Here is a 57,671-nt window from a genome sequence, read left to right on the forward strand (position 1 = left end):
GCCTGGCTTCGGGCAGGCTCGACGCCGATCTGCGCCTGGAGTTCACCCGGGCAGCCGTGCCATTGGTGCAACTCCAGGGCACGGTGGGGCTGCAACAGGTGGCATTGGTAGACGATGGCGGCCGCGATGTAGCGGCGTTCGACGCTTTGAAGATTGCTCTGGCCGACCTGCAGCCCCTGAAAAAGGCCGTGCACCTGCGATCCCTGGAGTGGTCGGGGTTGCGGGCGCAACTGCGCCGTGGTCCCGATGGAAACTTCGAGCTGCTGCGCAGTGGCCCGGGTGATGCTCCCGAGAGAGTGATTCCTGGTCCGTCGCCTGCCGCCAAGCGTGTCGAGGGGGGAGCCCCGTCTTGGACGGTACGGCTGGACGAGGCTGCGTTGCGTGGCAGCCGCATGGATTGGACGGACGCAAGCACCGGAGGCGAGCCTGCCCGCCTGGCGGTTCGCAACCTGGAGCTGCGGGGTTCTCGCGTCGCCTGGCCGCTGCGCCAGCCGCTGCAGTTCCAGGGCAGCGCTCAGGTGCTGGGTGGGGATACGCGAAAGGCGGCGGCGCAGGTGGCATTCAGCGGCGAGGCCGGGGCCCAACGGGCCAGCGCTGCGGTCTCGGTGCGGCAACTGCCTCTGGAACTGGCGGAACCTTATCTGCGCGGAGTCTTCACGCCCCGCGTGCAGGGCACGGCCGACGCCGACTTCGGGGTGGCGTGGAATGGGCCGGCCAAGGTGGCCAAAGTGGCGCGGCTGGCCGTGAGCGATCTGGCGCTTGCCTGCGCTCAGCAGGTGGGTTGCCCGTCGTTGCAGCAATCGGGGGTGGCTCGGGGCAGCGGCGCCCGCATGGCGGATGTGCGCCGCCTGGAGGTAGGGGATGCGCTGATAGACCTGCCGTGGCGCCGGCTCTCCGTGGGCCGGCTCGTGCTGGATCAACCCCAGGTGGCCGCGGTCCGTGGCCCGGAGGGGCGCTGGATGTTTGAGGAATGGACGGCGCGTGGTGCCGTGGCTGCTGCGCCCAGGAGCCCGGGCGTGGATGCCGGCACACCGCCGTGGTCGGTCCAGATCGCCGAAGCCGTCGTGCAGGACGGAGCGGTGGGGCTTCGGGACCGGGCGGGTGCGCGGCCCGTGTCGGTGAACCTGTCGGCCGTGCAGATCCGTGCTCGCGACCTGCTTCCGCTCGCGCAACAGGCGGCCGCCTCGCCGGTAACCCTGTCCGTGCGGGTGGGTACCGGCCGGACCGAGCCAGGCCGCATCCAGTACGACGGGGCGGTGGGATGGGCGCCCATCGCGCTCCAGGGGCGCCTGCAGGCCAGCCATGTGCCGCTGCATGCTTTCGAACCCTACTTCGGCGAGGGGCTCAATGTCCGCGTCGTGCGGGCAGAAGGCAGCTTCACGGGTCAGGTCAGCCACCGCGCCGATGCCACGGCGGGCGCGCAGACGGAGGTCCGTGGCGATGTATCGCTCGACGAGGTGCGCGTGCGCAGCCCGATTCTGGTGGCAGGCGACGGCAAGGGGTCCGAACCCGTTGCAGCGGGGAGCAGTGAAGAGCTGATGAACTGGAAGACGCTGGGCCTTCGGGGCCTCCATGTGGTTCAGGCCGCCGGCAAACCCCTGCAGGTGGACGTGCAGGAGACCGCGCTCAGTGACTTCTTTGCCCGCGTCATCGTCCAAGAGAGCGGCCGCATCAATTTGCAGGACATCCGGAAGGCGGCTGCGCAGGGGGAGGGCGCCACCGTCCCGGTATCCGGGCCCCCTGTGCCGCCCGCTGGGCCTGGCAGCGACCCCGTGATCCGCTTCGGCCCCATCACCTTGACCAATGGATCGGTGCGTTTCACCGACCACTTCGTCAAGCCCAACTACTCGACCGACCTGAGCGGCCTCACCGGCCGGCTCGGCGCTTTTTCGTCCCAGGCGCCTGCGGAGGGTGCGCCCCCACTGGCCGACCTGGAACTGCGCGGCCGCGCGGAGGGGACGGCGTCCATTGACATCGTGGGCAAGCTCAACCCGCTGGCGAAGCCGCTCGCGCTGGACGTCCAGGGCCGGATGCGCGACCTGGAGTTGCCGCCGCTGTCCCCTTACAGCGTCAAGTACGCGGGGCACGGCATCGAGCGCGGCAAGCTCAGCATGGACGTCACGTACCGCGTGCTGCCGGACGGCAGGCTCACGGCCAGCAACAAGCTGGTGCTCAACCAGTTGGCCTTCGGCGAGCCGGTCGAAGGCGCGCCGGGCAGCCTGCCGGTGCGGCTGGCCGTGGCGTTGCTGGCGGACCGCCATGGCGTCATCGATGTGGACTTGCCGATCAGCGGCTCGCTCAACGATCCGGAGTTCAGCCTGGGCTCGGTCATCCTGCGCGTGATCGGCAACCTGGTGATGAAGGCGATCACGGCGCCGTTCTCCCTGCTTGCCGGCGCCATGGGCGGTGCCGACGAGGCGGCCACGGTGGAGTTCTCCGCTGGCAGTGCCGAACTGGGGCCGCAGGCCCAGCAGCAATTGGACAAGGTGGCGCAGTCGCTGGCAGACCGGCCGGCCCTGCAGATGACGGTGGTGGGTGAGGCCCGTCTCGCGCTGGAGCAGGACGCCTGGAAGCGCGGCCGGTTGCAGGAGCAGGTGCGCGCCCAGAAGCGCCGGCAGATGCGCGGGGCGCCGCCGCTCCCGGAAGCCGCGGCGGCCGCTGCAGCCGACGCGCAGCCCACCGTCACCGCGCAGGAATATCCGGCGCTGTTGCGCGAGGTCTACCGACGTGCCGACATGCGCAAGCCACGCAACTGGGTAGGCATGGCCCAGAACGTGCCCGACGCCGAGATGGAGGCGCTGCTGTTGGCCAACGTCCCTGTGCCCGATACGGCCATGCGAGATCTGGCGGTAGCCCGCGCCGTGGCGGTGCGTGACTACCTGGCCGAGCGCCAGGTGCCGCTGGGCCGGCTTTTCGTCGGTGCGCCGCGCACCGGTCCAGAAAGCGATGGCTGGACGCCCCGCGCGGAGCTGTCCCTAGCCACACGCTGAAGCGCGCGCATGACGCAACTCGGCAGGGTGGCGGCGACACAAGGTTTTGCAACTGCGCTGAGCACGCAGAGGTAGAGTTTCGGTTGCATTGCGCACCGCCAGCCCCATCTCTGGCGGGTGTCCTGGTCCGGGTTGCCCGGCCGCCTGATGACTTCGCGCAAGGGCGCGGCATCCTGGGGCAACCCAGGCCATCTCAAAACCGGGCGAAAATAGCGGTTTGGCCCGAGCCGCGCGATGGCGCAGATGCCGGGCCGCTGGCGTACACCGCCGCCTCTTATTCCACTGGATCCATGTTTCCTTTTTCTTCTCGCAGCAAAATGTCCGACGCACCTGAAGTGAACCCGGCCCCGGCCAAAGCCTCCGAGCCGCATCCTCTCGATGCATTGACGGGCGGCGCATTCTCTGCGGCCACCTCCGGTGAGCGCGCGGCGCGCATCCGGGACTGGCTGGCCACCCAGCCTGCGCCCGAGCAACTGCAGGATGTGTTCAAAGAGCTGAGCGCCCGCGACAAGGGTGCCGCACGGGCGGTGCGCGAGCGGCTGGACGAGATCCGCCGCGCGAAGGGGCAGGAGGCCATTGCCGCCGAGTGGGCCGACAAGGCGCAGACGCTGCTGGCAGCGTCCAAGCTCAACATCGCGGATGCCTTGGCCTGGCAGCGCGACGCCGCCAAGGCGGGTGCGCCACTGTCCCGTGAGCCGCTGTCCTCGCTGAAAGTCCAGCTGGCCGAGCGTGTCAAGGTGATCGAGGATCTGCAGCACCGCGTGCAGGTGCAGCGCGAAGCTGCAGTGCTGCTGGCGCAACGCATCGAGGTGCTGTCCACCAAGTCCTGGCGCGATGCCCAGGCCGCCCTGGAACTGCTGCGCGCCGACGTGGGCCGCTGGCAGGAGCAAGCGCAGGAGCTGGTGAGCGATACCGCATGGCCGAGTGTCGAGGCCCGTTTCCCTCCGCTGCTGGATGCCTCACGCACCCAGCTGCTGGTGGTGTGGGAGGCATTCCAGCCCGCTGTGGCGCAGGCTTCGGCCGCCGCGGAGGATGCCGCAGCGCCGCTGCCTCCGGTGCCCGTTTGGGCGGACGAGCTGCGCTTGGCGCGCGGCCTGCCTGCGGAATCGGCGGCAGCCGCGTCGGCCGGCGCCACCAAGGCATCGCCGCGTACCGCGGCGCCCAAGGCGAAGGTCGATCCGGAAGTGCGCGACAAGGCCTTGGAATCGGTTCGTGAGGCGCTTGCCAAGCTGGAGCAGGCGACGGCGCAGGGCCACGGCAAGGCCAGCGCCGGCGCGGCAGCCGCGCTGCGTTCCGTCCTCAAACACAGCGGCAAATACATCGAGGGCCCGCTGGAACAGCAGGTGCATGCCGCGCTGGTTGCAGCCGGCGAGTTGGAAGGCTGGCAGCGCTGGAGCGCGGACCAGGTGCGTGAAGACCTGGTGGCCAAGGCCGAGGCCTTGCTCAAGCGTCCGGACGGCCAAGCGCTGGGTGGCCGCAAGATGCAGGAAACCCTGCGCCAGCTGCGGGAACAGTGGAAGCAGTCCGACCAGGGCGGCACGCCCAACCATGCACTGTGGAAGCGTTTCGACGAGGCCTGCAATGCTGCCCACAAGGTGGTTGAAGCCTGGCTGGACAAAGTGCGCGCCGACGCGGCCGAGCACAAGGCCCAGCGCGTTGCATTGATTGGCGAGTTGCAGGCCTGGACGCAGGCCAACGCACAGCCGGCAGATGGCGACTGGAAGTCTGTGAACCGTGCGTTGCACCAGTTTGCGGACCGCTGGCGCGATGGCGGGCATGTTGGCGAGAAAATCTTTGCCGAACTGCAGCCGCAGTGGAAGCAGGCGTTCGCAGCCGCTGCCGCTCCGCTGGAAGCCGCGCAGAAGGGCAGCCTGGCTCGCCGGCACGCGATGATCGAGGAAGCCGTGGCCCTGGGGGCGGCGCCCCAATTGCGCATTGACGCGGTGAAGGCGCTGCAGCAGCGATGGCAGGCCGAGGCGCAGACCGTGCCGCTGGATCGCAAGCAAGAGCAGAAGCTGTGGGATGCCTTCCGCAAGCCCATCGACGAGGCGTTCAACCGCAAGTCGGCGGACCGTGACCGGGCGGCGACCGAGCTCAGCGCTCGCGACCGCGTGGTGCTGGAGGCATCGAAGGCCTTGGAAGCCGCCAACGCGAGTGGGGACGCACAGCAGATTCGGACCGCTATGTCGGCACTGGAAGCCGCACTGCGGGGGCAGGCCGAAGAGGCGAATGCTGCAGCATCTGAGTCGAATCGGGCTTCGAGCCAAGATGGACAAGCGCCTTCTGCTGCTGAAAGCGTAGCGAAAGATGCGACTGCCGATGAGGGTGCTTCCGCCGAGGAAGCTCCGGCGGCGGCACCCAAGGCGGCCCCGAAGCCGGTGGTGGCCGTGCGCGGCGACGACCGGCCCGGCATGAAGAAAGACGCGGCTGCCGTGCCCGCAGGGCGCCCCGGTCGGCCAGGTGAGCGCAAGGACGGCCGCGGCCCGCGCGATGCGAACGGCCCGCGGGGCGACCGCTTTGGCGACCGTGATCGCGGCGGGCGCTTCGGTGACCGTGCCCCGCTGGAACCCCGTGGCCCCCGCCTGGGGGATGTGGCCTTCCGTGCGCAGCGGGAAGCGCTGGAGCATGCGCAGGGGGCTTTGCGCAAGCTGGCGGCCCAGGCGCACGGCGAAGCCGTGACGCAGTTGCTGTCGGCTTGGGAGCGCCGCGATGCGACCCAACTGCCGAGCGCTCAGGAACTGGGTGGCCAGGTCAATGCGTCGCTGCGCAATGCCTGGTCCCAAGCCGTGTCGGCCCCGGCCGCCGGCGATGCGTCCGAAGCGCTGCTGCGTCTGGAGATGGCGGCCGATGTGCCCACGCCTGCGGAGCAATTGGCGGCCCGCCGCGCGTTGCAACTGCAATTGCTCACGCGCCGCAATGATCCGGCGCCGGTGCAGACCTGGGGTCAGGATGCCGCCCGCGTACTGCAGAGTGCCAGCGATGCGGCAAGCGCCCGCCGCTTGCAAAACGCGCTCAAGGTGCTGCTGCGCAAGTGACGAGGTGCTTGCTTGGCGCTCGCGCCATCCAATGGGCCGGAAGGATTTCCTTCCGGCCTTTTTTGTGGGTTGGGGAGAGGTGGCCTAGGTTGGAGTCAACCCGGCAAAAGACGGCATGCCAAATGAAAAAGGCCGTTGCAGGTGCAGCGGCCTTTTTGTATTTTGGTGCCCAGGAGAGGACTCGAACCTCCACGATGTTACTCGCTAGTACCTGAAACTAGTGCGTCTACCAATTCCGCCACCTGGGCATTTCAGGAAAGATCAAATTATAAAGCAGGTTTTCAGGCCGCCTCGACGATTTCAGATCTTTTGTATTTCTTTTTTGCTGCACCCAAACACGCCTCTGCCCGGGAAGCGGGAGTGCAGGTGTTGAGCCAAGAAAAAAGCCGCTTCGTCTGAAGCGGCTTCAACTTGTGAAAACCGTTGCCGGTTCTCGTTAAACTTGGTGCCCAGGAGAGGACTCGAACCTCCACGATGTTACTCGCTAGTACCTGAAACTAGTGCGTCTACCAATTCCGCCACCTGGGCATTTCAGGAAAGACTCAGATTGTATATCAAAAAAATGAACTCCAGCACGACCGCTTCGCAACAGACAGACGAGATCGAGGGGAGCGTGCAGGGGCACCGTGACGGACATGGGTTCGTCAGCAGGGACGACGGCGAGTCGGACATCTATATCCCGCCCAACGAGATGCGTGCGGTGCTCCACAAGGACCGGGTGCGCGTTCGCATCGTCCGCCAGGACCGCCGCGGCCGCCCCGAGGGGCGAGTGGTGGAGATCATCGAGCGCCCCGTGCAGCCCATCATTGGTCGCTTGTTGCAGGAAAGCGGCGTCTGGCTGGTCGCCCCGGAAGACAAGCGGTACGGCCAGGATGTGTTGATTCCCAAGGGTGCCACGGGTGCCGCCAAGCCGGGCCAAGTCGTCGTGGTCGAACTGACCGAGCCTCCCGCGCTGTTCGGTCAGCCGGTGGGCCGCATCACCGAGGTGCTGGGCGAGGTGGACGACCCGGGCATGGAGATCGAGATCGCGGTGCGCAAGTACGGAGTGCCTCACGAGTTCTCTGCCGAGTGCCTGGCGCAGGCCAAGGCCCTGCCCGACAAGGTGCGCGCACAGGACAAGCGCCGCCGGGTCGATCTCACCGATGTGCCGTTGGTCACCATCGATGGCGAGGATGCCCGCGACTTCGACGACGCCGTCTACTGCGAGCCCGCCAAGGTCGGGCGTGGAAAAGGCTGGCGGCTGCTGGTGGCGATCGCCGATGTCAGCCATTACGTGGAGACGGGCAGTGCCATCGACATCGATGCCTACGACCGCGCCACAAGCGTCTATTTCCCGCGCCGCGTGATTCCCATGCTGCCGGAGAAGCTGTCCAACGGCCTGTGCTCGCTGAATCCCGAGGTCGAACGGCTGTGCATGGTCTGCGACATGCTGGTCACGGCCAGCGGCGAGGTGCATGCCTACCAGTTCTACCCGGCCGTGATGTTCAGCCATGCCCGTTTCACCTACACCGAGGTGGCAGCCATTCTGGCCAACACCCGCGGACCGGAGGCCTCCAAGCGCAAGGACCGGGTGAAAGACCTGCTGAACCTGCACGACGTATACCGCGCATTGCTCATTGCACGCCAGCAGCGCGGCGCGGTGGACTTCGAGACCACCGAGACACAGATCATCTGCGACGAGAACGGCCGCATCGAAAAGATCGTGCCACGCACCCGCAACGATGCGCACAAGCTCATCGAAGAGGCCATGTTGGCTGCCAACGTGTGCAGCGCGGACTTCATCGCGCAGGGCGGGCAGCCAGGACTTTTCCGGGTGCATGAAGGCCCCACGCCGGAAAAGCAGGACATCCTGCGCAACTACCTCAAGGCCATGGGCGTTGGCATGTCGATCAGCGACGATCCCAAGCCTTCTGAATTCCAGGCGATCGCCGAGGCCACCAAGGAGCGGCCCGACTCTCAGCAGATCCACACCATGCTGCTGCGCTCCATGCAGCAAGCGATCTACACGCCCATCAACAGCGGGCACTTCGGGCTGGCCTTCGAGGCCTATACGCACTTCACCAGCCCGATCCGCCGCTACCCCGACCTCTTGGTGCACCGGGTGATCAAGGCCATCCTGGCCCGGACCAAGTACCACCTGCCGGCGCTGCCCGTGCCAGGAGAAGCCCACGCGAAGCTGGCCAAGCGGCTGGCCGCTCGCGTGGCGCCTCCCGGCATCAAGCCCCGAAAGGAGTCGCCCGCACAGGCGCGTGAGACCCAGGCCTGGGAGGCCGCGGGCCTGCACTGCAGTGCCAACGAACGCCGGGCCGACGAGGCCAGCCGCGACGTGGAGGCTTGGCTCAAGTGCAAGTACATGCGCGAGCATCTGGGCGAGGAGTACAGCGGCGTCGTGAGTGCGGCCACCAGCTTTGGTATTTTCGTGACGCTCGATGCGATGTATGTCGAAGGGCTGGTGCACATCACCGAGTTGGGTGGCGAGTACTTCAAGTTCGACGAAGCGCGCCAGGAACTGCGCGGTGAGCGCACGGGCATCCGCTATGCGATCGGCACCCGCGTACGCGTTCAGGTCAGCCGGGTGGACCTCGATGGCCGCAAGATCGACTTCCGGCTGGTGCACGAGGGTTCCGAGACCCCTGCGCCTCGGTCTGGCCGGGACCGTGGACCCGGCGATGGGCGCGGCAGCCGCCAGCGTATTTCTGCGCTCGAGGGAGGCGCGCGTGAATCCCGCCACGACGTTGGGCCGTCCTCGGAGCCAGAACGTTCTCCGAGGAAGAAGGCCGCGGCCGCCAAGGGCAGCGCCAAGAAGCCTGCCGCGAAACCTGCAGGCAAGGGACGCAAGTCCCGCCGCTGATCCTGCGCGGCGTGGCCCCGGAAGCCGCGCCGCCTTTTCGACATCACCACTCCATTGCGGACAACATGAGTTCTTCTTCAAAAATTGCCATCGTGACGGGTGGTGGCTCGGGTATCGGTCGCGCGGCCGCCCTGGCGCTGCTGCGCGATGGCTGGTCGGTCGTGGTGGCGGGGCGGCGCGAATCGCTGCTGGCCGAATTGGCCGAATTGGCCGAGCAGTCGCAGGCCGGGGCACGCGTACTGGCGGTGCCGACTAACGTAGCCGACCCGGCCTCCGTGCGGGCCCTGTTCGACCGGACGGTCGAGGCCTTCGGGCGTGTCGATCTGCTTTTCAACAATGCGGGCGTGGGAGCGCCGGCAGTGCCCCTGGAGGACTTGTCCCTGGAGCAGTGGAAGAACGTCGTCGACATCAACCTCAACGGCATGTTCTATTGCATCCAGAACGCCTTCCGCGTGATGAAGTCGCAGAGCCCGCGCGGCGGCCGCATCATCAACAACGGCTCCATCTCGGCGCACACGCCGCGCCCCCATTCCATCGCCTACACGGCCACCAAGCATGCGGTCATGGGCCTGACGAAGACGGCCTCCCTTGACGGTCGTCGCCATGACATCGCCGTGGGGCAAATCGATGTGGGCAATGCGGCGACGGAACTGGCGCAGCGCATGGCGGTGGGTGTGATGCAGGCGCATGGCGAGGTTGCGGTGGAGCCGCTGATGGATGTGGATATCGTGGGGCAATCAGTGCTCTACATGGCCAACCTGCCGCTGGAGGCCAATGTAATGTTCCACACCGTCATGGCCACGAAGATGCCGTTTGCGGGCCGCGGTTAGTTCAGGTTGACCGAAGTCGGGCCGCGCATGCGGGATGCTCCGTGTTCGCGCGCGCAGGGGATTGGTTTAGAGTGCGGTGAGCCCATTCCCCTCCACGGCCGTCCCGCGGCGGCAGTAAAGACCTGATGCTGTTTTTTCGATGCTGGCGAGCGTTTTGGTGCGCGGTCTGCCTGCTGTTCGGCGCCTCGATCGCGAAGGCGCAGCCCGTGCAGGCGCGCAATCCGGTGACGGTGGACGCTGGCATGTCGTCGCGTGTCCTGGCCTGCACGGCCTGTCACGGACCCGAGGGGCGGGCGACGCCCTACGGCTACTACCCGCGCATCGCCGGCAAACCCGCCGGCTACCTGTACCACCAACTTCTGAACTTCCGCGATGGCCGGCGGAGTTATCCGCAGATGACCTACCTGCTCGAACATCTCCCCGATGCCTACCTGCGGGAGATGGCTGAGCACTTCGCCAGCCTTGACGTGCCCTACGTGCCGCCGCCTGCTCTGCCTTTGCCGCCGGCGGTCGAGGAGCGCGGCCGGCGGTTGGTGCTGGAGGGTGACGGGGCGCGCGGCATTCCGGCGTGCGTGCAATGCCATGGCGCGTCGATGACCGGCGTGGCGCCATCGGTCCCTGGGCTGTTGGGTTTGCCGCGGGACTATCTCAACAGTCAGCTTGGCGCATGGCAGACAGCCCAACGCCGCGGCACGGCGCCCGACTGCATGGCCCGGGTGGCCAAGCGGCTGACGCCGGACGATGTGAGCGCCGTGTCCGCCTGGCTGGCTACCCGTCCGGTACCGCAGGGCGGCAAGCCCGCTCGGGCTTTTGCGGGCCCGTTGCCCTGGGCCTGTGGCGGCGTCGGTGGGGCCATCGTGCAGGAGGCACAGCAATGACCTGGCCGGTTCCACGCACGCGCAGGGGGTGGGCAGTGTGGGCGTTGGCGGCGGTCGCTGTGGCTGCGGCTGTGGTCTTGGGCATATTCGCGGCAACCACAGGAGAACTCGGGCATTGGGGGCGAGCCGTTGGGTCCGGGGCGCCGACGGCAACGGAAGGGCTGCCTTCATCGTCCACGCTGGTCGCCCGGGGTGCCTACCTGGCACGGGTGGGCAACTGCATGGGCTGCCATACCGTGCAGGGCGGTGCACCCTATGCCGGCGGGCGGAGCGTCGAGACCCCGTTCGGGCAGGTGCGGGCTCCCAATCTCACTCCCGACGACGCCACCGGCCTGGGACGGTGGTCGGCGGACGAGTTCTGGACTGCTCTGCACGAAGGGCGCTCCCGCGATGGTCGGCTGCTGTATCCCGCGTTTCCGTACACCAGCTACACCTCGATGGTGCGTGAAGATGCGGATGCCCTGTGGGCCTACTTGCGCACGGTCGAGCCCGTCCACCAGCCAAATCTGCCGCATGCGCTGAAGTATCCCTACAGCACGCAGTGGGCGTTGGCGGGGTGGCGCGCCCTGTTCTTTCGTCCTGGCGAGTGGCGCGTCGATCCGGCACGCCCGCCCGAATGGAACCGAGGCGCATACCTCGTTCAGTCATTGGGGCACTGTGCCGCGTGCCATACGCCGCGCAACGCGCTGGGCGGTAGCAAGAGCCGTGCGGCCTGGGCGGGTGGAATGCTGGACGGCCAGGGCTGGTATGCCCCGGCCTTGAATGATCCGGCCCAGGCAGGCTTGCAGGACTGGCCGGTCGAAGACATCGTCGCTCTGCTGCGCGTGGGGACTACCCCGCGGGCTGCTGTCAGTGGGCCCATGGCCGAGGTGGTGGTGCGAAGCACCCAGTACCTCGACGATGCCGATGCCCGGGCCGTGGCCGTCTATCTGCAAAGCCTGCCGTTGCAGCGTGCTGAACCGGAGGAGGCTGCCCAGCCAGTGGTGCAGACACTCCAGCGTGGGCAGGGCCTGTATACGCGCCACTGCGCCCAGTGCCATGGGGACGGCGGCGAAGGGGTGGCCGGGGCAATGCCGCCGCTGGCGGGGAACCGGGCTGTGGTACTTCAACCGCCGGTCAACGTGATCCGTACGATCCTGCATGGTGGGTATCTTCCAGCGACGGCGGGCAATCCACGGCCGCACGGAATGCCTCCGTTCCTGCACGTGCTCAGCGATGAGGAAATCGCGGACGTGGCCACGTTCATCCGCAATGCCTGGGGCAACACGGCCCCATCCGTAGGTACCATAGATGTCTACCGTGCGCGCTAAAAAAAAGCGCATGCGTCGTGCAGCCTCCGCCGTTGATTCCGTCAAGGACCTCCCTCATGGACCGACCGTCCGCCCCCAGTGGCCTCGCGCCTTCCGCATCCGCCGCCGCCGAATGGTCGGTGGTCTGTCTCTGCGCCGAATGGTGTGGCGTGTGCCGGGAATACGAAGGGCTCTTCAAGGCACTGGAATCGCTGCATCCTGGGGTGAGGTTTCTCTGGATCGATGTCGAGGATCGCGAGGATATCGTCGAGGATTTCGACGTCGAGACCTTTCCCTCGCTGCTGATTGCCCAGGGCCCACTGGTCCGTTTCCTGGGGCCGTTGCTGCCCCAGTCCGGAGTGCTGGACCGCCTGTTGCGCAGCCTCATGGAGCGCCCCGGGGCCGAGGCGGGGCCGGGGGAGGAGGCCCAGGCGCTGTGGGCCCGCGTGCGTGCTGCAAACGTGTAGGCCTAGGATGCAAGTTGCGTGCCGCCAGCTTTGCAAAGCGGGGCTTTAACCGCTACAATAGCGGCTTCACGACCAAACGGGCGGGTACTCACCGCCCGTTTTTTTTGGGCGTTTGCTTTTCGAGCTCGAAGCTGCCGGGTTGACTGGGTGGTTGTCGGGTTTTTCGCACTTCTGGAAACTGAACAGAACACACGTGGCATTGCAAGAGATCGTCGAACAGACAGTGGCTGGCCTGGGTTACGACCTGGTGGAGGTGGAACGCTCCGCCGGCGGGCTGCTGCGCATCACCATCGATCTGCCATGGAGCGCGCCCGATGTGAACGCGCAACTGCCCGTGGCCGAGCAGTTCGTGACCGTCGAGGACTGCGAGAAGGTCACGCGCCAGTTGCAGTTCGCCCTGGAAGTCGACGGCGTCGAATACAAGCGGCTGGAAGTGTCGTCCCCCGGCATCGATCGCCCCCTGCGCCACGAGCAGGATTTCCTGCGGTTTGCCGGCGAGGTGATCGACATCACCTTGAAGGCGCCCCTGGGTGCTGCTGCCGAAGGCCAGGTGAATGCCAATCGCAAGAAATTCCGCGGCACGCTGGAGCGGGCCGAGTCAGGCGGCTGGCAAATCGTGTGGAGCGATGAGCCGCCGCCCAAGCCTGGCCAGAGAGTCAGCAAAAAGCGTGTGCCGCCGCCGTTGCAGGCCCTGGGCTTCACGCTGGACGAACTGCGCGATGCACGTCTCGCGCCCATCGTGGATTTCAAGGGGCGTGGCTCCAAGGCCGGGCCTCCGCCGGGCTGAGACTTCAAAGATAAAAATTTCGGACCAGCGCTGCCGGCGTAGGCCCCCAAGTGATTGAGAAACAGGAGAGTCGTCGCATGAATCGCGAATTGTTGATGTTGGTTGAGGCTATTTCGCGTGAGAAGAACGTCGAGCGCGATGTGGTGTTTGGCGCCGTCGAATCCGCCCTGGCGCAGGCGACGAAAAAGCTGTACCCCGGCGAAGTGGACATTCGCGTCGCCATCGACCGCGACAGCGGTAACTACGAGACTTTCCGCCGCTGGCTGGTGGTGCCCGACGATGCCGGCCTGCAAAATCCGGATGCTGAAGAACTGCTGATGGACGCGCAGGAGCGCATCGCCGATGTCGAGGTCGGCGAGTACATCGAAGAAGGTGTCGAGTCCGTGCCCATCGGCCGCATCGGTGCGATGGCTGCCAAGCAGGTGATCCTGCAGAAGATCCGCGACGCCGAGCGCGAGATGCTGCTCAACGACTTCATGTCCCGCGGCGAGCGCATCTTCACCGGTACCGTCAAGCGCATGGACAAAGGCGACATCATTGTCGAGTCCGGCCGCGTGGAAGGCCGCCTGCGCCGGGGCGAGATGATTCCCAAGGAAAACCTGCGCAACGGCGACCGCGTGCGGGCCATGATCATGGAAGTCGACCTAACGCTGCGGGGCGCGCCGATCATCCTCTCGCGCTCGGCGCCGGAATTCATGATCGAGCTGTTCCGCAACGAGGTTCCCGAGATCGAGCAGGGGCTGCTGGAGATCAAGAGCTGCGCCCGCGATGCCGGCAGCCGCGCCAAGATCGCCGTGCTGTCCCATGACAAGCGCGTGGATCCCATCGGTACCTGCGTCGGCGTCCGCGGCACCCGCGTCAACGCGGTGACCAATGAACTGGCCGGAGAGCGTGTGGACATCGTGCTGTGGTCCGAAGACCCCGCACAGTTCGTGATCGGCGCGCTGGCGCCGGCCAACGTCTCGTCCATCGTGGTGGACGAAGAAAAGCACGCCATGGATGTGGTGGTGGACGAGGAGAACCTCGCGATCGCCATCGGCCGCGGCGGTCAGAACGTGCGCCTGGCTTCCGAACTCACGGGCTGGAAGATCAACATCATGGACGCGGCGGAGTCGGCCCAGAAGCAGGCCAACGAAACCGATGCGTCCCGCAAGCTGTTCATGGAAAAGCTGGATGTGGACGAAGAGATCGCCGACATCCTGATCGCCGAAGGTTTCGCCAGCCTGGAAGAGGTGGCCTATGTGCCGCTGCAGGAAATGCTGGAGATCGAGAGCTTCGACGAAGACACCGTCAACGAGCTGCGCGCCCGCGCCAAGGATGCCCTGCTCACGATGGAAATCGCCCGCGAGGAAAGCGTCGAGGGCGTGTCGCAGAACTTGCGTGACCTCGAGGGCCTGACGCCCGATCTCATCGCCAAGCTGGCGGAGGGTGGGGTGCACACGCGTGATGACGTGGCCGATCTGGCCATTGATGAACTGACCGACCTGACCGGACAGTCTGAAGAAGATGCCAAGGCCTTGATCATGAAGGCACGCGAACATTGGTTCGCAGGGCAGCAAGAGTAAGGTCAGGGGAGGTACGAGCCAAATATGTCCAGTAACACCGTCGCCGAGTTCGCCACCGAACTCAAGAAATCACCGGAAACCCTGCTTGACCAACTCAAGTCCGCAGGCGTGGCGAAGTCCGCGCCCAGCGATGCGTTGACCGAGTTCGACAAGCAGAAGCTGTTGGCCTTCCTGCAAGCCAGCCATGGCACGGCTTCGGCCGATCGCAAGAAGATCACCCTGACCAAGAAGTCGACCAGCGAGATCAAGCAGGCCGATGCCACGGGCAAGGCGCGCACGATCCAGGTGGAAGTGCGCAAGAAGCGCACCTTCATCAAGCGCGAGGATGACGAAGGCGTGGCCGAGAACGAAGAGTCCTCCGCTGCACCATCCCCCGAGGATCTGGAGCTGGCGCGCCGCGAGGAAGAGGCGCGTCGCCAGGCCGAGCTGATCAGCCGCCAGGAAGCCGAACTCACGGTCAAGCGCCGTGAGCGCGAAGCGCGCGAACTGCGCGAACGCGAGGCCGAAGAGCGCGCCGCGGCCTATGCCGCCCAGCAGGCCGAGAAGAAGGCCGTGGCTTCTGCCGAGAAGGAAGAAGCCTCTCGCGAAGCCGCAGCCGAAGCGGAAGCCCGTTCCAAGGCCCAGGCGGAAGCCCGTGCCAAGGCCGAGGCCGAGTCGTCTGCCCGTGCTGCGGAAGAATCCGCGCGCGCCGCCGACCTGGACGAACGCCGTCGCAAGGCCCTCGCCGAGGCGGAGGCCATCCGCGCCATGATGGCCACGCCCAAGAAGGTCATGGTCGCCAAGAAGCCCGAGGAACTCAAGCCGGCGGCCAAGGCCCCGGGGGCTGGCGATGCCAAGAAGGGCACGCTGCACAAGCCGGCCACGGTGCCGGGTGCAGCCCGCACGGGTGCGGGTGCACCGGCCGCGCCAGGTTCCGGCAAGGAAGTGAAGTCGGCCAAGCTGTCCTCCAGCTGGGCAGGCGATCCGGCCAAGAAGAAGGAAATCAAGACCCGCGGCGACAGCAGTGGCGGTGTGGGTCGCAACAACTGGCGCGGTGGCCCGCGCGGCCGCCGTGGCAATGACCGCGACGACCAGCAAGGTCGTCAGCCGCAGGCCCCGGTGGAGGCGCGCATCATCGAAGTGCATGTGCCCGAGACCATCACGGTGGCCGAGCTGGCGCACAAGATGTCGATCAAGGCGTCCGAGGTCATCAAGGCGTTGATGAAGATGGGCCAGATGGTCACCATCAACCAGCCGCTGGACCAGGACACGGCCATGATCGTGGTCGAGGAAATGGGCCACAAGGCCGTGGTGGCGGCGCTGGATGATCCGGAAGCCTTCACCGACGAAGAAGCGACCGGCCCACAGGCCGAGGCGCTGCCGCGTGCTCCTGTGGTGACCGTGATGGGCCACGTCGACCACGGCAAGACCTCGCTGCTGGACTACATCCGCCGCGCCAAGGTGGCCGCGGGCGAAGCCGGCGGTATCACGCAGCACATCGGTGCCTACCACGTGGAAACGCCGCGCGGCATGGTGTCGTTCCTCGATACCCCGGGTCACGAGGCCTTCACGGCCATGCGTGCCCGCGGTGCCCAGGCGACCGACATCGTCATCCTGGTGGTGGCGGCCGACGACGGCGTGATGCCCCAGACGAAGGAAGCCATCAAGCACGCGAAGGCGGCTGGTGTTCCGATCGTGGTGGCCATCACCAAGTCCGACAAGCCCGATGCCAACTTCGAACGCGTCAAGCAAGAGCTGGTGGTCGAGGAAGTGGTGCCGGAAGAGTACGGCGGCGAATCGCCGTTCGTGCCGGTGTCCTCCAAGACCGGTGCCGGTATCGACGATCTGCTGGAGCAGGTGCTGCTGCAGGCCGAAGTGCTGGAACTGAAGGCGCCCGTCGAGTCGCTGGCCAAGGGCCTGGTGATCGAAGCGCAACTGGACAAGGGCCGCGGCCCTGTGGCCACGGTGCTGGTGCAGTCCGGCACGCTGAAGGTCGGCGACATCGTGCTGGCAGGCCAGACCTATGGCCGCGTGCGCGCCATGCTGGACGAGAACGGAAAGCCAGCCAAGACGGCGGGTCCGTCGATCCCGGTGGAAATCCAGGGTCTGACCGAAGTGCCGCAGGCTGGCGACGACTTCCAGGTGCTGAGCGACGAACGCCGTGCCCGCGAAGTAGCGACCTACCGCGCCGGCAAGTTCCGCAACACCAAGCTGGCCAAGCAGCAGGCTGCGAAGCTGGAGAACATGTTCGCCGACATGACGGCGGGCGAGGTCAAGACCCTCCCCATCATCGTCAAGGCCGACGTGCAGGGTTCGCAGGAAGCGCTGTCGCAGTCGCTGCTCAAGCTGTCGACCGACGAAGTCAAGGTCCAGCTGGTGTACGCCGGCGTGGGCGGCATCAGCGAGTCCGACATCAACCTGGCGATCGCCTCCAAGGCCATCGTGATCGGCTTCAACGTGCGTGCCGATGCCGGCGCGCGCAAGACGGCCGAGAGCAACGGTGTCGACCTGCACTACTACAGCATCATCTATGACGCTGTGGATGAGCTCAAGGTCGCCATGTCCGGCATGCTGGCTCCCGAGCAGCGCGAGGAAGTCATCGGTACGGCCGAGATCCGCACGGTGTTTGTCGCCACGAAGATCGGCACGATTGCTGGTTCGTACATCACGTCCGGCATGGTCCACCGCAATGCACGCTTCCGCCTGCTGCGCGACAACGTCGTGGTCTACACGGGCGAAGTCGACTCGGTCAAGCGCCTGAAGGACGACGTCAAGGAAGTCAAGGAAGGCTTCGAGTGCGGTATCAAGTTGAAGAACTACAGCGACATCAAGGAAGGTGATCAGCTCGAGTTCTTCGACATCAAGGAAATCGCGCGGACGCTTTGATGCAATCTTTTTGCACCCCATACAGCCCGCGCATCGCCAGCGCGGCATCGCACGCCGCCCCTCAGAGGGCTGCGGAGCAAGCCACGCCAGCGGACGCCACGGAACTGGCTTTGCCAGGCCGTCGGCGTCGTCCCCCTGAGGGGGGAAGGCGCGAAGCGACTCAGGGGGGGAATTGAATATGGCTGGCAAGAAATCCTCCACGCCCAACCGCAGCTTCAAGGTCGCGGACCAGATCCAGCGCGACCTGACCGAGCTGATCCGCGAGTTGAAGGACCCGCGCATCGGCATGGTCACCCTGCAGGCGGTGGAGGTCACTCCCGACTACGCGCACGCGAAGGTGTTCTTCAGTGTGCTCGTGGGCGACACCGATGCGACCCAGGAAGCGCTCAACCAGGCGTCGGGGTTCCTGCGCAACGGCCTGTTCAAGCGTTTGCACATCCACACCGTGCCTACGCTGCACTTCGTGTTTGACCGCACCACCGAGCGTGCGTCGGACATGAACGCGCTGATCGCGCGCGCCGTGGCTTCGCGCTCCAAAGACGACGACGAAGCATGACGGTACGCGCTCCCCGCATCCGGGTGCAGCGGCGCCCGGTGCACGGAGTGCTGCTGCTCGACAAACCCCTGGGCTTTTCCAGCAACGACGCGTTGCAGAAGGCCAAGTGGCTGCTGCGCGCCGAAAAGGCCGGCCACACCGGAACGCTCGACCCCCTGGCCAGCGGCGTGTTGCCGCTGTGCTTTGGTGCGGCCACCAAGTTCAGCCAGCTGCAACTGGATGCGCCCAAGACCTATGAGGCCGTCGCGCTGCTGGGCACCACCACGACCACCGGCGATGCCGAGGGCGAGGTGGTGGAACGCTGCGCGGTGGACGTGGCGGCACTGACGCCCGAGCGTCTGGCCGCGGTCCAGCAACAGTTCACCGGCCCCATCCGCCAGGTGCCGCCGATGCACAGCGCGCTCAAGAAGGACGGCAAGGCGATGTACGAATACGCGCGCGCCGGGATCGAGGTCGAGCGGCCCGCGCGGGATGTGGTGATTCATGCATTGGAATTGGCTCTAACGCAGACGGAGCAAGCGCTGCCAGCTATCAAAATGGTAGTGCGGTGCAGCAAGGGCACGTACATCCGTACCCTGGGTGAGGACGTGGGCCGCGCCTTGGGCTGCGGCGCGCACCTGGTCTTTCTGCGCCGCATCGATACGGGTGGACTGGGCGTGGACCGCTGCATCACGCTGCAGGCACTGGAGGCCATGACGGAAGACGAGCGCATGGCCTGCGTGCACCCTGTGGAAACCCTGCTGGCCGGGCATGCGAATGTCACGCTCGACAGCGAAAATGCAGGCCGGTTTCTGTCCGGCATGCGCAGGCGGGGCCCCTGGCCCGATGCCGAAGCCGTGGCCGTGTTCGGGGGCCAACCCCGCGCACTTCTAGGGGTGGCCCATGTGGCAGGCGGCGAACTCATTCCGGAACGGCTCCTGAGCCCTCTGGAGATTCAACAGATTCTGGAAGAAAAAACGCCGCCTGCAGAGCGCGGCACATTGGAAGCACTATGAGCAAACAAATCCGCAACATCGCCATCATCGCGCACGTTGACCATGGCAAGACCACCATGGTGGACCAGCTGCTGCGCCAGTCCGGTACCTTCGCCGACCACGAAAAGGTCGTCGATACCGTCATGGACAACAACGCCATCGAAAAAGAGCGTGGCATCACCATCCTGGCCAAGAACTGCGCTGTGAGCTGGGAAGGCACGCACATCAATATCGTCGACACCCCGGGCCACGCGGACTTCGGCGGCGAAGTGGAACGCGCCCTGTCCATGGTCGACAGTGTGGTGCTGCTGATCGATGCGCAGGAAGGCCCCATGCCCCAGACGCGCTTCGTGACGAAGAAGGCCCTGGCCTTGGGCCTGCGCCCCATCCTGGTCGTGAATAAGGTGGACAAGCCCGGCGCCAACCCCGACAAGGTCGTGAACGCCGCGTTCGACCTGTTCGACAAGCTGGGTGCCACCGACGAGCAGCTCGACTTCCCCGTGGTGTACGCCTCGGGCATCAACGGCTGGTCGTCGCTGGAAGAGGGTGCTCCCGGTGAGCAGTGGGGCCCCGACATGTCGGCCCTGTTCAACACCATCCTGAAGCACGTGCCCCCGAACTCGGGCGATGCCTCCGCTCCGCTGCAACTGCAGATCTCGGCGCTGGACTTCTCCACCTTCGTGGGCCGCATCGGTGTGGGCCGTATCAGCCAGGGCACGCTGAAGCCCGGCCAGGATGTGCTGGTCATGGAAGGTCCGGACGGCAAGAGCGTCAAGGGCCGTGTGAACCAGGTGCTGACGTTCCAGGGCCTGGACCGCATGCAGACCCCGCTGGCCGGCCCCGGCGACATCGTGCTGATCAACGGCATCGAGGACATCGGCATCGGCGTGACCGTGACCGATCCTGCCAACCCCGCGCCGCTGCCCATGCTGAAGGTGGACGAGCCCACGCTGACGATGAACTTCTGCGTGAACACCTCGCCGCTGGCCGGCCGTGAAGGCAAGTTCGTGACCAGCCGCCAGATCTGGGACCGCCTGCAGAAGGAACTGCAGCACAACGTGGCCCTGCGCGTGAAGGAAACCGACGAAGAAGGCATCTTCGAAGTCATGGGTCGCGGCGAACTGCACCTGACCATCCTGCTGGAAAACATGCGCCGTGAAGGCTACGAGCTGGCCGTTTCCAAGCCGCGCGTGGTGTTCAAGGATATCGACGGCGTGAAGCACGAGCCGATTGAGCTGGTGACGGCCGACATCGAAGAAGGCCACCAGGGCGGCGTGATGCAGGCCCTGGGCGAGCGCAAGGGCGAGCTGGTGAACATGGAGTCCGACGGCCGCGGCCGCGTGCGCCTGGAATACCGCATCCCGGCCCGTGGCCTGATCGGTTTCACCAACGAGTTCCTGAACCTGACGCGCGGTTCCGGCCTCATCAGCAACATCTTCGACAGCTACGAGCCGCACAAGGGCGCCATCGGTGGCCGGAAAAACGGCGTGCTGATCTCCATGGACGACGGTGAAATCTTCACCTACGCCCTGGGCAAGCTGGACGACCGTGGCCGCATGTTCGTGAAGGCGAACGACCCGGTGTACGAAGGCATGATCGTCGGCATCCACAGCCGCGACAACGACCTGATCGTGAACGCCACGCGCACCAAGCAGCTGACCAACTTCCGCGTGAGCGGCAAGGAAGACGCGATCAAGATCACGCCCCCGATCGACCTCACGCTGGAATACGGCGTGGAGTTCATCGAGGACGACGAGCTGGTCGAAATCACGCCCAAGAGCGTGCGTCTGCGCAAGCGTTTCCTGACGGAAAACGAGCGCAAGCGCGCCGGCCGTTCGTGATCGCTTCCTGAGCGACGAAAAAAAGGAGCCCTCGGGCTCCTTTTTTTATGCTGCATGCTATTGAAATAATAGCTAAATGCGCTTTTGGAATAAGCGTTGGAGGCCGCTTTTATTGCCTTATGGGCGCGGGCGTGTGCCGGTCGACGGGGGCCTGCGCGGCTGGGCTGTCGCCGGTGCCCGGGAGACAGCCTGGCGCATCGGCGTCCGGCACAATGGCGGCCTCCGGCAACGGGTGCCGGGTGCTTACCCAGACACAAGACGTACAGAGAGAGACATCCATGAGCGAAGCAGAACAGCACATCGTCAGCGAAATCCGAGGCCAGGTGGGCTTCATCACCCTGAACCGCGCCAAGGCGCTGAACGCGCTGTCGCTGGACATGGTGCGCTCGCTGATGGGGACCTTGCTGGCCTGGCAGCACAACGCTGACGTGCGGGCCGTTGCCATCCGCGGCACGAACAAGGAGGGCGCGTTCGGCGCCTTCTGCGCGGGCGGAGACATCCGCTTTCTGCACCAGGCCGGCAGCCGCGGCGATCCGCGGCTGGAGGATTTCTTCACCGAGGAATACGCGCTCAACCACCTGATCCACCACTACGGCAAGCCCTACATCGCCTTCATGGATGGCATCGTCATGGGCGGCGGCATGGGGATCAGCCAGGGCGGCAGCCTGCGCCTGGTGACCGAGCGTACGAAGATGGCCATGCCCGAGACCGCCATCGGCCTGTTCCCCGATGTGGGTGGTGGCTATTTCCTGTCGCGCTGTCCGGGCCGCGTGGGCGAATGGCTGGGCCTCACCGGGCACACCATCGGCGCTGCCGAGGCGATCGCCTGGGGGCTGGCCGACGGATGCCTGCCCGTGGAGCAATTGGCGGCGGTCTGGGAGGGGCTGGGTGCGCGCCCGTTCGCCGATGGGCCGGCTGTCGAGCAATGGGTGGCGTCGCACTGCGTGGCGCCTGCAGCGTCGTCGGCTCCGAGCGGCGACCGCGATGCCATCGATGCGTACTTTGCCCTGGACAGCGTGCAGGCCATCGTCACGGCCCTGGAATCCTCCGGCGATGCATGGGCCCGCGCCACCGCCGAGACATTGCGCAAGCGTTCTCCGCTAATGCTGCACGTGGTGCTGGAACAAATCCGCCGTGCGCGCGAGATGGATCTGGCGACCGATCTGCGCATGGAGCGCGACATGGTGCGCCACTGCTTCTACCTGCGCCCCGGCCAGAGCGAGACCGTCGAGGGCATCCGCGCCCTGGCTGTCGACAAGGACCACGCGCCGCGCTGGAGCCCCGCCCGCATCGAGGACGTGCCGGCGGAACTGGTGCAGGCCTTCTTCGCCAGCCCCTGGCCCGCGCATGCGCACCCGCTCGCCGCACTCCAGGGTTGACATTGCTACTTATATGATAGCAATAGGCGCTTGATGGATAAGCGCTAGAGACTGTTTTTGCTTCAAGAAAGCAAAAAAGCCGCACAGTGTGCGGCTTTTGTCGAGGGCGCAGGACCGGGCGGCGTCAGGGACGCGCCACCTTCCACACGCCGTTCACGCCATCGCCCAGCTTCGTGCCGGGCTGGGTGTCCTTCACGAAGTAGTACAGCGGCTGGCCCTTGTAGGCCCACTGGCGGCTGTTGTCGCTGCGCACCAGGATGGAATAGTCGCCCTGCGGCTGCGCACCGGCGGTCACCGGCAGCGGAGGCCAGTTGACGGCGCACTGGTCGTAGCAGGCCGACGTGCCGCTGCCCACCGTGTCCTTGGTGAAGGTGTACAGCGTGCGCCCGTCGGGGCCGATCAGGGTGCCGTCTGCCGCCTGCGTAGGCGTGCTGGGCTTGGCGGCAGCTTGCGGGTGGTGCGTGCCGCTCGTACCGCAGGCGGCCAGCAAGGTAGCCGAGAGGGTGATGGCGATGAAGGAGAGCTTGCGATTCATGAACGGGCTCCTAGCTGGGAGTTGGCGAAGCCCCCGACTGTAGAGAAGCGGACCGGCCCCCGGCTGTCGGACGGGTGCCCGACCTGCCTCGTTCTGCGCGTTCAGCGGTGGCGGCTCTTCATCGCGCGCTCCACCTCGCGCTTGCCTTCCCGGTCCTTGATGGTGTCACGCTTGTCGTGTTCCGCCTTGCCCTTGGCGAGGGCAACCTCGCACTTGGCGCGCCCGTCCTTCCAGTGCAGGTTGATGGGGACCAGCGTATAGCCCTTTTGCTCCACCTTGGCGATGAGGCGCTCGATCTCCGTCTTGTGCAGCAGCAGCTTCTTGGTGCGGACGGCGTCCGGGCTTACGTGCGTGGAGGCGGTCTTGAGCGGATTGATCTGGCAGCCGATCAGGTACAGCTCCCCCTCGCGCGCCACGACGTAGCCGTCGGTGAGCTGCACCTTGCCTTCGCGCAGCGCCTTCACTTCCCAGCCGTGCAGCACCATGCCGGCTTCGTAGCGCTCCTCGAAGAAATAGTTGTACGAGGCCTTCTTGTTGTCGGCGATGCGGGACGATGAATCAGGTTTCTTGGCCATAGTTACTAGATGCGGCGCAAACCGGGAGTTCAAAGGCCTCCCTACAATTGTTGTCGTCTCGCTCCCACGATTCTAGGGCCAGGCATTCTCTGCAAGCCCTAAGAACGTGTTGACGATCTCCCAGGGGTTGCGCAGCGGTGTGGGCGGGAAGGGATGCAAGGCGCGGTGCGCAGTGGATAGCATGGCGATCCACCAGCGCCGCAACGCCGCAGACCGCCCGCCCACACCACTGCCCTTCGGGTTGGAGCGAAATCGGGCGATTGCGCTCCAACGCGACCCCTGCGAGATCGTCAACACGTTCTAAGATGCCTCCGTCCACGACCGTCTCTGGCCTCTGGCCCCATCCAGCATGAAAACCGTCAACAAGTCCGTCCTGATCTGGTACAGCCCCGAAGAAATGTTTGCTCTGGTGACGGATGTGGCCAAGTACCCCGAATTCCTGCCGTGGTGCGACCGCGCCTCCGTGCTGGAGCAGGACGCCACCAGCATGACGGCCGAGGTGGGCATCGCCATGGGCGCGCTGCGCAAGTCGTTTGTCACGCGCAACACCCATGAGCAAGGCCGCCGCGTCCACATGCAGCTCGTCAAAGGACCGTTCTCGCAACTGGAGGGGGACTGGCAGTTCCTGCCGGTCGGCGATGGCACGCAACGGGCCTGCCGGGTGCAGCTGCAACTGCAATACGGTTTCGACAATGCGGCGCTGGCCGCCCTGGTGGGGCCCGTGTTCGACCGCATCGCGGGCTCCATGGTGGATGCCTTCATCAAGCGTGCAGAGCAGGTCTATGGCTGAGTCCCTGCTGCGCATTGCAGTGGCTGCATCGCTGGTGCCCGGCCAGGTTCGCGAATGGGCGCTGGAGCTGCCCGTGGGCGCGACGGTGGCGGACGCGCTGCGGGCCTGCTCGCTGGATCCGGCAGACACCGATTACGCACCCGCGATCTGGGGCCGCGGCACTGACGTGCGCCAGGCGTTGGAAGAGGGGGACCGGGTGGAGTGGTGCCGGCCGCTGGTCGTGGACCCCAAGGTGGCCCGCCGCGAGCGGTTTGCCCGGCAAGGCCGCCGGGGCACGGGCCTTTTTGCAGAGCGCCGCCCGGGTGCCAAGGCCGGGTACTGACACGCTGCGCCCAGGGAGGCGCATCGCGCGCTGGTCCGAGGGATTTCTGCCGGCGCTCAGGGCGCGGATCTGGCCGCGCCGCAGTCCGACGCGATGATCGCGTCCGCCCGCTTGTTCTCCGCTTCGCGCGTCGCATCGCTCATGAAGCCGCGTTCGCCCTGCGCATTGGTGTGGGCCAGCAGCTGACCGGAGTTGAGCGTGGCTTTCGTCTGCTGTGCGCGCGTGCAGTTCTCGGCGCGGGCGCGGGCGATGCGATCGCCTTCGGCCTTTTTGCGTGCGGCCTCCGCGGCTTCGGCTTCCGCCTTGCGTGCCTCCAGCTCGCCATCCTTGCCCGATGGGCGGGGCAGGGCTGCCTGAGGCGCTCCAACGGCGCTGGCTGCGGGAGCCGTCGGTGCCGCAGGGGCCGCAGCCGTTGAGGGGCGGGGGGCGCCCCCCGGCTGCTTGAGGATGTTCTGCGGCGGAACGTCCTGCGCAGGGGGGCGGTCGCTGAAGACCTTGCGGCCATCCTTGTCCACCCACTGCCATTGGGCGGATGCGCCCAGCGCCCAGGAGCAGGCCACGGCGAGCAGGACCATTCGGTGCATTTTCATGCGCTGGAGTGTAGCCAGGGCCGCGCGGGGGCGCCAGCGGCCACCCCGGGCCAGCGTGTGCTGCGTCCGCGCGGGTACAATCCGCCTTTTGGAGCTTTCTCATGCGCCTTCTTGGAAAAGCGCTCACCTTCGACGATGTGTTGCTGGTGCCAGCGTACTCCCAGGTCCTGCCCAAGGACACGTCCCTCGCTACCCGCCTGTCCCGCAACATCCAGCTGAATCTGCCTTTGGTGTCCGCTGCCATGGATACCGTGACCGAGGCGCGCTTGGCCATCGCCATCGCGCAGGAGGGCGGCATCGGCATCGTCCACAAGAACCTCACGCCGCAGGAGCAGGCGGCGCAGGTCGCGAAGGTTAAGCGTTATGAATCCGGCGTCGTGCGCGACCCGGTGGTGATCACCCCGGAGCACACGGTGCTGCAGGTGCTGCAGCTGTCCGAGCAGCTGGGTATTTCGGGCTTCCCGGTCTGTGATGGCGGCAAGGTGGTCGGCCTGGTGACGGGCCGCGACCTGCGCTTCGAGACGCGCTACGACGTCAAGGTGCGCGAGATCATGACGCCGCGCGAAAAGCTCATCACGGTGAAGGAAGGCGCTTCGGCCGCCGAAGCCAAGGCTTTACTGAACAAGCACAAGCTGGAGCGTCTGCTGGTCGTTGACGATGCTTTTGAGCTCAAGGGCCTGATTACCGTCAAGGACATCACCAAGCAGACCAGCTTCCCTAACGCCGCACGCGACAGCAATGGCCGCCTGCGCGTGGGCGCTGCGGTCGGCGTGGGCGATGGCACCGAAGAGCGCGTCGAAGCGCTGGTCAAGGCCGGCGTCGATGCCATCGTCGTGGACACGGCCCACGGCCACAGCAAGGGCGTGATCGAACGCGTGCGCTGGGTCAAGCAGAACTACCCCCAGGTGGACGTGATCGGCGGCAACATTGCCACCGGGGCTGCGGCCCTGGCGCTGGTCGAGGCGGGTGCTGACGCCGTCAAGGTCGGCATCGGCCCGGGCTCCATCTGCACCACCCGCATCGTGGCCGGCGTGGGTGTGCCCCAGATCATGGCCATCGACAGCGTGGCCACGGCGCTCAAGGGCACGGGCGTGCCGCTGATCGCTGACGGCGGCATCCGCTACAGCGGCGACATCGCCAAGGCCCTGGCCGCTGGCGCCAGCACCATCATGATGGGCGGTATGTTTGCCGGTACCGAAGAGGCGCCGGGCGAAGTCATCTTGTTCCAGGGCCGCAGCTACAAGAGCTACCGCGGCATGGGCTCCATTGGTGCCATGCAGCAGGGCAGTGCGGACCGCTACTTCCAGGAATCCAGCACCGGCAATCCCAACGCCGACAAGCTGGTGCCCGAGGGGATCGAAGGCCGCGTGCCCTACAAGGGCTCCATGGTGTCGATCGTCTTCCAGATGGCCGGCGGCGTGCGCGCTGCGATGGGCTACTGCGGCTGCGCCACGATCGAAGAGATGAACAACAAGGCGGAGTTCGTCGAGATCACCACGGCCGGCATCCGCGAGAGCCACGTGCACGATGTGCAGATCACGAAGGAAGCGCCGAACTACCGCGCCGACTGATCTTGTCCGATTCTGGCCTGATTGAATAAATCTGGTCAGGCCGATATAGTCTGGTCTGAGTTAACCATTCAGGCCAGACTTTTTTGTTTATGCAGTCTTTCGGCATCTACGACGCGAAAAGCCGCTTCTCGGCCCTCATCGAACTGGTCGAACAGGGCGAGGAAGTGCGCATCACCCGCCATGGCAAGGAGGTGGTGCGCATGCTGCCCGTGCGCCGGCGCCCGGTGATCTCCGACGAGCAGATCGCCCGGGAGCTGGGGCAGATGGATGCGCTGCACGCCACCATCCGGCCGGCAGCCGCCGGTGCGGCTGCCCACGATTTGCGCCGCGTGGGGCGGAGCCAGGCATGACTGCTTTCGTTCTGGATGCTTCCGTGACCGCCGCCTGGTTGCTGCCGGATGCGGCCAGCGACCACACACGGCGCCTCTATGCCCTCATTCGCCGGGACGAGGTGGAGCCGCAAGCCCCCAACCTCTGGCACTGGGAGTGCAGCAACATCCTGTCTGCCGGAGTGCACAGTGGACGTGTGCCGCCCGCGGCCATCGAAGGGCTGTGGAGCGTTCTGGAAGCCATTCGCCACCGGGTGGAGCTGCATGAGCTGGCGCCTGCCCAGCACAAGGCCGTGCTCGATGTGGCGCTGGAAACCGGCCTGCCTACCCTGGACGCGTCCTACCTCTGGCTGGCCCGGTCGCTGCGGCTGCCGCTGGCCACATTCGACCCCGACCAGATCGCCGCTGCCGAGCGCAGCGGCGTGCCCCTTCTCGACCTCTCCCGCCTCTGACGGACCACCACCATGCAACACCAGAAAATCCTCATCCTCGACTTCGGCTCCCAGGTCACCCAGCTCATCGCCCGCCGAGTGCGCGAGGCGCATGTCTACAGCGAAGTGCATCCCTGCGATGTGACCGACGAGTGGATCCGTGAGTACGCCAAGGACGGCACGCTCAAGGGCGTCATCCTGTCGGGTAGCCATGCCAGCGTGTACGAGGACACGACCGACAAGGCGCCCCAGGCCGTGTTCGAACTGGGCGTGCCGGTGCTGGGCATCTGCTACGGCATGCAGACCATGGCGCATCAGCTGGGCGGCAGGGTGGAAGGCGGGCACAAGCGGGAATTCGGCTTCGCCGCCGTGCGCGCCCATGGGCATACCGAACTGCTCAAGGACATCGCCGACTTCACCACCGCCGAAGGCCACGGCATGCTCAACGTGTGGATGAGCCACGGTGACAAGGTCACCGAGCTGCCGCCGGGGTTCAAGCTCATGGCCAGCACCGACAGCTGTCCCATCGCCGGAATGGCCGACGAAGCGCGCCGCTTCTACGCCGTGCAATTCCACCCTGAAGTCACGCACACCGTGCAGGGCAAGGCGCTGCTGGAGCGTTTCGTCCTGGGCATCTGCAAGGTGCAGCCCGACTGGGTGATGGGTGACTACATCGAGGAAGCCGTTCAGAAAATCCGTGAGCAGGTGGGTGACGAGGAAGTCATCCTGGGCCTGTCCGGCGGCGTGGACTCGTCGGTTGCCGCCGCGCTGATCCACCGGGCCATCGGCGACCAGCTCACCTGCGTGTTCGTCGACCACGGCTTGCTGCGCCTGAACGAAGGCGATATGGTCATGGAAATGTTCGAGGGCAAGCTGCACGCCCGCGTGATCCGCGTGGATGCGAGCGAACTGTTCCTGGGCAAGCTGGCCGGTGTGAACGAACCGGAAGCCAAGCGCAAGATCATCGGCGGCGAGTTCGTCACCGTCTTCAAGCAGGAGGCGGCCAAGCTCAAGGCCGGCGACGGTGGCCACAAGGGGGCCACCTTCCTGGCACAGGGCACGATCTATCCCGATGTCATCGAATCGGGTGGCGCCAAGAGCAAGAAGGCTGTCACCATCAAGAGCCACCACAACGTGGGGGGCCTACCCGAGCAGCTCGGCCTGAAGCTGCTGGAGCCGCTGCGCGAGCTGTTCAAGGACGAAGTGCGCGAACTGGGCGTGGCCCTGGGCCTGCCGCCCGAGATGGTGTACCGCCACCCCTTCCCGGGCCCTGGCCTGGGCGTGCGCATCCTGGGCGAGGTGAAGAAGGAATACGCGGACCTGCTGCGCCGCGCCGACGCCATCTTCATCGAAGAGCTGCGCAATTTCATCGACCCCGCCAGCGGCAAGAGCTGGTACGACCTGACCAGCCAGGCCTTTACCGTGTTCCTGCCCGTCAAGAGCGTGGGCGTCATGGGCGATGGCCGCACCTATGACTACGTCGTGGCACTGCGCGCCGTGCAGACCAGCGACTTCATGACCGCGGACTGGGCCGAACTACCGTACGCGTTGCTCAAGAAGGTGTCGGGCCGCATCATCAACGAAGTACGCGGCATCAATCGTGTGACCTACGACGTGTCGAGCAAGCCGCCAGCGACCATCGAGTGGGAGTGAATTGACGTCCTTCGAGGACTATCGCCAGCTATCGAAAAACTGTCATAACGCGTTGATTTAGAAAGAAATACGTCGCGGCAGCTATCGGTGGCTATCGCCGGCCAGCGGAACAGGTTGGCGGTGAAACTGGCGGTAAGAATCGGCGGCCGGATTAAGACCCTCCCGTTCACTATTCAGACCCAAACCGTCTTTGACGGTAAAAGTCTTCTCGGGAAAGCTGGTTTTATGCGGCTTTCCGAGCATCAAACTGCGGCTTGGGCCGCTGCCCAAGACCGAGAACGTCAAGCTTACCTTCGCGTGCCCGGCCGGCCTGAAAGCCGACCTCGACCGCTACGCCGCGCTGCACGCGCAGGCGTATGGCGAGGCGGTCGATGCAGAGAAGTTGATCCCGCACATGCTGGAGGCGTTCATGGCGGGGGATCGTGGTTTCAAGAGGGGAGGGCCGGCAGCGCCGAAGCCATCGGCGAAGTGAGGCTTGGAGGAATACCGCTGTGCTTGTCTGCGCTATCCTAGAGGGCGATTGACGATGGAGTTGCCAGAGTCGTCGCCTCTCAAATCCTTCCATCTTCCGCACAAGACCAAGCTCTTGTCGGATGACGGTAAAAGCGACGGTAATGGCCCATGTCGATCATCGCAAATCCCTTTAACCAAGCGGGCTTGCGTGGCCTGTTGATGATCGAGTGGGCCCGGAGGGCTACAGAGTAGCAGGGCGAGCTTTGTCGTGGTTTAGCTAGGCATTCCAGTTCGCTCGCGCATAGCCTCAACTGCTGTTCAGCAGAAGCTGAACGCACAGTGCGCGTGCGTGATGGCCTGGGCCCTCATTTCAGGTGACGAATCGCTACTTGGTTTGGGTCAGCACCATCAGAACATCTGCGTACCAAGCGCAATTGAGTCCAAGCGACTCATCTTTGATCAGGTCGCGGGTGCGCATGTCCATGCGCGTGGAATGCACGCCGAGCAACTGCCAAGTCGGCAGAGAGGACCTGCGTCCTTGGTTTGTGCTCCTGCGTCGAACGACAGGCGCACCGCTGCTGCCACGGTGTGTGCGGGCATCGGTCAGGAAGTAGCCCTGTTGCTGGAAGCGTACGCCGTACGCCGAGGCGATTGATGCGCTGCGGGCCACTGCGAGGTGATGGACCGTGTCGTGAAATCCCAGCGGAAAGCCAACGACTATCAGATTGTCTCCAATGGCCACGTCCTCGTCTTGAGGGTCAAGGTGCGACTTGTCGAAGGCATGCAGCACCGCTCCTTCTGGTAAGCGACTGGTCTGAATCTCGATGGTGGCGATATCCACAGCGCCACCCGTGTCGGCGGCCTGTCGCCACAGCGCGAGGCCGTGTTCATAGAGCGGTATCGAGAAGGTCGCGTACTGTGTCAGGTTGCTTGCATCGGTATGCAACTCGATTTCGACGCGGTCGGGAAAGTGCTCGCTTGGTTCATCGGACAGGACATGCCGGTTCGTCACAAGGAACAGTCGATCATCACGGCGGAAGAAAAAACCGCTTGCACCCGTCAACAGTCGCGTTCCGACGTAGGTGCGGATGTGTGTGGTGGTCAGCAGAATGGCCTCGACGGCCTGCCGTGGATGGAGGTTTCCCTGGGGTGGCTCGGTCCCAGCAAGCACCGCGCGCGTTCTGGCAATGTCCCGTTCAAAAGCGGCCAGTACATTGTCTGAAATGGGGGTGTTCAGAATGACCGTTCGAGCTGCTTCGGCATGTGCTTCAAACGAACGCACCAGAATGTCGTGGGTAGCGGGCGGCAGTGCTTCTAGCAGAGAAGGAAGCAGTGCGTCCAATGCGATCAGGCTTCCTTTGAGTTCGCAGATGCGCTCGGTGGCCTCCTGCAGATTCTTCATGACAACGGTGCCTTCCAGAAATGACAAAGCGCGGATGAACCGCGCTTGGGAGAAGTGTGTGGAGAAGTCTGGCTGGGCCATTACGCCCAATGCCTTCAGCTCACGGCACGAATGTTGGAGGCTTGGGGGCCCTTGGCGCCCTGAGTGACTTCGAACTGCACGTGCTGGTTCTCAGTCAGGGTCTTGAAGCCGCCGGCCTGGATTTCACGGAAGTGAGCAAAAAGGTCCTTGCTTCCGTTGTCGGGGGCGATGAAGCCAAAGCCCTTGTCTTCGTTGAACCATTTCACGGTTCCGGTTTGTGTCGTCATATCGATTTCCTTTCGAGGTTGCCGGGACGCAAAAACGCATCCGGCGAAGAGACGCCAAGAAAATCATCAAGGGAGATTCGACACAGCCGCGGGAGAAGCCCGGGAGAGGCGGAAAAAGACCGATGCAATGATGGCCTTGCACATATCAACGAACCCATAGTACGCGCATTGCGTCCTGCGTGCCGGTTTTCCTGACTTATATTTTCCTTGGCTCGTCAAGCGCCTGTGCTCGTGACATCCACACCAGCAGCGCCAAGCCCACGGCCGCCGAGAACAGCGAGGCCAGGAAGATGCCGATCTTCGCGCTGTCCATCACCGGGCCGACCAAGGCCAGATTGGCAATGAATATCGCCATCGTGAAACCGATGCCGGCCAGGAAGCTGCCGCCCGCGATGCTGCCCCAGTTCAGATCCGGAGGGCGGATCGCAAGGCCGGAGCGCAGAGCCAGCCAACTGAAAAGAAGAATGCCTGCGGGTTTGCCGACAGCGAAGCCCAGGAACACTGCCGCTGCGACGGGCTGAGCGGCACTGGTCCACGAGAGTGCCAAGCCTGCATTGGCGAGGGCGAAGATCGGCATGATGAAGAAGCTGACCCACGGGTGCAGTGCCATTTCCAGGCGCTCGACCGGCGAGAGCGACTCGCGCGCGGCAATCTCCGCCACCTGCAGCGTTCTTCGATCACTTTTGTGGGTGCTGCCCTGATTGCCCGCAGGATGGGCGATGACTTGCCCTAGGATGGCATAGAGCCGGCTGTCGCTTACCCAGCGTCTCGCAGGTGTCATCAACCCGAGGATCACGCCTGTGACTGTGGCGTGGAGCCCGGACGCGTCGATGGCCAGCCAGGTGGCGCAGCCCACGATGACGTAGATCGGGATGCTCCGGATGCCGGCGGCGGCCAGCGCGCGCAGGATGCCGATGCACAAACCCGCCAGAGCGAGCATGCGCCAGTCCATGTGGTGGTTGTATCCGATGGCGACCACCAGGATGGCTCCAATGTCATCGACGATCGCCAGGAACAGCATGAACACCCGCAGGCCGTGCGGAATGCGCTTGCCGAGCAATGCTAGGCAGGCAATGACGAACGCGGTGTCGGTGGCCATCGCAATGCCCCAGCCGTGCTGACCGGGTTGACCCCACTGCAGTGCCAGATAGACGGCGGCGGGCGCGACCATCCCACCCAATGCCGCAGCAATTGACAGGGCCGCCATGCGTGGGTTGCGCATCTCGCCCAGAACGGCTTCGCGCTTGAGTTCGAGTGCGACCAGGAAAAAGAACAGCGTCATCAGCCCGTCGTTGATCCAGCCTTTCAGCGAACGACCGAATTCGAGTTCTCCGAGCCGCAATTCGACCCGCGTTTCCCAGATGCCGAAGAAAGCATCTGCCCACGGGGAATTGGACAGGAGGAGGGCGGCGATGGTGAACACCAGCAGGACGGCGCCACCAGCTGCCTCGATGTGCAGGAACCTGACAAAGGGCGGGGCGATCCGGTCGATCAATGCCCGAGGAAGTTGACCCGGCGCTGTCGGATCGAGCTGCGGATCGTTCATGGTTTTGCCGCATGGCATTGGGGCGAGCTTGCCTTCACAACGTGACCACCAGCCGATGCTCGCCCGGTGTGAGCGGCACGCGCAAGGCACCGCCGTCGCTGGTCAGCGCCATGCCGTCCAGGACCGCCGACGAGATCCCGGCGCAGCGCATCCCGGGCGATTCGACCTGGATGGCGTAGCGCGCCGCGCCGAGGATGATCTCGGCCTCGAATCCGGGCCATTCGGCAGGGATGCATGGATCAATGACGAGTACCTCGCCTTCGCGGCGAATGCCCAGGATCCCTTCCACACCTGCGCGGTGCATCCACCCAGCGGCGCCGGTGTACCAGGTCCAGCCGCCCCGGCCTTCGTGCGGCGGCACCGAATACACGTCGGCCGCCACCACGTAGGGCTCCACTCGGTAGCGCGCGGCCTCCTGTAGGGTGCGCGCATGGTTGATGGGGTTGACCAGCGCAAACAGTGCATGGGCGTGCGCGCCCGCCTGCGGGTCGGCACGCAATTGCGTGAGCGCCAGGATGGCCCACATGGCCGCGTGGCTGTACTGGCCGCCGTTTTCGCGCAGGCCCGGCGGGTAGCCCTTGATGTAGCCGGGGTCGCGCGGGGTGTGTGCGAAGGGCGGGGCGAAGAGCAGCGCCAGCCCGGGTTCTGGCATCAGCAGGTGCGCGCGCAGAGAATCCATCGCTGCCTGCGCGCGGCCCGGGTCGGCAGCGCCGGACAGCACGGCCCAGGATTGGGCGATCGAATCGATGCGGCATTCCTCGTTGTCACGGGTACCCAGCCAGGTGCCGTCGTCGAAGGTGGCGCGCCGGTACCAGGCGCCGTCCCAGGCCTCGCGCTCCAGCGCAGTCGTCACTGCCTGCGCATGGGCGCGCCAGCGTGCAGCCCGGGCGGGGTCGCGCGCCTCGGCCAGCGGATTGAAGAGGGCCAGCGTGCGCACCAGCAGCCAGCCCAGCCACACGCTCTGGCCCCGGCCTTCCTGGCCCACGCGGTTCATGCCGTCGTTCCAGTCTCCGGTTCCCATCAGCGGCAGGCCGAGTTCGCCGGTGAGCACGATGCTCTGGTCCAGTGCGCATGCGCAGTGCTCGAACAGAGTCGCCGAGGTGCCGGCCGGCATCGGCTGGAAGAAGGCGTCATGTTCGCCCGCCTGCAGCGCGGGCCCTTCCAGGAAGGCGACGGATTCGTCGAGCACTGCCGCATCGCCCGAGATGGCCACGTAGCTGGCCGCGGCGAAGGCCAGCCAGACGCGGTCGTCCGAGATGCGCGTGCGCACGCCCTGGCCCGAGTGCGGCAGCCACCAGTGCTGTACGTCGCCTTCGACGAACTGGCGGCCCGCGGCGCGTAGCAGGTGTCGGCGCGTCTCTTCGGGCCGCGCGAAGGCCAGCGCCATGCCGTCCTGCAACTGGTCGCGAAAGCCGTAGGCGCCGCTGGCCTGGTAGAAGGCCGAGCGGGCCCAGACGCGGCAGGCCAGCGTCTGGTAGAGCAGCCAGCCATTGAGCAGGATGTCCATTGCGCGGTCGGGCGTGCGCACCTGTACGGCGCCGAGCAGGTCGTCCCAATGGTCCTGCACCCGCTGCAGTTCGATGTTCAGGTCAGCCTCGCGCCAGCGCCCGGCCAGTGCCAGACTCTCCTGTGCGCTGCCGCATTGCCCGAGCAGGGCAACCACGTCCACCGACTCGCCGGGACGCAGAACCACGCTGCATTGCTGCGCGGCGCAAGGGTCCAGGCCCGCGCCCACCGCGCCGGACAAGGGCGTCCGGCTTCGCAATGCCGCGGGCGTGGCCAAGCTGCCGTGGCGGCCGAGGAACTCCGTGCGGTCGGCGGTCCAGGCGCTCTGCCGGCCCGCGAGGTCGGCGAAGGCGACGCGGCCCGGGAATGTGGTGCTCCAGGGGTTGCGCGCCAACAGAACGCCGCTGGCTGCGTCGACTTCGGTCAGGACGAAGGGCGCGCACGCGGCACGCGAGGTGCCCAGAACCCATTCCGAATAGGCAGTGACCGACAGGCGCCGCGTCTGCGCGCTGCGGTTGCGCAAGGTGAGGCGCGACACCTTGACCGGGTCATCCAGCGGCACGAACTGCAGCAGTTCCAGCGCGATGCCGTGCGCCTCGTGTGTGAAGCGGCTGTAGCCATGGCCGTGGCGCGCGACGTAGGTGCCCCCGTCGCGGATCGGCTGCGCGGTGGGGCTCCAGAGTTGTCCGCTCGCCTCGTCGCGCACGAAGAAGGCTTCGCCGGTCGGATCGGTCACCGGATCGTTGGACCATGGGGTGAGTTGGTTCTCACGGCTGTTGCCGGCCCACGTGCTGGCGCTGCCATCGGCCGAGACCTGGAAGCCGAAGCCCGGGGTTGGCGATGACGTTGATCCAGGGTGCGGGCGTGGTCTGACCGTCGGCGAGTACGGTCACGTATTCGCGGCCGCCCTGATCGAAGCCGCCGAGTCCGTTGAAGAACTCCAGCCGCGCCGTGTCCGGGCCCTGCGCCTGCCTGGGCAGGGCGGAGGATGGCGGTTGCGCGGCCGCCTCGAGCGCTGGGCTCGCGGTGAGTGCTGCCTGGGGCAGGCGCGCGATTTGTCGAGCGATGTCGCCCCGACGCGCCAGCAGCACCACGCGGGCCGCTGACTGCAGCAGGGCGCGGGCCGACGTGTCCATCAGGTCTGCGCGCAGCGTATGGACCACACCCCGGGCCATCGCCTCGCCGTCCAGGCGGGGGCGTGACTGGCTGCGGCGCACGGCGGTCTCGATGGCGGTCTGCAGGTCCTGCACGTAGGACGAGGCGCGCTCGTTGACGATCACCAGGTCGACGCTCAGTCCCTTCATGCGCCAGTACTCGTGCGCGCGCAGCAGTTGGCGCACCTGGGCCATGTCCTCGATGTCGTCGATGCGCAGCAGCACGATCGGCAAATCGCCCGAGACCGCGTGCCGCCACAGGCCCGACTGCGGGCCGGCGCCGCGCGCGATCGCCTCGGCCGGCGCGCGGAAGCGTGCGTCGGCATAGAGGATGGGCGCGGCCAGCCGCTGAAAATCCGCGGCTTCGTCGGCCTCGATGCCGATGTGCCGCAACTGCACCTGGGCCTGGGTCCAGGCCAGCGTGCGGGCGCGCTCGAAGGCGCTGCGGTCGTGGTGCTGGTCCACCAGGTCGAGCAGCGCTTCGCGCGAGGGGGCTACCAGCGTCCAGAAGGCCAGCCGCGCCATCTGGCCAGGTACGATGCGCACGCGGTGGCGCACCGAGAACACCGGGTCCAGCACCGTGCCGGCCGTGCCGGACAGCGCGGCGCCGTCCGCCATGGCCTGCGCCGTGGCGGACGTGCGCCCCCGGCCCAGGAAGCGCGCCCGGTCGGATTCGTACTGCACCGGCGCCGTGGCCATGCCTTCGACGACCGCGAAATGCGCGGCCCACACCGGCGGCTCGTTGGGCGTGCGCGGGCGGCGCGTGGCGACCAGGGCACCGAACTCGGGCAGGTATTCGGTCTGCACGAACATCTTGGCGAAGGCCGGATGGGCATCGTCGGCCGCGGGCGGAGCCAGTACCACCTCGGCGTAGGAGGTGAGTTCGACCTCGCGCGCCTTGCGGCCGGTGTTGACGACCGTGACGCGGCGCACCTCGCCGTCGGCTTCGGCCGACACCAGCACCTCCATCGTGGTCGTCAGGCTGCCGTCGTGCCGCGTGAAGGCGGCGTGGTCCTCGGCGAAGACCACCTCGTGGCTGTCGGCCGCCACGCCCAGGGGCTGCGCCGCGGCGGACCAGACCCGGCCGCCGTCCGTGTCGCGCAGATAGACGTAGGCGCCCCAGTCGTCGCGGGTCGCGTCCTCGCGCCAGCGGGTCACGGCCATGTCGCGCCAGCGGCTGTAGCCGGTGCCCGCCGCGGTCAGCATGACGGCGTAGCGCCCGTTGGACAGCAGGTGCGTGGCAGGCGCCGCCGCAGCCGACGGGTCCATGCGCCGTACCGCGTGCAGGTCGCCGTGCGGATCGGCCACGCCGGACGGCACCTCCTCGGCGCGCGCGTGCGCCACGGCGACGAGGCGCGGCATGCGCTCCTGCAGCAGCAGTTCGCAGGCCTGGATCATCGGCTCACGATGGAAGCGTTCGCGCATGCGCGCGCCCTGCAGCGTGTTGGCAATGGCGACGAGGGTCATGCCCTGGTGGTGTGCCATGTAGTTGCGCACGATGGCGACCTGCGACCCGCCGGGCTGCCGGGCGCGCGTGAAGTCCAGCGCCTCGTAGAAGCCGTGGCGCCCGAGGGCGCCCAACGCCTGCAGGCGCTCGAAGTTGCGCTGTGCGAGCGGTGCATCGACCATGGTGGCCAGGCCGGTGGCGTAGGGCGCGATCACCAGATCCTCGGCCAGGCCGCGCTTGAGGCCCAGGCCCGGCACGCCGAAGTTGGAGTACTGGTAGGTGAATTCCAGGTCGCGGGCGTTGTAGGCCGATTCGGAGATGCCCCATGGCACGCCCATCTGCCGGCCGTAGGCCACCTGGTGCTGCACGATCAGGCGGTTGGTCTGCTCCAGCAGGCTGCCGGCCGGCGCGCGCATCACCAGCGAGGGCATCAGGTACTCGAACATCGACCCGGACCAGGACACCAGGGCCGATCCGCGGCCCACGGGGATGGCTGTTCGACCCAGGCGGAACCAGTGACGCGTGGGCACGTCGCCCTTGGCGATCGCGAACAGGCTGGCCAGCCGCGCCTCGGATGCCAGCAGGTCGTAGCAGTTGGCGTCGAGCACGTTCTCCACCGCGGCATAACCGATGGACAGCAGCTTGCGCTCGGGGTCCAGCAGGAAGGCGAAGTCCATGTCCAGCGCCAGCGCGCGCGCATGTTGCGCCAGGGCTTGCCAGCGGGCATCGAGGCCATGCGCCGCGGCGGCGAATGACGCGGCGTCGCGCGCCTGCTGCCCGATCCGCCCGCGCAGCGTATCGGTCCAGAACAGCAGGTCGTCGCCCTCCGCCTGCACTGCCGGGACCAGCGTCCGCGCTTCTTCCGCAGCCTTGTCGGCCAGGCGCTGGAGCACCGGCAGCAACAGGCTGGCAGGACCCTGGAGCCCGGCGTCGATGTCGTCGAGGAGGGCCAGCAGCCGCTGGCCCTGCGGCCCCTGGGCCGCGGGTTTGGCGGACGCCGACTCGCGGGCCAGCGCGAGTGCATCACCTGCGCCCTCCGTCCAGTCGGCCGGCTGCAGTGCGCCCACCCATTCCTCGCAGGCGTTGGCCAGCGCGATCAGGTGGCCCGCCAGGTTGCCGCTGTCCACCGACGACACATAGGCCGGTGCCAGCACCCGGGTCGTGCGCGTGTCGTACCAGTTGTAGAAATGACCTCGGAACCGCTCCAGCGTCTGCAGGGTGGCGAAAGTCGCTTCCAGGCGCTCGCAGGTCTGCAGTGCTCCAGCCCATCCGAAGTCACGGGCCGCCACCGCCGACAGCAGGTACAGGCCGACGTTGGTGGGGGAGGTGCGGTGCGCGACCACCGGCTTCGGGTCTTCCTGGAAGTTGTCCGGCGGCAGCATGTGCTCGGCCGGCGTCACGAAGGTCTCGAAGAAGCGCCAGGTGCGCCGTGCCGTGCGCCGCAGGGCCATGGCATCGGCGAGTTGGGGCGCGCCGGATGGCACGAGCGGCGGGCGGCGGCTGGCGCGCCAAGCCAGGGCCGGCGCCGCGAGCCAGAGCACCAGCAGACACAATGCCATGGGCCATGCCGCGGACGAGAACACGCCAACGCCCACGACCAATGCCACGGCCAGCAGCACGCCGCCGGCCATTTGCCCATAGAAGCCCGCTACGCCGGGCCGCGGGCGAGCGGCGGACTGGGCGGCGGTGGTCCATTCCAGCAGGTGTCGATGGGTCGCGTACAGCCTGATCAGCGTGCGCGTGATGGCGTCCAGAGCGCGCCAAGCCTGGTCAGGCAGCAGGGTCAGCGTCCAGGCCGCCTGCAGCGCGGCCATCCGAAGATCGCTGGCCAGCAGGCGCAGGTGGCTGCCCAGCCCGATGCCTGCGCGCGGCGGCCCCAGCCCCGCCAGGCTGGGCAGGAAGGCTGGCACGGCCAGCGCCAGCACCAGCAGCCCCATGGCCTGCAGTGATTGAGGCCAAGGCAGCCAGGCGCACAGCGCGAAGGCCAGCAGGCTTGTGGGCGCGAGCAGGGAGCGCCGCAGGTTGTCGATCATCTTCCAGCGGCCCACCGGCGGCACGGCCGCGCCCGCGTGGCGCCGCCCGAGCACCCAGGGCAGGAGCTGCCAGTCGCCGCGCGTCCAGCGGTGTTGGCGCCGCGCGGCGACGTCGTAGCGGGCCGGGAACTCCTCGACCACCTCGACGTCCGACGCGAGTCCTGCGCGCGCGAACACGCCCTCGAACAGGTCGTGGCTGAGCATCGTGTTCTCGGGGATGCGCCCGGCGAGCGCGGCCTCGAAGGCATCGACGTCGTAGATGCCCTTGCCGGTGTAGGAGCCTTCGCCGAACAGATCCTGGTAGACGTCGGACACCGCGGCCGAGTAGGGGTCCATGCCACCCGGGCCGGACGACAGGCGCTGGTAGAGCGAGCCTTCGCGGCCCAGCGGCAGCGCGGGCGTCACGCGCGGCTGTAGGATGGCGTAGCCGCCCGTCACGCGCTGTTCGACATCGCTCCAGCGCGCGCGGTTCAGGGGGTGGGCCATCTTGCCGATCAGTCTCAGCGCCGCGTCGCGCGGCAGCCGGGTGTCGGCGTCCAGCGTGATGACGTAGCGCACGCCGGCCAGGATGTCGGGTTGCTGGGCGTTGTCGGCAGCGCCGCCATCCAGTGGCATGAAGCTGGTGTCGGTGGCGCCACGCAGCAGCCGGTTGAGTTCATGGAGCTTGCCACGCTTGCGCTCCCAGCCCATCCAGCGGTTCTCGCTGGCGTTGAACCGGCGTCGCCGGTGCAGCAGGTAGAAGCGCTTGCCGCCCGGGGCCGGGCCATGCCGTTGGTTCAGTGCGGCGATGGCCTCCTGCGCGATGCCGATCAGGTGGGCGTCACCGTCGAGCACTTCCGTGTCCGCGTCCAGACCGTCCGACAGCAGGGCAAAGGACAGGTCGCCACCTGCGCCGGCCAGATGGTGGACTTCAAGGCTCTCGATGTGGCTGAGCAGTTCTGCCTCGCTCGACAGCAGCGTGGGTACGACGACCAGTGTGCGCAGATTGGCAGGAACCCCATCGGCCAGCGCCAGGGCAGGGAGGCTCGTGGCGCCAGAGCGCGAGGCAACTGCGCGCTGGACCAGGGCCGTGGCCACCTCGATGGCGGGCAGGAATGCGGCCAGCGCGAGCGCCGCCAGCACCCCGGCGGGAGCTGCCGCCGAGGCGCCCGTGGCAAAGACGGCCCAGAACGCCAGGCCCAGCAGCATCGCTGCCAGCGCGAGGATGGCGGCTACGTAGCCGCCAAGCCCGAGGCGGATGTTGAAGCGGTCGATGCGCACGGCCAGCGGCGGCCGGAATCCGATGGCCTGCTCCAATTCGCCGCGCCCCTCGGCGATCAGGTAATGGCCGGGATTTGCCATGCTGGCGTCCTGGACGCGAAGCTCGGACGTCTTTTGCGAAGCCGCCAGTGCCAACGCCCGCTCGGCGATCGCGAGTTCGGACAGGGGCGAACCCCGTGCCAGTTGCTCGATCGCGGTGCGGTAGCGGTTGCGTGTCGGAAAATCCATTTCTGCGAAGGCGCTGGCGGCCCGCAGGCGCGCATCCACCAGGCTGTTGCTCTCGAACAGATCAGCCCAGTCGATGTCCGACATCAGGCGCATGCTGGTGATGACGTTGCGTACCGAGACGTTGGAAGCGCCCTGGCGCTGTTGTGCATGCAGGATGGCCTGGTCCGCATCCGTACCCTGGTTGCGCAGCCGCTCGTCCAGCCATTGCAGAGCCGGCGTGGTGCGGGGATCCTGGTCGCGCAAGCGCTTGGCGAGCTGCGCGGCGAACAGCTCGGATACCGGGCCGCTCGCGCGCGTGGCGATGTCCCGGTCCAGCGCCGCATACGCGCCGCCTGGCTCCAGCAGACGGTCGGCGAGCCGTTGAGCGTCGGCGCGCGCGGCACGTCCGGCCGTGATCTGGTCGGCCAGCCGGCGCAGGTTCTCCACCAGTACGATGCGCAGAGTGATCGCCACGGCCCAGAGTTCGCTGATGTCCAGCGGCTGGACTTCCTGGTAGGCCGCGATGAAGCGGCGCAGGACGGTGGCGTCGAAGTGGCTGTCGGTATGGGCGACGAAGGCCCAGGCGAGTCCGAAGACGCGTGGATAGCCCGCCAGCGGACCGTCTGCCAGCTTGGGCAGTTGGCGGTAGTAGCCCGGCGGCAGGTCGGTGCGGATCTCGCGCACTTGCGCCTCGACCACGTGGTAGTTGTCCAGCAGCCATTCGGCGGCCGGGACCACGCGGCGGCCCGCAGCCACTTCCGCGGCACCCGCACGGTAGGCCAGCAGCAGCTCGGCGGCGTTGCCGCGCAGCCGGCTGTGCAGCGAAGGCACCCGGGGCGGGTTGGTGCTGACCTGCTGGGCCGCGGCGAGGCTGCGCGCGTGCTGCTCCAGGCGCTCGATGCCGAACAGTTCCTCGCGCACGGGTGCAGTGTCCGACCACGGCCCTTGGGCAGAGCGCTGAAAGGCGAAATGAAGAACGGAATGCATGGGCGCCTTTCAGGGCGCCACGGGCATGCGAGGCCCCGCGATCAACCCGCCGAGAAGAAGATGGGCAAGATGGCCCTTGTGGAAGCGGCTGGGCGATGTGGCCCAGCACGCCTGTCAAGACTTCTTGGGAGTCCGAACCGGTGCCGCCACGGTCCTGGCCAGGACCGTGGGTGCCGGGACTGCCGGCACCGGTTTCTTCTTGGGCTTTTTCAGTTCCCGGTTACCGCGCTTTTGCTCTTTTGCCGCCATGAAGTGCTCCTGCTCTTGAGATTTCAGCCCGCTATTGCGAGCGAAGGGTGCGAAGCCGTTCAACAAGAAGCGGCTGGCGAGTGCGTCAGGAAAGGAAGGTGATCTGCAAGACGCTGGCGTCAATCAGCGGGAAGCGGAGGGGTCCGCCCATTCGGTAACAACTACATATGGTGGCATGCGGCTGCATTTCAAGGCTCATTCCTCGCTTGAGCCTCCCTCCACTCTTTGCCCATCCCTCGGCCCTGAGCTGCGTGGATTGCCTCCGGGCTGGGGAGGTTGTACCGGTCTTGCTGCGTCCATCGGATGTGCCATACGCAGGCCGGAATAGCTTGCACTGCATTGAGTGCCGGCGGCTGGCCGGCAAAGCTGAGCAGTGCGCTTGCAGGTCGTAGGTACACAGGCTGTACTCTACGTACGTGCCACTACGAACAAGCCCGCGTGAAGCGGGCTTTAGGAATTTGGCCGTGGACTCTTACGCGACCCACGCTTACGGCAATTCACATGCAGGACTGATCTTCTACTTTTTTGTCGCGAACAATCGTGCGACGCGCCGGTTGGATGCGGCTTGCCTGGCCAGGCACCAGCGAGTTGTATGCCTGCTGGGTTGATTCATAGTAGCACATCGTTGCCGAAAGGTGTTTTGGGATTGGGCGCGCGCTCCTGCACCTGCTATCTCTTCGGGTATCTGCCATGTCATCGGCATGGCCTCTTCTGGCACTGCCGAGCCAACTGGGATCGATGCGGCAGGCTGCGCGCAAGGCGCAGCGGCTGACCCAGTCGGCGCTGGCCGGCCGACTCGGCCTGAGCTAGGCGTGGCTTCTTGCTCGTACATCCGCGGCCATTGCCGAAGTGCAAGCCGAATTGCCACAGGACTTCTCACCGCGTGTCCGCGATGCCATCGTGGGCGGGCTTGAGCAGGCGGTCTGAACACTCCGTGGGATGCCGCCGTAGGCAGGCGAAGAGCGGGGCGTTCCAGGGCAAGTTCGAGCGCGCTAACATGCAACGTGATCGACGATAAGGCTGAAAGTGTAGATGCCGCGCAAATCGTTCCATAACCCGCGCCAGGCTTAAGCGAGCTTTTTTGACGGTAAATGCCGACGGTAAAACTTACGACGATCATCGCAAATCCCTTTAACCACGCGGGCTTGCGAGACCTGTTGATGATGGAGTGGGAGTGAACTGACGGCTACCGGGCAGCCCAACGCATCGGGCCTGGCGTCGTGCTAACGGTATGACGACGCAATCCCGGTGCCAACGACTTTGTCAGGCCTGTCATGCCGCGCCAAACGAAATTTACCCTGGATCCCGGGTGGCAACCGCTTTTGAAGGACCTGGGTCTTTCTGCCGCTCGCGTCCTGGTGGCGGCCGGGCTGCCGGAAGATCTGTGGAACCAAGAAGAGCGCGGAGTCACGGCCGAGGCGTATTTCCGCTTTTGGCGCGCCGTTGAGGCCGCAGCAGGTGGCACGGCCTTTCCCGTGCGCCTGATGGCGGGTTTCTCCGCCGAGTCGTTCAGCCCCCCGTTGTTTGCAGCGCTGTGCAGCGCCCATCTGGCGCAGGCCGTGCAACGGCTGGCCCGATACAAGCCCCTCGTGGCGCCCATGCGCCTGGACGTGGAGGTGGGGCGCGCCGGGGAATTGACGATCGCGCCCCGTTGGCTCGTGGGTTCTGCGGACGTCCCGGACTCCCTGCAGGTGACCGAAGTCGCCTTCTTCCTGAGGCTCGCCAGGCTGGCCACGCGAGTGCCTGTGACCGCATTCCGTGTGCGGTCGCCGGCGCAGGTTCCGTTGGCAGACCGTCCTCAGTACGACAGATTCTTCGGTGTGCCGGCGGAGTACGGCGAGGCTGCCTGCATCGCCTTCAGCCCCGAGGCTGCCGTGCTTCCCTTCGTCACAGCCAACGACGGCATGTGGCGTGTCTTCGAGCCGGACTTGCGGCGGCGTCTGAGCCAATTGGATATGGATGCACCGGTGGCGGAGCGCGTTCGGTCGCTTCTTCTGGAGCTGATCCCCAGCAATGCGGCAACGGTCGATGTGGTCACTCGGCGCCTTGGAATGAGCAAGCGGACGCTGCAGCGCCGCCTGGAAGCGGAGGGCGCCAGCTTCCGTGCGTTGCTCAATGCCAGCCGCGAAAACCTGGCACGCCACTACCTGCACAACACCACCCTGTCGGGTGGAGAGATCGCCTTTCTCCTGGGGTTCGAAGACCCCAATTCCTTCTACCGTGCGTTCCAGGGCTGGACCGGGCAGACGCCCGAAGGTGTCCGTCGAGCGATGTGATCGCTGGCGGCACCGAGGGCGGGGGAGAGGAGGCCATTGGGCTACCGCGGTCTGCAGGGGCAACGCGGTTGCGGTGCAGCCTCCATGAGCGTGACGGTGTGGGGAGCCGCCTGGCACACATGGCAGGCAGCTTGGCGCATTCCGCAAGGGCCGGTCCTCGAGGTGGCTTCTACAGTGACGGGCGAGCAAGGTCGCGGCTGCCTCGGCCGCCTCCGGCACTTTGTCCCAGAAAAGGATCCGTCTATATGAATGCCAAAGTCGCGCTGGTCACGGGCGCATCGTCCGGAATCGGCGAAGCCACCGCGCTCAGGTTGAAAGAGCAGGGTTGTATCGTCTATGCCGCAGCGCGGCGTGTCGACCGCATGCGGTCGCTGGCACGCGCTGGCATCCATGTGTTGAAGATGGATGTGACCGACGACGCGTCGGTACAGGCCGGTGTGGATGCGGTGGCCGGCGGGTCCGGGCGCATCGATGTGCTGGTCAACAACGCAGGCTACGGCTCCTACGGTGCAGTCGAAGAGGTGCCACTCGCGGAGGCCTGCGCCCAGTTCGACGTCAACGTGTTTGGCGTTGCCCGCCTGACGCAGCGGGTACTGCCGCACATGCGTGCGCAGCGGTCAGGAACCATCATCAACATCACTTCGATGGGCGGCAGGATGCACACGCCGCTGGGTGCGTGGTACCACGGAACCAAGTTCGCCCTGGAAGGCTTCAGTGACTGCCTGCGCCTGGAAGTGGCGCCGTTCGGCATCGACGTCGTGATCGTCGAGCCGGGCGGTATCAAGACCGAATGGGGTGGCATCGCCGCCGCGAAGCTCCGCGAGATGTCCGGTCGCGGCGCCTACGCGGAGCAGGCGAGCGCGATGTCCGAATGGATGGTGGGCGAGGCCAGTCGAAAGCAGTTGTCGCCCCCCGAACTGATCGCGGACACGATCGGCAGAGCGGTGGCGGCACGCCGTCCGAAGACGCGCTACGCCGTTGGCTTCGGCGCGAAGCCTTTGATCTTTTTGCGGCGCCTGCTGTCCGACCGTGCATTCGACAACCTGATGCGCCGCGCTGCGGGCTTCCCACGCTAGGGCCGACGTTCGCGATGGGCCTCCGGACGCGCAAGGCGTCCGCCCGGACGACCGCGCGTTTTTCCCACCACTGCTGACGCCAGTGTGGTCGGCACTGTGAACGACTGCCACTCGGGTCAGATCCGCCGGAAGACTTTCGGCGAAGGGTCAGTCTTCCCCGTCAAACACTGCTGGCTTTCTTGCCGCTGTACGGCGATCAACGGGTCCGACGCGCTACCTCACGAATTGTTTTGGGCGGCCCTTCAGTGCCCGGAAGGCATTTTGATCCATATCGCTTATTGGTATTACCAATACAGGAGGTAATAGACGGGCGCACGCGGTATTTGGGGGTTTTCCCTGTGCATCGGTATGGATTGACTGCGGGAGAATTCCGGAATTCCACCAATTGGTTTGCATTGGTAATACCAATATTCAAGCCAGGAGGAAGTTTCTACCCGGTGGTGGCCGCCACTTCATGAAAGCAGACGCCCACACATCGACTGCCGCGCGCGAGCACGGTAGCCCAAGGGGTGGCTTTTATCCGGGCGGCTTTCGCCCATTCACCCGAGTCCGCATCGCCATGCAACCCATCTGGCAACAGAACTACGACCCCGCCGGGAACATCTGGATTTCCGCGCTGGTGGCGCTCATTCCCATCGTCTTCTTCTTCCTCGCATTGACGAAGCTGCGGCTCAAGGGCTACCAGGCCGGCACGATCACGGTGCTGCTGTCCTTGGGCGTGGCGCTGCTGTTCTATCGCATGCCGGTCAGCGCGGCCCTGGCATCTGCGGTCTATGGTTTCTTCTACGGCCTGTGGCCCATCGCGTGGATCATCGTGGCCGCGGTGTTCCTCTACAAGATCTCGGTGAAGACGGGTCAGTTCTACGTCATCCGCTCGTCCATCCTGTCCGTCACGCCCGACCAGCGGCTGCAGCTCATCCTGGTGGGCTTCTGCTTCGGCGCGTTCCTGGAAGGCGCGGCCGGCTTCGGCGCGCCGGTGGCCATCACGGCCGCGCTGCTGGTGGGCCTGGGCTTTCGGCCTCTCTACGCGGCGGGCCTGTGCCTGATCGCCAACACGGCGCCAGTGGCCTTCGGCGCCATGGGTATCCCGATCATCGTGGCCGGGCAGGTGTCGGGCGTCGATGCCTTCGCCATCGGGCAGATGGCCGGGCGCCAGCTGCCGTTCATGACGGTGATCGTGCTGTTCTGGCTCATGGCGATCATGGACGGATGGCGTGGCGTCAAGGAAACCTGGCCGGCCGTGCTGGTGGGCGGGGGCTCGTTCGCCATCGTCCAGTTCCTCACGGCGAACTACATCGGACCGGAACTGCCGGACATCACCTCGGCCATCGTGTCGTTGGTGGCGCTGACCCTGTTCCTGAAGGTGTGGCAGCCCAAGCGGATCTTCCGCTTCGATGACGAAAAGTCCGCCCCGGGCTCCGCACCCGCAGCGGCCACCGGTGTGTCCAGCGGCGTGCCGCTGACGACCGGCACGGTGCTCAAGGCCTGGTCCCCGTTCATCATTCTCACGGCCGTGGTGACGGTGTGGAGCATCAAGCCGTTCAAGGCGCTGTTTGCGGCGCAGGGCGCGCTCGCCTCCACGGTGGTCAATATTCCCGTGCCCTTCCTGCACAACCTGGTGGAGAAGGCGCCGCCCGTGGTGGCGGCTGCCACGCCCTACGGTGCGGTGTATTCGCTCAACTGGCTCTCGGCCACGGGCACGGCCATCCTGATCGCCGCGCTGATCACGATCGCCTCCACGCGCCTTTCTCCGGCCAAGGCTGTGGCCACACTGGGCGAGACGTTCAGGGAACTGGCCGTGCCGATCTACTCCATCGGCATGGTGCTGGCCTTCGCCTTCATCGCCAACTACTCCGGCCTGTCCGCCACTTTGGCGCTGGCCCTGGCGCACACGGGGCACGCCTTCACGTTCTTCTCGCCCTTCCTGGGCTGGATCGGCGTGTTCCTGACCGGCTCCGACACCTCGGCCAATGCGCTGTTCGCCGCACTGCAGGCCACCACCGCGCAGCAGCTGGGCCTGCCCCAGGTGCTGACGGTGGCTGCCAACACCACCGGGGGCGTGACGGGCAAGATGATCTCGCCGCAGTCCATCGCCATCGCCTGCGCTGCGGTGGGCCTGGCCGGGCGGGAGTCGGACCTGTTCCGCTTCACGGTCAAGCACAGCCTGGTGTTCGCCGCCATCATCGGTGTGATGACCACCCTGCAGGCGTACATTTTTCCGTGGATGATCCCGGGGCACTGAAACCGTACACCCGAGGATCCCATGCGCCTGGCTGACCACGTCGTCGAGAAATTGCTTGCCCTGGTGCAGGCCCGCGGGCTGCAGGCCGGCCAGCGCCTGCCGGCGGAGCGGCAGCTCGCCACCGAACTGGGCGTATCGCGCACGTCCATCCGCGAGGCCATCCAGAAGCTCACCAGCCAGGGCGTGCTGGCCAGCCGGCGTGGAGACGGCACCTATCTGCAGACATCGTCTTCGGCGGAATGGCTGCAGCCCGCGGTGGTGCCTCTGGCGCGACTCATCGACTCTGACCCGCACTACCGCTACGACGTGCTGGAGACCCGCCACGCGCTGGAAAGCAGCACGGCCTGGCTGGCCGCCCAGCGCGCCACCGCTCAGGACAAGGACCGCATCCAGCGCTGCTTCGAGGTGATGCTGCAGCACCAGCAGAGCGGCAACGCAGAACTGGCGGCGCGGGCCGATGCCCAGTTCCATCTCGCCATTGCCGAGGCATCGCACAACCTGGTGCTGGTGCAGGTCATGCACAGCCTGTTCACCATGGTGCTCTCCACCGTGGAGCGCAACCGGCACGACATGTTCCGCCTGAGCGAGCCGGTGACCATGCAGGCGCTGACGGCGCAGCACCAGGCGCTGATGCAGGCCATTCTCGACAGCGACCCGCAGCGCGCGCGCCAGTGCATCGGCGAGCACCTGGAGCATGTGCGCACCACCATCCAGCGCCTGGACGAAGACCGGGCGCGCCGCGAGCGCTCCATGCGGCTGCCACTGGATGTGGCTCCGCTGCTGCCTCCCGAACCCACACGACAACCATGATCATTTCCTCCACTGCCGACTACCGAGAAGCCGCGCGCAAGCGCCTGCCGCCCTTTCTCTTCCACTACATCGACGGTGGTGCCTATGCCGAGCAGACGCTGCGGCGCAATGTCGAAGACCTGGCCGCGGTCGCGCTGCGCCAGCGTGTGCTCAAGGACATGAGCCGGCTCGACACCAGCATCGAGCTGTTCGGAGAGAAGCTCTCCATTCCCGTGGCCCTGGCGCCCGTGGGCCTGACGGGCATGTACGCCCGGCGCGGCGAAGTGCAGGCTGCGCGCGCGGCCGACCGGCACGGCGTGCCCTTCACCATGTCCAGCGTCTCGGTTTGCCCGATCGAGGAAGTGGCGCCCAAACTGAGCCGTCCCATGTGGTTCCAGCTCTACGTGCTCAAAGACCGCGGCTTCATGAAGAACGCCTTGGAGCGCGCCCAGGCTGCGGGCTGCACGGCGCTGGTGTTCACGGTGGACATGCCCGTGCCGGGCGCGCGCTACCGCGACGCGCATTCCGGCATGAGCGGCCCGAACGCGGAACTGCGCCGGTACTGGCAGGCGTTCACCCACCCCCGCTGGTCATGGGACGTGGGCGCCATGGGCCGTCCGCACGACCTGGGCAACATCTCGGCCTACCTCGGCAAGCCCACGGGCCTGGCCGACTACATGGGCTACCTCAGCGCCAACTTCGACCCCTCCATCTCGTGGAAGGACCTGGAGTGGATCCGCGCCTTCTGGAAGGGCCCGATGATCATCAAGGGCATCCTCGATCCAGAAGACGCCAAGGACGCGGTGCGCTTCGGCGCGGACGGCATCATCGTCTCCAACCACGGTGGCCGCCAGCTCGACGGCGTGCTGTCGTCGGCCAGGGCGCTGCCGGCCATCGCGGACGCGGTGAAGGGACAGATCAAGATCCTGGCCGACTCGGGCATCCGCAATGGCCTGGACGTGGTGCGCACCATTGCGCTGGGCGCCGATGCCGCCATGATCGGGCGCGCCTTCGTCTATGCCCTGGCCGCCGCCGGAGAGGCCGGCGTGAAGCACCTGCTGGAGCTGCTGGAGAAGGAAATGCGCGTGGCGATGACGCTCACCAGCGTATCCAAGGTCTCCGACATCTCGGGCGACCTGCTGGTGAAGGCCTGATGGCAACCCTCTGAGCGGCTGTGCCGTATCCCGCTGCCTCTGTTACCGGTGCGCGGGGCAGGGCAGGGCGACCGCTGCCCGGTACCGGCAGTCCTGAGGCGGCGCCTGCAGGCCCGGGCCGCGCCCTATCGAAGATTCGCGTCCGCAAGGCACGCAACGGATGGATGGAGACATGACATGACTGATGCATCGGCCACGGCCGTTCCGCGCGAAACGCTGCTCGGCCAGCTGCGCGCTGCCGTGGGCGCCGCCCATGTGCTGACTGACGACCAGGCGACGCGGCGCTTCCGCAAAGGCCACCGCGCGGGCGAAGGGGCGGTGCTGGCGGTGGTGAGGCCGGGCACGCTGCTCGAGCAGTGGCGGGTGCTGCAGGCCGCCGTGGCGGCCGGGCGCATCGTCATCATGCAGGCAGCCAACACGGGTCTGACCGGCGGTTCCACGCCGGACGGCGCGGACTACGACCGCGAGATCGTGCTGGTCAACACGCTGCGTATCACCGGCGTGCAGGTGCTGGGCGGCGGCGAGCAGGTGGTCTGCCTGCCGGGCGCCACGCTCGACCGCCTGGAGCAGGCGCTGGCGCCGCTCGGACGCGAGCCGCACTCGGTGATCGGCTCATCGTGCATCGGCGCCTCGGTGCTGGGCGGCATCTGCAACAACTCCGGCGGCGCGCTGGTGCGGCGGGGCCCCGCCTACACCCAGCTGGCGCTGTACGCGCAGGTGCGCGAGGACGGCGCGCTGCAGTTGGTGAACCACTTGGGCATCGTACTGGGCGATACGCCCGAGGAGATCCTCACGCGGCTGCAGAGCGGGGACTACACCGCAGCCGACGTGCTGCACGATCCGCAGCGCGCGGCCTCCGACCCGAACTACGGCGAGCATGTGCGGGCGGTGGACGCCGACACGCCTGCGCGTTTCAACGCCGATCCGTCGCGCCTGTTCGAGGCCTCCGGTTCGGCCGGGAAGCTGTGCCTGTTCGCCGTGCGGCTGGACACCTTTCCCAAGGAGCCCAGCACCGTGTTCTACGTTGGCAGCAATGCGCCCGATGACCTCACCGCCGTGCGCCGCCACCTGCTGACGGCGTTGCCGCGGCTGCCCATCGCGGGCGAGTACATCCACCGCACGGCCTACGACATCGGCGAACGGTACGGCAAGGACACCTTCCTGCTGATCGACCGCTTTGGCACGGCGCGTGTGCCGGCCGCATTCGCGCTCAAGAGCCGCATCGACGGCTTCTTCGAGCGCTTCGGACTGCGGGGGGTGACGGACCGCGTCATCCAGGGCCTGACCCATCTGCTGCCCAGCCACCTGCCGCCGCGCATGCTGCAGATGCGTGAGCGCTACGAGCACCACCTGCTGGTGCGGGTGTCCAACGACACGGCAGACGCCACGCGCGATTTCCTGGCGCAGCACTTCGGCCCCAGCAGCACCGGCGGATTCTTCGAGTGCGATGCGGAGGAAGGGCGCAAGGCGTTCCTGCACCGCTTCGCCATCGCGGGCGCCGCCATCCGCTACCGCGAGGCGCACCGCGCCAGCGTGGAAGACATCGTGGCGCTGGACGTGGCCTTGCGGCGCAATGACCGCGATTGGGTCGAACAGCTGCCGGCGGACGTCGAGGGCGATGTCATCCACAAGCTTTATTACGGGCATTTCTTCTGCCACGTGTTCCACCAGGACTACATCGTGAAGAAGGGCGTGGACCCGCTGGCGATGGAGCACCGCATGTGGGCGCTGCTGGATGCGCGGCGGGCGGAGTACCCGGCCGAGCACAACGTGGGCCACCTGTACGTGGCCAAGCCGGCGCTTGCCGGCTTCTACCGCGAGCTGGACCCCACCAACACGTTCAACCCGGGGATCGGGCACACCTCCCGCCTGCAGGGCTGGGAGGCCTGCTGCGACGCGCCGGCCGCATGGCCCAAGGGCTATTCGGAACCGTGAACGGAAGAGAAGGTGTCGTGGGCCGCCGGGCCCGCGGCGCGCGAGCTGGCCGACGACGGGTCAGCGCGCTGTGCGCGGCGCGCCGTACGCCGTGACCACGTAGGTGGACAGGTCGAAGCCTTGCTCGGCCGCGATGGCGACCAGGCGTTCCTGGATCAGCGGGTCGTGGAATTCGCGCACCTCGCCCGTCACCGTGCACACCAGGTGGCCGTGGTGTTCCTCGCCGTCGTTCAGTTCGTACACGGCCTTCTGGTGCCCGAGCATGCTCTTCTTGAGCAGGCCGGTCTGCTCGAACTGCGCCAGCACGCGGTACACGGTGGCCAGGCCCAGGTCGATGTGGCGGTCCATCAGGTGGCGGTAGACGTCTTCCGCGGCCAGGTGGCGTTCGTCGCTGGTGCGGAACACTTCCAGCACTTTCAGGCGGGGCAGGGTGGCCTTCAGGCCGGCGCTCTGCAGGTCGGGCGGCGGAGGGGACATGGCGTACGGCAAGGGGATGGGGTCTGACGCCGGTTCATCGCAAAAAAAGCCTGGCTACGCGAGCACGCCCGTTGGCTGGCAAAAACGACCCTTCGGACTATGGCAGTCCTGGAGTCGCCCCACGATGAAACTGGTCGGCGGTGACCGGGGACTGGGCGCCCTGGTCAGCGATTGACGGCAGTGTAGCATTGAATGAGAATGGTTATCAATACAATAGGTAAAAATTTGGGATGAGGCGTGCTGCCCCGCAGGGGCTCACGCAGCGCTTCACCCTGTTTCCATCGCCCACAAGGAGCGCGCATGACAACCCCCCCTTTCGAGCACCTGCTGGATGAACACCGGGCGCTGCTGGCGCACTACGGGCGGGCCCAACTGCGCTGCACCCAGTTGGTGACGGCGCAGGCGCACGCCATCGCGCAGATGCAGGCCGAGATCATCCGTCTGCGGGCGCAGGTGGTGGTGCGGGAGACCGCGCTGGCCTGGGAGCGTGAAGACCGAGCGGCCTTGCTGGCCCAGTTGCCGGGGTTGCCGCGCCGCCGGGTGCTGGCACGGCAGGTGGAAGGGCTGGCCGCGCGCATCCATGACCTGGCCCGCGATGTGCTGCACTGGCAGTGGCGTGCCGGCGCCCGTCCGCTGCCGCTGCCAGCGTCGTCCGCGCCATCGGGCGTGCAGCCCGCTGCCGCTGTGCCGGACGGTGCTGCCCCGGCTGCCGCGGTGGACCGGCCCGATGCCACGGCCCCGCGCTCCGTGCTGTGCATCGCGCAGGACGCGTCCGGGGCGCTGGTGACGCAGCGCATGGTCGAAAGCGCCGAAGGCCTGGTGACGGCGCAGGCGGCGGCGGACGCCGCGATCGTGGCCGCTGAGGACGGACACGCAGCGCTGGAAGCCAGCCTGGTTGCCGCCGACCTGGTCATCTGCCAGACCGGCTGCGTGGGGCACAACGCCTACTGGCGCGTGGAGGACCATTGCCGGCGTACAGGCAAGCCCTGCGTGCTGGTGGACCAGCCGCAGGTCGTGCACGTGCTGCGCGGCCAGCACAGCGCGCACGTCCCGCACGGCGTGCTGCTGGCGGAAGCGGCTGCCCCGGCCGGACGTTGAGCGGCTCCGCTGCCGGCCTCTTTATTTTGCTATAAAATTAATAGCTGATTGCGCTTGTGGAATAAGCGCCAGAGGCCAAAAAGGCTTGAATTCTTAAGCCTCAAGCCATGGTCATCAGGCTGGCGTTGCCGCCTGCCGCGGCCGTGTTCACGCTCAGCGCGCGCTCGATCACCAGCCGCTCCAGCGGGATGTCCGTGGCGCCCGGGGCCAGGCCGGTGACGCCGACGATGGCGCCAGGGCGCTGCGCCACAGCCGCGCACACGCGGCGCAGGGAATCGGCATCGCCATGGTGGAGCACGGCGTCCAGCGCCACCGCGCCGTCCTGCCAGTCGCTCACCAGGGCGATGCGCTCCTGCACCGTTGCTGGCAGCTGCCCGCGCAGCGCGGCGGCTTCGTGCTGCGGCCACACGGCCGTCCCACCGACCGCCAAGATGGCCGCCAGCTGGGCCAGCCGGTCGCCGTCCGATGCGGCCAGGCACAGGGTGCGGGCGCGGGGCGCCAGCGTGTACTGGTTGCGTTCCCCAGTGGGGCCTGGCAGCGTGGCCGACAGCCCGGCCACGCTGGACTGGCCCAGCGCGGCGCAGGCGGCGACCAGCGCCGTGCGGCCGCCCGCGTGGGCCCATTCGGCCAGCGCGTGCAGCGTCGGCTGCAGCGCGGTGCGGGCCTGCGCGTCGGGCGCGACAGTGGCGGTGCTGGCGATGGCCGCCTGCGCCGCGCCGGCCGGGTGCTGCGACAGCAGGCGCAGCAGGTAGAGCGGTCCGCCCGCCTTGGGGCCTGTGCCCGACAGGCCTTCTCCGCCGAAGGGCTGAACGCCCACCACGGCGCCCACCATGTTGCGGTTCACGTACACGTTGCCGGCATGGGCGCGCTGCACCACGCGCTCCACCGTCTCGTCGATGCGCGTGTGCAAGCCCTGAGTGAGGCCGTAGCCGGTGGCGTTGATCTGGTCGAGCAGCGCGTCCATGCGCTCGCGGGCATAGCGCACCACGTGCAGCACGGGGCCAAACACCTCGCGCTGCAACTCGGCGATGCTGTTCAGCTCGATGAGCGTGGGTGCCACGAAGGTGCCGGCTGCCGCTACCTCGCCCGCCACGCCTTGCTGGAACACGCGGCGGCCCTGCGCGCGCAGGGCGCTGATGTGCTGCTCGATGCCAGCACGAGCCTCCTCGTCGATCACCGGGCCCACGTCCACGGCCAGCGCACCCGGGTTGCCCACGTGCAGCTCGGCCATGGCGCCCTGGAGCATGGCGATCACGCGGTCGGCCGCGTCCTCCTGCACGCACAGCACGCGCAGGGCGGAGCAGCGCTGGCCTGCGCTGTCGAAGGCCGAGGCCACCACGTCCACCACCACCTGCTCCACCAGCGCGGAAGAGTCCACGATCATCGCGTTCTGGCCGCCGGTCTCGGCGATCAGCGGGATCGGCCGGCCGTTCGCATCCAGGCGCCCGGCCACGCTGCGCTGGAGCAGGCGCGCAACGTCGGTGGAGCCTGTGAACATCACGCCCATCACCCGCGCGTCGCCCACCAGGCGCGCGCCCACGGTCTCGCCCCGGCCCGGCAGCAGCTGCACGGCACCGGCCGGCACGCCGGCCTGGTGCAGCAGGCGCACGGCCTCGGCGGCCACCAGGGGCGTTTGCTCGGCGGGCTTGGCCAGCACCGTGTTGCCGGCCGCCAGCGCGGCGGCCACCTGGCCCAGGAAGATCGCCAGCGGAAAGTTCCAGGGGCTGATGCACACCACCGGGCCCAGCGGCCGGTGCGTGGCGTTGTCGAAGTGCTCGGCCGTCTGCACCGCGTAGTAGCGCAGAAAGTCCACCGCCTCGCGCACCTCGGCGATGGCGTTGGCGGCGGTCTTGCCGGCCTCGCGCATCAGCAGGCCGAGCAGCGGCACGGTGCTGTCCTCCAGCAGGTCGGCCGCGCGGCGCAGCGCGGCGGCGCGCTCGGCGGGCGCCACGCCAGACCAGGCCGGCAGTGCGGACTGCGCGGCCTGCAGCGCGGTGTCCACATCGGCCTCGGCCGCTTCCTGCACCTGGCCGACCACGGCGGCGTGCTGCGCCGGGTTGCGCACGGCCGTGGTGGCTCCGCCGGCAACGGGCCCGTCGATGATCGGCGCGGCATGCCACTGCTGGCCCGCGCTGGCGGCCAGGGCCGCGTCGAGCGTGCGCAGCACGTCTTCGCTGGACAGGTCCAGCCCGGCCGAGTTGGCGCGGCGCGGGCCGTAGAGCTGGCGCGGCAGCGGAATGCGCGGGTGGGGCAGGGCGGCCCGGCCTTCGGCGGCGGTGTCCGCGTCCACCGTGGCCACCGGGTTGCCGACAAGCGCTTCCAGCGGCAGGGTGGCATCGGCCACGCGGTTCACGAATGAGGTGTTGGCGCCGTTTTCCAGCAGCCGGCGCACCAGGTAGGCGAGCAGCGTCTCGTGCGTGCCCACGGGGGCGTAGATGCGGCAGGGCCGGCCCAGCTTGCCGGCCGCCAGTGGGCCCACGACCTGCTCGTACAGCGGCTCGCCCATGCCGTGCAGGCACTGGAACTCGTACTGCCCGGGCTGGTAGGTGGCGGGGTCTGCCAGCTGGTAGATGGTGGCCAGCGTCTGCGCGTTGTGCGTGGCGAACTGCGGGTACACGGCCTCGGGCGCGGCCAGCAGCTTGCGCGCGCAGGCGATGTACGACACATCGGTGTGCGACTTGCGCGTGTAGACGGGGTAGTCGGCCAAGCCGTCGACCTGGGCGCGCTTGATCTCGCTGTCCCAATAGGCACCCTTGACCAGGCGGACCATCAGCCGGTGGCCGCTGCGGCGGGCCAGGTCGACACAAAAGTCGATCACAAAGGGGCAGCGCTTCTGGTAGGCCTGGATCACGAAGCCGATGCCGTTCCAGCCCGCCAGCGACGGTGCATGGCACAGCCGCTCCAGCAGGTCGAGCGACAGCTCCAGCCGGTCGGCCTCTTCGGCGTCGATGTTCAGGCCGATGTCGTAGCCGCGGGCCAGTTCCACCAGCTGCAGCACGACGGGGTAGAGCTCGTCCATCACGCGCGCGTGCTGGGCGCGGCTGTAGCGCGGGTGCAGGGCCGACAGCTTGATGGAGATGCCCGGGCCTTCGTACACGCCGCGGCCGTTGGAGGCCTTGCCGATGGCGTGGATGGCGTCCACGTACGACTGCATGTAGCGCGCGGCGTCCTGGGCGGTAAGGGCGGCCTCGCCCAGCATGTCGTACGAATAGCGAAAGCCCTGGGCTTCCAGCGGCCTGGCATTGGCGAGCGCCTGGGCGATGGTCTCGCCGGTCACGAACTGCTCGCCCATCATGCGCATGGCCATGTCCACGCCCTTGCGGATCAGCGGCTCGCCGCCCTTGGCGGTGAGCTTGCGCAGCGCGGCGCTCAGGCCGCGCTCGCTGTGCGTGGCCACCAGCTTGCCCGTGAGCAGCAGGCCCCAGGTCGCAGCGTTGACGAAAAGCGAGGGGCTCTTGCCCAGGTGCGGCTCCCAGTCGCCGGTGCTGATCTTGTCGCGGATCAGCGCATCGCGCGTGGCGGCATCGGGAATGCGCAGCAGCGCCTCGGCCAGGCACATCAGCGCCACGCCCTCCTGCGACGACAGCGCGAACTCCTGCAGCAGGCCCTGCACGATGCCGGCGCGTCCGCCGGCCGCCTTGCGGTGGCGCAGCGTGTCGGCCAGGCGCAGGGCCAGGGCCTGGATGTCGGCTCCCACGCTGTGCGGCACGCGGGCCAGGTGCAGCAGCGGTGCCAGCGCTTCGGGCTCGGGCCGGCGGTAGGCCGCCGTGATGGCATGGCGCAGCGGGTGGTTGTCCGCGCCGCGGTGCGCGAATGACGGGGCGGCTGCAGTGTGGGCGGTGGCGATGGTCATAGACGTAATGGAGGCGGGGCGGGGCGTCGGCGGATCCGATGACGGGACGGGATGATGATTGGCGCCATCATCTGGCGAATCTGATCGAATAAATGTTCGAAAATAAAGCCATTCGCCTCATAAAAATCTATCCATGGCCATTGAGCAAAACGATCTGGACCGCATCGACCGCAAGATCCTGAAGATCCTGCAGGAAGACGGGCGCATCGCCAACCTGAAGCTGGCCGAGAGCGTTGCCCTGTCGCCCACCGCGGTGCTGGCCCGGGTGCAGCGGCTGACGCGTGACGGCTACATCCTGGGCTACGAGGCGCGGCTCAACCCGCTGAAGCTGGGCGCGGGCATGCTGGTGTTCGTCGAAGTGCTGCTCGACCGCACCACGCCCAATGTGTTCGATGAGTTCAAGGCGGCGGTGCAGGTGCACCCGGCCATCATGGAATGCCACATGGTGGCGGGCGGCTTCGACTACCTGCTCAAGACCCGCAGCGCCGATATGACGGCCTACCGCGAGTTCGCCGGCAACGTCCTCTGGCAACTGCCCGGCGTGCGCGAGACGCGCACCTACGCGGTGATGGAAGAGGTCAAGCATTCCACCCACCTGCATCTGGGCTGACGCAGCCCCGGGGCCATCGCCGGCTGGAGCCGGTCCGGCTTCTCCGCAATAATGCCCTGCACATTTTCAGAAACGAGGACACACACCATGCAACCAGCCATCCGCTACGCCGCCGCGGCCCTGCTGGCGGGCCTGGCCAGCCAGGGCGCGTCGGCCGCCTGCTACCAGGTCTATGGCGCCGACCAGCAGCTCGTCTACCGCTCGACCGTCCCGCCGGTCGACATGGCGCCCCAGCTGCACCAGACCGTGCCCCAGGTCGTGCCCGGCGGCACCATGGTGTTCACGCTGGACAACAACGGCTGCGAGTTGGAAATCAACCGCCTGCCCACCGCGGCCACCGGCAGCGGCTACGGCGGCTTCGTGCAGCGCCCGCCGCGCGCCGACCGGGGCTGAGGCGGGCTCCCTCGCTCTGAGACAATCGTGGGGTATGAGCGACCCCACAGAACAATCCTCCCCCAACGATCTCCCCCCCGGCTGGCTCGACAGTGACGTCCATGGACATGGAC

Annotated in this window: 38 protein-coding genes, 2 tRNA genes and 2 pseudogenes (2 of these 42 running past the window's edge); 31 read left to right on the top strand and 11 right to left on the bottom strand. The window is 66.9% G+C overall.

What is annotated here, in order from left to right; translation table 11 throughout:
• A protein-coding gene (locus QE399_RS13640) for a DUF748 domain-containing protein (protein ID WP_309829321.1) crosses the window boundary here: on the top strand, positions 1-2,990 show its 3' portion. 745 nt of this gene lie to the left of the window's left edge; 2,990 of the gene's 3,735 nt are visible here — the last part of the coding sequence; its start codon lies off the left edge, out of view; its stop codon occupies positions 2,988-2,990.
• Between the two features lie 290 nt (positions 2,991-3,280).
• Positions 3,281-6,025, top strand: coding sequence for a DUF349 domain-containing protein (locus tag QE399_RS13645; protein ID WP_309829322.1), 2,745 nt, complete (start codon positions 3,281-3,283; stop codon positions 6,023-6,025).
• Positions 6,026-6,188: 163 nt separating this feature from the next.
• Here the strand turns inward: QE399_RS13645 and QE399_RS13650 are convergent.
• Positions 6,189-6,273: transfer RNA gene (locus QE399_RS13650), tRNA-Leu, on the bottom strand.
• Positions 6,274-6,468: 195 nt separating this feature from the next.
• Positions 6,469-6,553, bottom strand: a tRNA-Leu gene (locus tag QE399_RS13655).
• Positions 6,554-6,587: 34 nt separating this feature from the next.
• Between QE399_RS13655 and rnr the strand changes: the two genes are divergently transcribed.
• The 12 genes from rnr to QE399_RS13715 all read left to right on the top strand — a co-directional run bounded on the left by rnr (position 6,588) and on the right by QE399_RS13715 (position 22,307).
• Positions 6,588-8,876, top strand: a complete 2,289-nt coding sequence (gene rnr / locus QE399_RS13660; protein WP_309829323.1) for a ribonuclease R — start codon at positions 6,588-6,590, stop codon at positions 8,874-8,876.
• Between the two features lie 65 nt (positions 8,877-8,941).
• Positions 8,942-9,706 (top strand): SDR family oxidoreductase, encoded by a 765-nt coding sequence (locus QE399_RS13665; protein ID WP_309829324.1) that lies wholly within the window; start codon positions 8,942-8,944, stop codon positions 9,704-9,706.
• Positions 9,707-9,831: 125 nt separating this feature from the next.
• Positions 9,832-10,584 carry a c-type cytochrome gene (locus tag QE399_RS13670; protein WP_405043670.1) on the top strand — a complete coding sequence of 251 codons (753 nt, stop codon included), beginning with the start codon at positions 9,832-9,834 and terminating at the stop codon, positions 10,582-10,584.
• On the top strand, positions 10,581-11,894 hold the full coding sequence (locus QE399_RS13675) for a c-type cytochrome (RefSeq protein ID WP_309829325.1): 1,314 nt from the start codon (positions 10,581-10,583) through the stop codon (positions 11,892-11,894). Before QE399_RS13670 ends, QE399_RS13675 begins: the two co-directional genes overlap by 4 nt.
• 56 nt (positions 11,895-11,950) lie before the next feature.
• A complete protein-coding gene (locus QE399_RS13680) occupies positions 11,951-12,340 on the top strand; it encodes a thioredoxin family protein (RefSeq protein WP_309829327.1) in 390 nt (129 codons plus the stop codon).
• A 193-nt stretch (positions 12,341-12,533) separates the two neighbouring features.
• A complete protein-coding gene (gene rimP / locus QE399_RS13685; protein ID WP_309829329.1) occupies positions 12,534-13,127 on the top strand; it encodes a ribosome maturation factor RimP in 594 nt (197 codons plus the stop codon).
• A gap of 77 nt (positions 13,128-13,204) precedes the next feature.
• Positions 13,205-14,692: a transcription termination factor NusA gene (gene nusA / locus QE399_RS13690; protein ID WP_309829331.1), complete on the top strand. Its 1,488-nt coding sequence runs from the start codon at positions 13,205-13,207 to the stop codon at positions 14,690-14,692.
• A 24-nt stretch (positions 14,693-14,716) separates the two neighbouring features.
• Positions 14,717-17,557: a translation initiation factor IF-2 gene (infB, locus tag QE399_RS13695; RefSeq protein WP_309829333.1), complete on the top strand. Its 2,841-nt coding sequence runs from the start codon at positions 14,717-14,719 to the stop codon at positions 17,555-17,557.
• Positions 17,558-17,735: 178 nt separating this feature from the next.
• A complete protein-coding gene (rbfA, locus tag QE399_RS13700; RefSeq protein ID WP_309829334.1) occupies positions 17,736-18,113 on the top strand; it encodes a 30S ribosome-binding factor RbfA in 378 nt (125 codons plus the stop codon).
• Positions 18,110-19,108 carry a tRNA pseudouridine(55) synthase TruB gene (gene truB, locus QE399_RS13705; RefSeq protein WP_309829336.1) on the top strand — a complete coding sequence of 333 codons (999 nt, stop codon included), beginning with the start codon at positions 18,110-18,112 and terminating at the stop codon, positions 19,106-19,108. The genes rbfA and truB overlap by 4 nt, the downstream gene beginning before the upstream one ends.
• Entirely contained in the window at positions 19,105-20,928 is a 1,824-nt protein-coding gene (typA, locus tag QE399_RS13710; protein ID WP_309829337.1) for a translational GTPase TypA, read from the top strand. Before truB ends, typA begins: the two co-directional genes overlap by 4 nt.
• A gap of 278 nt (positions 20,929-21,206) precedes the next feature.
• Positions 21,207-22,307 (top strand): enoyl-CoA hydratase/isomerase family protein, encoded by a 1,101-nt coding sequence (locus tag QE399_RS13715; RefSeq protein WP_309829339.1) that lies wholly within the window; start codon positions 21,207-21,209, stop codon positions 22,305-22,307.
• Positions 22,308-22,431: 124 nt separating this feature from the next.
• Here QE399_RS13715 and QE399_RS13720 read toward each other — a convergent pair whose 3' ends face one another.
• Together QE399_RS13720 and smpB are read right to left on the bottom strand one after the other, a co-directional pair.
• The gene (locus QE399_RS13720; protein ID WP_309829341.1) at positions 22,432-22,842 is read right to left on the bottom strand and encodes a COG4315 family predicted lipoprotein; all 411 of its coding nucleotides are present in this window, start codon (positions 22,840-22,842) and stop codon (positions 22,432-22,434) included.
• Between the two features lie 101 nt (positions 22,843-22,943).
• Positions 22,944-23,417 (bottom strand): SsrA-binding protein SmpB, encoded by a 474-nt coding sequence (smpB, locus tag QE399_RS13725; RefSeq protein WP_309829343.1) that lies wholly within the window; start codon positions 23,415-23,417, stop codon positions 22,944-22,946.
• 349 nt (positions 23,418-23,766) lie between these two features.
• Here smpB and QE399_RS13730 point away from each other — a divergent pair, with 349 nt between their 5' ends.
• Entirely contained in the window at positions 23,767-24,207 is a 441-nt protein-coding gene (locus tag QE399_RS13730; RefSeq protein WP_309829345.1) for a type II toxin-antitoxin system RatA family toxin, read from the top strand.
• Positions 24,200-24,529, top strand: a complete 330-nt coding sequence (locus tag QE399_RS13735; RefSeq protein ID WP_309829347.1) for an RnfH family protein — start codon at positions 24,200-24,202, stop codon at positions 24,527-24,529. Before QE399_RS13730 ends, QE399_RS13735 begins: the two co-directional genes overlap by 8 nt.
• Positions 24,530-24,585: 56 nt before the next feature.
• On the opposite strand, the gene QE399_RS13740 is transcribed toward QE399_RS13735, so the two are convergent.
• Positions 24,586-25,119, bottom strand: coding sequence for a DUF4124 domain-containing protein (locus QE399_RS13740; protein ID WP_309829350.1), 534 nt, complete (start codon positions 25,117-25,119; stop codon positions 24,586-24,588).
• A gap of 101 nt (positions 25,120-25,220) precedes the next feature.
• On the opposite strand from QE399_RS13740, the gene guaB reads away from it, so the two are divergent.
• The 5 genes from guaB to QE399_RS13765 all read left to right on the top strand — a co-directional run bounded on the left by guaB (position 25,221) and on the right by QE399_RS13765 (position 29,575).
• Positions 25,221-26,690: an IMP dehydrogenase gene (gene guaB / locus QE399_RS13745; RefSeq protein WP_309829352.1), complete on the top strand. Its 1,470-nt coding sequence runs from the start codon at positions 25,221-25,223 to the stop codon at positions 26,688-26,690.
• Positions 26,691-26,779: 89 nt separating this feature from the next.
• A complete protein-coding gene (locus QE399_RS13750) occupies positions 26,780-27,040 on the top strand; it encodes a type II toxin-antitoxin system Phd/YefM family antitoxin (protein ID WP_309829353.1) in 261 nt (86 codons plus the stop codon).
• A complete protein-coding gene (locus QE399_RS13755; RefSeq protein ID WP_309829356.1) occupies positions 27,037-27,471 on the top strand; it encodes a type II toxin-antitoxin system VapC family toxin in 435 nt (144 codons plus the stop codon). Before QE399_RS13750 ends, QE399_RS13755 begins: the two co-directional genes overlap by 4 nt.
• Positions 27,472-27,483: 12 nt before the next feature.
• On the top strand, positions 27,484-29,103 hold the full coding sequence (gene guaA / locus QE399_RS13760) for a glutamine-hydrolyzing GMP synthase (protein WP_309829358.1): 1,620 nt from the start codon (positions 27,484-27,486) through the stop codon (positions 29,101-29,103).
• Between the two features lie 241 nt (positions 29,104-29,344).
• Positions 29,345-29,575 (top strand): DUF2274 domain-containing protein, encoded by a 231-nt coding sequence (locus QE399_RS13765; RefSeq protein ID WP_309832107.1) that lies wholly within the window; start codon positions 29,345-29,347, stop codon positions 29,573-29,575.
• Between the two features lie 366 nt (positions 29,576-29,941).
• On the opposite strand, the gene QE399_RS13770 is transcribed toward QE399_RS13765, so the two are convergent.
• The 4 genes and pseudogenes from QE399_RS13770 to QE399_RS13785 form a co-directional block, all read right to left on the bottom strand.
• A complete protein-coding gene (locus QE399_RS13770; protein ID WP_309829360.1) occupies positions 29,942-31,039 on the bottom strand; it encodes a S1 family peptidase in 1,098 nt (365 codons plus the stop codon).
• A 14-nt stretch (positions 31,040-31,053) separates the two neighbouring features.
• Positions 31,054-31,266: a transcription antiterminator/RNA stability regulator CspE gene (gene cspE / locus QE399_RS13775; protein WP_309829362.1), complete on the bottom strand. Its 213-nt coding sequence runs from the start codon at positions 31,264-31,266 to the stop codon at positions 31,054-31,056.
• Between the two features lie 196 nt (positions 31,267-31,462).
• Positions 31,463-32,812: a Na+/H+ antiporter NhaA gene (nhaA, locus tag QE399_RS13780; protein ID WP_309829364.1), complete on the bottom strand. Its 1,350-nt coding sequence runs from the start codon at positions 32,810-32,812 to the stop codon at positions 31,463-31,465.
• A gap of 34 nt (positions 32,813-32,846) precedes the next feature.
• A pseudogene (locus QE399_RS13785) lies at positions 32,847-41,406 on the bottom strand (GH36-type glycosyl hydrolase domain-containing protein).
• A 1,523-nt stretch (positions 41,407-42,929) separates the two neighbouring features.
• Here QE399_RS13785 and QE399_RS13790 point away from each other — a divergent pair.
• The 6 genes from QE399_RS13790 (at position 42,930) to dld (ending at position 51,127) form a co-directional block, all read left to right on the top strand.
• A complete protein-coding gene (locus tag QE399_RS13790; protein ID WP_309829366.1) occupies positions 42,930-43,931 on the top strand; it encodes an AraC family transcriptional regulator in 1,002 nt (333 codons plus the stop codon).
• Between the two features lie 245 nt (positions 43,932-44,176).
• Positions 44,177-45,007 (top strand): oxidoreductase, encoded by an 831-nt coding sequence (locus QE399_RS13795; protein ID WP_309829368.1) that lies wholly within the window; start codon positions 44,177-44,179, stop codon positions 45,005-45,007.
• A gap of 559 nt (positions 45,008-45,566) precedes the next feature.
• Positions 45,567-47,249 (top strand): L-lactate permease, encoded by a 1,683-nt coding sequence (gene lldP / locus QE399_RS13800; RefSeq protein ID WP_309829370.1) that lies wholly within the window; start codon positions 45,567-45,569, stop codon positions 47,247-47,249.
• A gap of 21 nt (positions 47,250-47,270) precedes the next feature.
• Entirely contained in the window at positions 47,271-48,059 is a 789-nt protein-coding gene (gene lldR / locus QE399_RS13805) for a transcriptional regulator LldR (RefSeq protein WP_309829372.1), read from the top strand.
• Positions 48,056-49,192: an FMN-dependent L-lactate dehydrogenase LldD gene (lldD, locus tag QE399_RS13810; RefSeq protein WP_309829374.1), complete on the top strand. Its 1,137-nt coding sequence runs from the start codon at positions 48,056-48,058 to the stop codon at positions 49,190-49,192. Before lldR ends, lldD begins: the two co-directional genes overlap by 4 nt.
• 177 nt (positions 49,193-49,369) lie before the next feature.
• Positions 49,370-51,127 (top strand): D-lactate dehydrogenase, encoded by a 1,758-nt coding sequence (dld, locus tag QE399_RS13815; protein ID WP_309829377.1) that lies wholly within the window; start codon positions 49,370-49,372, stop codon positions 51,125-51,127.
• A 60-nt stretch (positions 51,128-51,187) separates the two neighbouring features.
• Here dld and QE399_RS13820 read toward each other — a convergent pair whose 3' ends face one another.
• Entirely contained in the window at positions 51,188-51,604 is a 417-nt protein-coding gene (locus QE399_RS13820) for a ferric uptake regulation protein (protein WP_309829378.1), read from the bottom strand.
• Between the two features lie 300 nt (positions 51,605-51,904).
• Here QE399_RS13820 and QE399_RS13825 point away from each other — a divergent pair, with 300 nt between their 5' ends.
• A complete protein-coding gene (locus QE399_RS13825) occupies positions 51,905-52,702 on the top strand; it encodes a DUF2325 domain-containing protein (RefSeq protein ID WP_309829380.1) in 798 nt (265 codons plus the stop codon).
• A gap of 100 nt (positions 52,703-52,802) precedes the next feature.
• Here QE399_RS13825 and putA read toward each other — a convergent pair whose 3' ends face one another.
• A complete protein-coding gene (gene putA, locus QE399_RS13830) occupies positions 52,803-56,555 on the bottom strand; it encodes a trifunctional transcriptional regulator/proline dehydrogenase/L-glutamate gamma-semialdehyde dehydrogenase (protein ID WP_309829382.1) in 3,753 nt (1,250 codons plus the stop codon).
• A gap of 133 nt (positions 56,556-56,688) precedes the next feature.
• On the opposite strand from putA, the gene QE399_RS13835 reads away from it, so the two are divergent.
• From QE399_RS13835 to rlmD, 3 genes and pseudogenes are all read left to right on the top strand, one after another.
• Positions 56,689-57,165, top strand: coding sequence for an Lrp/AsnC ligand binding domain-containing protein (locus tag QE399_RS13835; RefSeq protein ID WP_309829384.1), 477 nt, complete (start codon positions 56,689-56,691; stop codon positions 57,163-57,165).
• A gap of 87 nt (positions 57,166-57,252) precedes the next feature.
• Positions 57,253-57,558: a hypothetical protein gene (locus tag QE399_RS13840; protein ID WP_309829386.1), complete on the top strand. Its 306-nt coding sequence runs from the start codon at positions 57,253-57,255 to the stop codon at positions 57,556-57,558.
• Positions 57,559-57,592: 34 nt separating this feature from the next.
• A pseudogene (gene rlmD / locus QE399_RS13845) lies at positions 57,593-57,671 on the top strand (23S rRNA (uracil(1939)-C(5))-methyltransferase RlmD); it runs 1,359 nt beyond the window's last position.

Origin of the sequence: Paracidovorax wautersii (genome assembly GCF_031453675.1) — a bacterium.
GTDB lineage: Bacteria > Pseudomonadota > Gammaproteobacteria > Burkholderiales > Burkholderiaceae_C > Paracidovorax.

What these genes read in the sequence shown, in the direction of transcription:
- QE399_RS13645 (WP_309829322.1), top strand. Translation starts at nt 3,281, where the DNA reads ATGTTTCCTTTTTCTTCTCGCAGCAAAATGTCCGACGCACCTGAAGTG.
- rnr (WP_309829323.1), top strand. Translation starts at nt 6,588, where the DNA reads ATGAACTCCAGCACGACCGCTTCGCAACAGACAGACGAGATCGAGGGG.
- QE399_RS13665 (WP_309829324.1), top strand. Translation starts at nt 8,942, where the DNA reads ATGAGTTCTTCTTCAAAAATTGCCATCGTGACGGGTGGTGGCTCGGGT.
- QE399_RS13670 (WP_405043670.1), top strand. Translation starts at nt 9,832, where the DNA reads ATGCTGTTTTTTCGATGCTGGCGAGCGTTTTGGTGCGCGGTCTGCCTG.
- QE399_RS13675 (WP_309829325.1), top strand. Translation starts at nt 10,581, where the DNA reads ATGACCTGGCCGGTTCCACGCACGCGCAGGGGGTGGGCAGTGTGGGCG.
- QE399_RS13680 (WP_309829327.1), top strand. Translation starts at nt 11,951, where the DNA reads ATGGACCGACCGTCCGCCCCCAGTGGCCTCGCGCCTTCCGCATCCGCC.
- nusA (WP_309829331.1), top strand. Translation starts at nt 13,205, where the DNA reads ATGAATCGCGAATTGTTGATGTTGGTTGAGGCTATTTCGCGTGAGAAG.
- infB (WP_309829333.1), top strand. Translation starts at nt 14,717, where the DNA reads ATGTCCAGTAACACCGTCGCCGAGTTCGCCACCGAACTCAAGAAATCA.
- rbfA (WP_309829334.1), top strand. Translation starts at nt 17,736, where the DNA reads ATGGCTGGCAAGAAATCCTCCACGCCCAACCGCAGCTTCAAGGTCGCG.
- truB (WP_309829336.1), top strand. Translation starts at nt 18,110, where the DNA reads ATGACGGTACGCGCTCCCCGCATCCGGGTGCAGCGGCGCCCGGTGCAC.
- typA (WP_309829337.1), top strand. Translation starts at nt 19,105, where the DNA reads ATGAGCAAACAAATCCGCAACATCGCCATCATCGCGCACGTTGACCAT.
- QE399_RS13715 (WP_309829339.1), top strand. Translation starts at nt 21,207, where the DNA reads ATGAGCGAAGCAGAACAGCACATCGTCAGCGAAATCCGAGGCCAGGTG.
- QE399_RS13720 (WP_309829341.1), bottom strand. Translation starts at nt 22,842, where the DNA reads ATGAATCGCAAGCTCTCCTTCATCGCCATCACCCTCTCGGCTACCTTG.
- smpB (WP_309829343.1), bottom strand. Translation starts at nt 23,417, where the DNA reads ATGGCCAAGAAACCTGATTCATCGTCCCGCATCGCCGACAACAAGAAG.
- QE399_RS13730 (WP_309829345.1), top strand. Translation starts at nt 23,767, where the DNA reads ATGAAAACCGTCAACAAGTCCGTCCTGATCTGGTACAGCCCCGAAGAA.
- QE399_RS13735 (WP_309829347.1), top strand. Translation starts at nt 24,200, where the DNA reads ATGGCTGAGTCCCTGCTGCGCATTGCAGTGGCTGCATCGCTGGTGCCC.
- QE399_RS13740 (WP_309829350.1), bottom strand. Translation starts at nt 25,119, where the DNA reads ATGAAAATGCACCGAATGGTCCTGCTCGCCGTGGCCTGCTCCTGGGCG.
- guaB (WP_309829352.1), top strand. Translation starts at nt 25,221, where the DNA reads ATGCGCCTTCTTGGAAAAGCGCTCACCTTCGACGATGTGTTGCTGGTG.
- QE399_RS13750 (WP_309829353.1), top strand. Translation starts at nt 26,780, where the DNA reads ATGCAGTCTTTCGGCATCTACGACGCGAAAAGCCGCTTCTCGGCCCTC.
- QE399_RS13755 (WP_309829356.1), top strand. Translation starts at nt 27,037, where the DNA reads ATGACTGCTTTCGTTCTGGATGCTTCCGTGACCGCCGCCTGGTTGCTG.
- guaA (WP_309829358.1), top strand. Translation starts at nt 27,484, where the DNA reads ATGCAACACCAGAAAATCCTCATCCTCGACTTCGGCTCCCAGGTCACC.
- QE399_RS13770 (WP_309829360.1), bottom strand. Translation starts at nt 31,039, where the DNA reads ATGGCCCAGCCAGACTTCTCCACACACTTCTCCCAAGCGCGGTTCATC.
- cspE (WP_309829362.1), bottom strand. Translation starts at nt 31,266, where the DNA reads ATGACGACACAAACCGGAACCGTGAAATGGTTCAACGAAGACAAGGGC.
- nhaA (WP_309829364.1), bottom strand. Translation starts at nt 32,812, where the DNA reads ATGAACGATCCGCAGCTCGATCCGACAGCGCCGGGTCAACTTCCTCGG.
- QE399_RS13790 (WP_309829366.1), top strand. Translation starts at nt 42,930, where the DNA reads ATGCCGCGCCAAACGAAATTTACCCTGGATCCCGGGTGGCAACCGCTT.
- QE399_RS13795 (WP_309829368.1), top strand. Translation starts at nt 44,177, where the DNA reads ATGAATGCCAAAGTCGCGCTGGTCACGGGCGCATCGTCCGGAATCGGC.
- lldP (WP_309829370.1), top strand. Translation starts at nt 45,567, where the DNA reads ATGCAACCCATCTGGCAACAGAACTACGACCCCGCCGGGAACATCTGG.
- lldR (WP_309829372.1), top strand. Translation starts at nt 47,271, where the DNA reads ATGCGCCTGGCTGACCACGTCGTCGAGAAATTGCTTGCCCTGGTGCAG.
- lldD (WP_309829374.1), top strand. Translation starts at nt 48,056, where the DNA reads ATGATCATTTCCTCCACTGCCGACTACCGAGAAGCCGCGCGCAAGCGC.
- dld (WP_309829377.1), top strand. Translation starts at nt 49,370, where the DNA reads ATGACTGATGCATCGGCCACGGCCGTTCCGCGCGAAACGCTGCTCGGC.
- QE399_RS13820 (WP_309829378.1), bottom strand. Translation starts at nt 51,604, where the DNA reads ATGTCCCCTCCGCCGCCCGACCTGCAGAGCGCCGGCCTGAAGGCCACC.
- QE399_RS13825 (WP_309829380.1), top strand. Translation starts at nt 51,905, where the DNA reads ATGACAACCCCCCCTTTCGAGCACCTGCTGGATGAACACCGGGCGCTG.
- putA (WP_309829382.1), bottom strand. Translation starts at nt 56,555, where the DNA reads ATGACCATCGCCACCGCCCACACTGCAGCCGCCCCGTCATTCGCGCAC.
- QE399_RS13835 (WP_309829384.1), top strand. Translation starts at nt 56,689, where the DNA reads ATGGCCATTGAGCAAAACGATCTGGACCGCATCGACCGCAAGATCCTG.
- QE399_RS13840 (WP_309829386.1), top strand. Translation starts at nt 57,253, where the DNA reads ATGCAACCAGCCATCCGCTACGCCGCCGCGGCCCTGCTGGCGGGCCTG.